The 56,260-nt window shown below is 61.1% G+C and carries 54 protein-coding genes (2 of these 54 only partly in view); 22 read left to right on the forward strand and 32 right to left on the reverse strand.

Translation table 11 applies throughout. From position 1 onward, the window contains the following. The 8 genes from rseP to rpsB form a co-directional block, all read right to left on the reverse strand. A protein-coding gene (gene rseP / locus PVV54_RS20320) for an RIP metalloprotease RseP (RefSeq protein ID WP_274906952.1) crosses the window boundary here: on the reverse strand, window positions 1-989 show its 5' portion. The gene continues 364 nt to the left of window position 1, outside the view; the window shows 989 of its 1,353 coding nt (coding positions 1-989); the start codon lies at window positions 987-989; its stop codon lies off the left edge, out of view. Between the two features lie 45 nt (window positions 990-1,034). After that, complete coding sequence (ispC, locus tag PVV54_RS20325) at window positions 1,035-2,225, reverse strand: 1-deoxy-D-xylulose-5-phosphate reductoisomerase (protein WP_274906953.1); 1,191 nt, start codon at window positions 2,223-2,225, stop codon at window positions 1,035-1,037. Next, window positions 2,222-3,037 carry a phosphatidate cytidylyltransferase gene (locus PVV54_RS20330; protein ID WP_274906954.1) on the reverse strand — a complete coding sequence of 272 codons (816 nt, stop codon included), beginning with the start codon at window positions 3,035-3,037 and terminating at the stop codon, window positions 2,222-2,224. Before PVV54_RS20330 ends, ispC begins: the two co-directional genes overlap by 4 nt. Beyond that, entirely contained in the window at window positions 3,037-3,792 is a 756-nt protein-coding gene (gene uppS, locus PVV54_RS20335; RefSeq protein ID WP_274906955.1) for a polyprenyl diphosphate synthase, read from the reverse strand. The genes PVV54_RS20330 and uppS overlap by 1 nt, the downstream gene beginning before the upstream one ends. Window positions 3,793-3,807: 15 nt before the next feature. Then, complete coding sequence (frr, locus tag PVV54_RS20340; RefSeq protein WP_274906956.1) at window positions 3,808-4,365, reverse strand: ribosome recycling factor; 558 nt, start codon at window positions 4,363-4,365, stop codon at window positions 3,808-3,810. Further along, window positions 4,362-5,105, reverse strand: a complete 744-nt coding sequence (gene pyrH / locus PVV54_RS20345; RefSeq protein ID WP_274906957.1) for a UMP kinase — start codon at window positions 5,103-5,105, stop codon at window positions 4,362-4,364. The genes frr and pyrH overlap by 4 nt, the downstream gene beginning before the upstream one ends. Before the next feature lie 178 nt (window positions 5,106-5,283). Then, on the reverse strand, window positions 5,284-6,147 hold the full coding sequence (gene tsf / locus PVV54_RS20350) for a translation elongation factor Ts (RefSeq protein ID WP_274906958.1): 864 nt from the start codon (window positions 6,145-6,147) through the stop codon (window positions 5,284-5,286). Window positions 6,148-6,333: 186 nt separating this feature from the next. Continuing rightward, a complete protein-coding gene (rpsB, locus tag PVV54_RS20355; RefSeq protein WP_138218587.1) occupies window positions 6,334-7,071 on the reverse strand; it encodes a 30S ribosomal protein S2 in 738 nt (245 codons plus the stop codon). Window positions 7,072-7,416: 345 nt separating this feature from the next. Between rpsB and map the strand changes: the two genes are divergently transcribed. From map to PVV54_RS20380, 5 genes are all read left to right on the forward strand, one after another. Next, the gene (gene map / locus PVV54_RS20360; RefSeq protein WP_274906959.1) at window positions 7,417-8,199 is read left to right on the forward strand and encodes a type I methionyl aminopeptidase; all 783 of its coding nucleotides are present in this window, start codon (window positions 7,417-7,419) and stop codon (window positions 8,197-8,199) included. Between the two features lie 37 nt (window positions 8,200-8,236). Beyond that, entirely contained in the window at window positions 8,237-10,939 is a 2,703-nt protein-coding gene (locus PVV54_RS20365) for a [protein-PII] uridylyltransferase (RefSeq protein WP_274906960.1), read from the forward strand. A gap of 30 nt (window positions 10,940-10,969) precedes the next feature. After that, a complete protein-coding gene (dapC, locus tag PVV54_RS20370) occupies window positions 10,970-12,163 on the forward strand; it encodes a succinyldiaminopimelate transaminase (RefSeq protein ID WP_274906961.1) in 1,194 nt (397 codons plus the stop codon). A 78-nt stretch (window positions 12,164-12,241) separates the two neighbouring features. Continuing rightward, entirely contained in the window at window positions 12,242-12,985 is a 744-nt protein-coding gene (locus tag PVV54_RS20375; protein WP_274906962.1) for a M12 family metallopeptidase, read from the forward strand. A gap of 94 nt (window positions 12,986-13,079) precedes the next feature. After that, window positions 13,080-13,811, forward strand: coding sequence for a hypothetical protein (locus PVV54_RS20380; protein WP_274906963.1), 732 nt, complete (start codon window positions 13,080-13,082; stop codon window positions 13,809-13,811). A gap of 5 nt (window positions 13,812-13,816) precedes the next feature. Here the strand turns inward: PVV54_RS20380 and PVV54_RS20385 are convergent, their stop codons facing one another. From PVV54_RS20385 to PVV54_RS20435, 11 genes are all read right to left on the reverse strand, one after another. Beyond that, window positions 13,817-15,463 carry a Na+/H+ antiporter gene (locus tag PVV54_RS20385; protein WP_274906964.1) on the reverse strand — a complete coding sequence of 549 codons (1,647 nt, stop codon included), beginning with the start codon at window positions 15,461-15,463 and terminating at the stop codon, window positions 13,817-13,819. A 175-nt stretch (window positions 15,464-15,638) separates the two neighbouring features. Then, window positions 15,639-16,571 (reverse strand): DMT family transporter, encoded by a 933-nt coding sequence (locus PVV54_RS20390; protein WP_274906965.1) that lies wholly within the window; start codon window positions 16,569-16,571, stop codon window positions 15,639-15,641. 104 nt (window positions 16,572-16,675) lie between these two features. Then, on the reverse strand, window positions 16,676-18,100 hold the full coding sequence (locus PVV54_RS20395) for a M20 family metallopeptidase (protein WP_274906966.1): 1,425 nt from the start codon (window positions 18,098-18,100) through the stop codon (window positions 16,676-16,678). Continuing rightward, entirely contained in the window at window positions 18,097-19,086 is a 990-nt protein-coding gene (locus PVV54_RS20400; protein ID WP_274906967.1) for an ABC transporter ATP-binding protein, read from the reverse strand. The genes PVV54_RS20395 and PVV54_RS20400 overlap by 4 nt, the downstream gene beginning before the upstream one ends. Next, window positions 19,083-20,102 carry an ABC transporter ATP-binding protein gene (locus PVV54_RS20405; protein WP_274906968.1) on the reverse strand — a complete coding sequence of 340 codons (1,020 nt, stop codon included), beginning with the start codon at window positions 20,100-20,102 and terminating at the stop codon, window positions 19,083-19,085. The genes PVV54_RS20400 and PVV54_RS20405 overlap by 4 nt, the downstream gene beginning before the upstream one ends. A 16-nt stretch (window positions 20,103-20,118) precedes the next feature. Then, complete coding sequence (locus tag PVV54_RS20410; protein ID WP_274906969.1) at window positions 20,119-21,021, reverse strand: ABC transporter permease; 903 nt, start codon at window positions 21,019-21,021, stop codon at window positions 20,119-20,121. A gap of 9 nt (window positions 21,022-21,030) precedes the next feature. After that, entirely contained in the window at window positions 21,031-21,948 is a 918-nt protein-coding gene (locus PVV54_RS20415) for an ABC transporter permease (RefSeq protein WP_274906970.1), read from the reverse strand. A 77-nt stretch (window positions 21,949-22,025) separates the two neighbouring features. Continuing rightward, window positions 22,026-23,546 carry an ABC transporter substrate-binding protein gene (locus PVV54_RS20420; RefSeq protein WP_274906971.1) on the reverse strand — a complete coding sequence of 507 codons (1,521 nt, stop codon included), beginning with the start codon at window positions 23,544-23,546 and terminating at the stop codon, window positions 22,026-22,028. 116 nt (window positions 23,547-23,662) lie between these two features. Further along, a complete protein-coding gene (locus PVV54_RS20425) occupies window positions 23,663-24,001 on the reverse strand; it encodes a hypothetical protein (RefSeq protein WP_274906972.1) in 339 nt (112 codons plus the stop codon). 113 nt (window positions 24,002-24,114) lie between these two features. Continuing rightward, complete coding sequence (locus PVV54_RS20430) at window positions 24,115-24,576, reverse strand: transketolase (RefSeq protein ID WP_274906973.1); 462 nt, start codon at window positions 24,574-24,576, stop codon at window positions 24,115-24,117. A 112-nt stretch (window positions 24,577-24,688) separates the two neighbouring features. Beyond that, complete coding sequence (locus PVV54_RS20435; protein WP_274906974.1) at window positions 24,689-25,705, reverse strand: 1-aminocyclopropane-1-carboxylate deaminase; 1,017 nt, start codon at window positions 25,703-25,705, stop codon at window positions 24,689-24,691. Between the two features lie 164 nt (window positions 25,706-25,869). Here PVV54_RS20435 and PVV54_RS20440 point away from each other — a divergent pair, with 164 nt between their 5' ends. The 5 genes from PVV54_RS20440 (at window position 25,870) to PVV54_RS20460 (ending at window position 29,673) form a co-directional block, all read left to right on the forward strand. After that, on the forward strand, window positions 25,870-26,382 hold the full coding sequence (locus PVV54_RS20440; protein WP_274906975.1) for an Lrp/AsnC family transcriptional regulator: 513 nt from the start codon (window positions 25,870-25,872) through the stop codon (window positions 26,380-26,382). 186 nt (window positions 26,383-26,568) lie between these two features. Continuing rightward, window positions 26,569-26,916 carry an ArsC family reductase gene (locus tag PVV54_RS20445; RefSeq protein WP_274910475.1) on the forward strand — a complete coding sequence of 116 codons (348 nt, stop codon included), beginning with the start codon at window positions 26,569-26,571 and terminating at the stop codon, window positions 26,914-26,916. A gap of 33 nt (window positions 26,917-26,949) precedes the next feature. Continuing rightward, entirely contained in the window at window positions 26,950-27,984 is a 1,035-nt protein-coding gene (gene dapD / locus PVV54_RS20450; RefSeq protein ID WP_274906976.1) for a 2,3,4,5-tetrahydropyridine-2,6-dicarboxylate N-succinyltransferase, read from the forward strand. 82 nt (window positions 27,985-28,066) lie between these two features. Further along, window positions 28,067-29,272, forward strand: a complete 1,206-nt coding sequence (locus PVV54_RS20455) for a cysteine desulfurase (RefSeq protein ID WP_274906977.1) — start codon at window positions 28,067-28,069, stop codon at window positions 29,270-29,272. Continuing rightward, window positions 29,269-29,673, forward strand: coding sequence for a SufE family protein (locus tag PVV54_RS20460; RefSeq protein WP_274906978.1), 405 nt, complete (start codon window positions 29,269-29,271; stop codon window positions 29,671-29,673). The genes PVV54_RS20455 and PVV54_RS20460 overlap by 4 nt, the downstream gene beginning before the upstream one ends. An 84-nt stretch (window positions 29,674-29,757) precedes the next feature. Here the strand turns inward: PVV54_RS20460 and tcdA are convergent, their stop codons facing one another. After that, window positions 29,758-30,558, reverse strand: a complete 801-nt coding sequence (gene tcdA, locus PVV54_RS20465) for a tRNA cyclic N6-threonylcarbamoyladenosine(37) synthase TcdA (RefSeq protein ID WP_274906979.1) — start codon at window positions 30,556-30,558, stop codon at window positions 29,758-29,760. A gap of 121 nt (window positions 30,559-30,679) precedes the next feature. On the opposite strand from tcdA, the gene PVV54_RS20470 reads away from it, so the two are divergent. The 4 genes from PVV54_RS20470 to PVV54_RS20485 all read left to right on the forward strand — a co-directional run bounded on the left by PVV54_RS20470 (window position 30,680) and on the right by PVV54_RS20485 (window position 35,808). Next, entirely contained in the window at window positions 30,680-33,271 is a 2,592-nt protein-coding gene (locus PVV54_RS20470; protein WP_274906980.1) for a glycosyltransferase, read from the forward strand. A 179-nt stretch (window positions 33,272-33,450) separates the two neighbouring features. Further along, window positions 33,451-34,602, forward strand: a complete 1,152-nt coding sequence (dapE, locus tag PVV54_RS20475; protein WP_274906981.1) for a succinyl-diaminopimelate desuccinylase — start codon at window positions 33,451-33,453, stop codon at window positions 34,600-34,602. Further along, a complete protein-coding gene (locus tag PVV54_RS20480) occupies window positions 34,602-35,414 on the forward strand; it encodes a putative RNA methyltransferase (RefSeq protein WP_274906982.1) in 813 nt (270 codons plus the stop codon). The genes dapE and PVV54_RS20480 overlap by 1 nt, the downstream gene beginning before the upstream one ends. A gap of 16 nt (window positions 35,415-35,430) precedes the next feature. Further along, on the forward strand, window positions 35,431-35,808 hold the full coding sequence (locus tag PVV54_RS20485; protein ID WP_274906983.1) for a hypothetical protein: 378 nt from the start codon (window positions 35,431-35,433) through the stop codon (window positions 35,806-35,808). Window positions 35,809-35,873: 65 nt separating this feature from the next. Here PVV54_RS20485 and PVV54_RS20490 read toward each other — a convergent pair whose 3' ends face one another. Further along, the gene (locus PVV54_RS20490) at window positions 35,874-36,083 is read right to left on the reverse strand and encodes a cold-shock protein (protein ID WP_003252255.1); all 210 of its coding nucleotides are present in this window, start codon (window positions 36,081-36,083) and stop codon (window positions 35,874-35,876) included. Window positions 36,084-36,312: 229 nt separating this feature from the next. Here PVV54_RS20490 and plsB point away from each other — a divergent pair, with 229 nt between their 5' ends. The 3 genes from plsB (at window position 36,313) to PVV54_RS20505 (ending at window position 39,994) form a co-directional block, all read left to right on the forward strand. After that, window positions 36,313-38,799 (forward strand): glycerol-3-phosphate 1-O-acyltransferase PlsB, encoded by a 2,487-nt coding sequence (gene plsB / locus PVV54_RS20495; protein WP_274906984.1) that lies wholly within the window; start codon window positions 36,313-36,315, stop codon window positions 38,797-38,799. Window positions 38,800-38,875: 76 nt separating this feature from the next. Further along, window positions 38,876-39,274 (forward strand): YbaY family lipoprotein, encoded by a 399-nt coding sequence (locus PVV54_RS20500; protein WP_274906985.1) that lies wholly within the window; start codon window positions 38,876-38,878, stop codon window positions 39,272-39,274. 33 nt (window positions 39,275-39,307) lie between these two features. After that, on the forward strand, window positions 39,308-39,994 hold the full coding sequence (locus PVV54_RS20505; RefSeq protein WP_274906986.1) for a DUF4197 domain-containing protein: 687 nt from the start codon (window positions 39,308-39,310) through the stop codon (window positions 39,992-39,994). A gap of 47 nt (window positions 39,995-40,041) precedes the next feature. Here the strand turns inward: PVV54_RS20505 and PVV54_RS20510 are convergent, their stop codons facing one another. Next, window positions 40,042-43,107, reverse strand: a complete 3,066-nt coding sequence (locus PVV54_RS20510; protein ID WP_274906987.1) for an efflux RND transporter permease subunit — start codon at window positions 43,105-43,107, stop codon at window positions 40,042-40,044. A 6-nt stretch (window positions 43,108-43,113) separates the two neighbouring features. Further along, window positions 43,114-44,214: an efflux RND transporter periplasmic adaptor subunit gene (locus tag PVV54_RS20515; protein ID WP_274906988.1), complete on the reverse strand. Its 1,101-nt coding sequence runs from the start codon at window positions 44,212-44,214 to the stop codon at window positions 43,114-43,116. 156 nt (window positions 44,215-44,370) lie between these two features. On the opposite strand from PVV54_RS20515, the gene PVV54_RS20520 reads away from it, so the two are divergent. Next, window positions 44,371-45,000: a TetR/AcrR family transcriptional regulator gene (locus PVV54_RS20520; RefSeq protein ID WP_446731425.1), complete on the forward strand. Its 630-nt coding sequence runs from the start codon at window positions 44,371-44,373 to the stop codon at window positions 44,998-45,000. Window positions 45,001-45,126: 126 nt separating this feature from the next. Here PVV54_RS20520 and PVV54_RS20525 read toward each other — a convergent pair whose 3' ends face one another. Continuing rightward, window positions 45,127-45,909, reverse strand: a complete 783-nt coding sequence (locus tag PVV54_RS20525; RefSeq protein ID WP_274906989.1) for a class I SAM-dependent methyltransferase — start codon at window positions 45,907-45,909, stop codon at window positions 45,127-45,129. A gap of 95 nt (window positions 45,910-46,004) precedes the next feature. On the opposite strand from PVV54_RS20525, the gene PVV54_RS20530 reads away from it, so the two are divergent. Then, on the forward strand, window positions 46,005-46,625 hold the full coding sequence (locus tag PVV54_RS20530; protein WP_274906990.1) for an energy transducer TonB: 621 nt from the start codon (window positions 46,005-46,007) through the stop codon (window positions 46,623-46,625). 2 nt (window positions 46,626-46,627) lie between these two features. On the opposite strand, the gene PVV54_RS20535 is transcribed toward PVV54_RS20530, so the two are convergent. The 7 genes from PVV54_RS20535 to ppc all read right to left on the reverse strand — a co-directional run bounded on the left by PVV54_RS20535 (window position 46,628) and on the right by ppc (window position 53,901). Next, window positions 46,628-47,317, reverse strand: a complete 690-nt coding sequence (locus tag PVV54_RS20535; RefSeq protein ID WP_274906991.1) for an extensin-like domain-containing protein — start codon at window positions 47,315-47,317, stop codon at window positions 46,628-46,630. 5 nt (window positions 47,318-47,322) lie between these two features. Further along, complete coding sequence (locus PVV54_RS20540) at window positions 47,323-48,153, reverse strand: isocitrate lyase/PEP mutase family protein (protein WP_274906992.1); 831 nt, start codon at window positions 48,151-48,153, stop codon at window positions 47,323-47,325. Between the two features lie 29 nt (window positions 48,154-48,182). Beyond that, on the reverse strand, window positions 48,183-49,052 hold the full coding sequence (locus PVV54_RS20545; protein ID WP_274906993.1) for a DUF72 domain-containing protein: 870 nt from the start codon (window positions 49,050-49,052) through the stop codon (window positions 48,183-48,185). Window positions 49,053-49,055: 3 nt separating this feature from the next. Further along, window positions 49,056-49,343 (reverse strand): hypothetical protein, encoded by a 288-nt coding sequence (locus tag PVV54_RS20550; protein ID WP_274906994.1) that lies wholly within the window; start codon window positions 49,341-49,343, stop codon window positions 49,056-49,058. Between the two features lie 130 nt (window positions 49,344-49,473). Beyond that, window positions 49,474-50,148, reverse strand: coding sequence for a tRNA (adenosine(37)-N6)-threonylcarbamoyltransferase complex dimerization subunit type 1 TsaB (gene tsaB / locus PVV54_RS20555; protein WP_274906995.1), 675 nt, complete (start codon window positions 50,146-50,148; stop codon window positions 49,474-49,476). Between the two features lie 217 nt (window positions 50,149-50,365). Then, a complete protein-coding gene (gene adk, locus PVV54_RS20560; protein WP_274906996.1) occupies window positions 50,366-51,016 on the reverse strand; it encodes an adenylate kinase in 651 nt (216 codons plus the stop codon). A gap of 257 nt (window positions 51,017-51,273) precedes the next feature. Further along, complete coding sequence (gene ppc / locus PVV54_RS20565; RefSeq protein WP_274906997.1) at window positions 51,274-53,901, reverse strand: phosphoenolpyruvate carboxylase; 2,628 nt, start codon at window positions 53,899-53,901, stop codon at window positions 51,274-51,276. A 171-nt stretch (window positions 53,902-54,072) separates the two neighbouring features. On the opposite strand from ppc, the gene PVV54_RS20570 reads away from it, so the two are divergent. The 3 genes from PVV54_RS20570 (at window position 54,073) to PVV54_RS20580 (ending at window position 55,852) form a co-directional block, all read left to right on the forward strand. Next, the gene (locus PVV54_RS20570; protein WP_274906998.1) at window positions 54,073-54,417 is read left to right on the forward strand and encodes a pilin assembly protein; all 345 of its coding nucleotides are present in this window, start codon (window positions 54,073-54,075) and stop codon (window positions 54,415-54,417) included. A gap of 191 nt (window positions 54,418-54,608) precedes the next feature. Next, the gene (locus PVV54_RS20575) at window positions 54,609-55,013 is read left to right on the forward strand and encodes a DUF4398 domain-containing protein (RefSeq protein ID WP_274906999.1); all 405 of its coding nucleotides are present in this window, start codon (window positions 54,609-54,611) and stop codon (window positions 55,011-55,013) included. A gap of 50 nt (window positions 55,014-55,063) precedes the next feature. Beyond that, window positions 55,064-55,852 (forward strand): OmpA family protein, encoded by a 789-nt coding sequence (locus PVV54_RS20580; RefSeq protein ID WP_274907000.1) that lies wholly within the window; start codon window positions 55,064-55,066, stop codon window positions 55,850-55,852. A 114-nt stretch (window positions 55,853-55,966) separates the two neighbouring features. Here the strand turns inward: PVV54_RS20580 and PVV54_RS20585 are convergent, their stop codons facing one another. Further along, window positions 55,967-56,260, reverse strand: partial view of a hypothetical protein gene (locus PVV54_RS20585; protein ID WP_274907001.1) — the 3' portion only. The gene runs 33 nt beyond the window's last position; only the last 294 of its 327 coding nucleotides appear in the window; its start codon lies off the right edge, out of view — the gene reads right to left on this strand; its stop codon occupies window positions 55,967-55,969.

Here is a 56,260-nt window from a genome sequence, read left to right on the forward strand (position 1 = left end):
CCTTCACCGACCGCTTCCAGCGGCCCGTAGCTGACTTCACGCAGCATGTTGGCGGGCCATTCGGCACCTTTCACGCCCGCCCCCAGGTAACCCCCGGCCGCCTGCCCTTCACCCTTACGGGCCAGGGTTACAGGTACATCCAGCGCCGCGCCGTCGCGCTCTATACGCACAATGACCTTGGCGTCAGGGCGGGCACGCACACTGTCGACCACCTGCTGCCAGTCATTCAGCGCCACCCCATCCAGCGCCAGCAGCTTGTCACCGGTTTTCAGGCCGGCAGCAGCGGCTGGCCCCTTGGGATCTATTTCAGCCAGCACCGGCTGAAGGGCCGGGCGCCACGGGCGTATACCCAGGGACTGAATCGGATCAGGTTCATCGGCGCCTTTCAGCCAGCTATCGAGCTTGACCTGCAATTGCCGTTCGGCACTGGCACCTTCGTCGCGCACGCCAATTTGCAACGTACCGCTCTCGCCCAATCGGCGTACGAGCTGCAAATTGACCGCCGACCAGCCATTGGTCGGTTTTCCGTCCACGGAGACGATTTCCTGCCCGGCAACCAAGCCTGCAGAAGCAGCCAGGCTACCGGACTCAACAGCCCCCACCACCGGGCGAACCTGCTGGGTACCCAGCATTGCCAGCAACCAGAAGAAGACGATGGCCAGGAGGAAGTTGGCAATCGGGCCGGCGGCGACGATGGCAATGCGCTGGCGCACCGTTTTGCGATTGAACGACTGGTCAGCCAGCGCCGGGGGTACATCACCCTCGCGCTCGTCGAGCATCTTTACGTAGCCGCCCAACGGGATCGCCGCCACCACGAACTCGGTACCGTGCCGGTCGTGCCAGCGCACAAGCGGCGTGCCGAACCCCACAGAGAAGCGCAAGACCTTGACACCACAACGCCGCGCCACCCAGAAGTGGCCGAATTCGTGGAATGTGACCAGCACACCCAAGGCAATCAGGGTGCCGATAATCATGTAGAGCGCAGTCATGTCTTTCTCCGAATGACGTTCAGCATAACCCCGAGGCGGCCTGTATCAGCGGCCGTGACGCCGCAACCACTCGCGGGACAGCTCGCGGGCACGCTGGTCGGCGGCAAACACTGCGTCCAGCGACGGCAGATGGACCACAGGTTCCTGGTCGAGCACCTGTTCGATCATACCCGCGATTTCCGGGAAGCGGATACGCCGCTGAAGAAATGCCTCCACCGCAACTTCGTTGGCCGCATTGAGCACGGCAGGCGCACTATTGCCCGCCTCCGCTGCCTGGCGCGCCAGGCGAAGGCACGGAAAACGCTGCGGATCAGGCGCCTGGAAATCCAGCCGGGCAATGGCAAACAAGTCCAGCGGAGCAACACCGGAGTCGATACGCTCCGGCCATGCCAAGGCATTGGCGATGGGTGTGCGCATGTCGGGGTTGCCCAACTGTGCAAGCACCGAACCGTCCACGTAATCCACGAGCGAGTGGATGACGCTTTGCGGATGCACCACCACTTCAACTTTGGCCGGCGCGGCGTCGAACAGCCAGCAGGCCTCGATCAACTCCAGGCCCTTGTTCATCATGCTGGCCGAATCGACCGAAATCTTGCGCCCCATGGACCAGTTCGGATGGGCACACGCCTGTTCAGGCGTAACATGGGCCAAAGCCGCCTGCGGCGTTTCACGGAACGGGCCACCGGATGCCGTCAGCAGGATTCGACGCACCCCCACCTGGCTCAGGCCTCGCGCGTAGTCACCGGGCAGGCACTGGAAAATTGCGTTGTGCTCACTGTCGATGGGCAGCAGCACGGCGCCGCTGCGCTTTACTGCCTCCATGAACAAGGCGCCGGACATAACCAGCGCTTCTTTATTGGCAAGCAGCACTTTCTTGCCCGCTTCGACAGCGGCCAACGTTGGACGCAAACCTGCAGCACCGACGATGGCCGCCATCACTGCATCCACCTCAGGGGCTGCAGCGACCTCGCAAAGCCCGGCCTCCCCTTCGAGCACTTCAGTGGCACAGCCAGCAGCAACCAGGCCTTCACGCAAGCGCGCTGCAGCCTCTGCATTGGGCACTACGGCATAGGCAGGGCGATGCTGCACGCAAAGGGCCAGCAATTCGTCAACGCGCGAATAGCCGCTCAATGCGAACACCTGATAGCGCTCAGGGTGCCGGGCAATTACGTCGAGGGTGCTCAGGCCGATGGAACCGGTGGCACCCAGCACGGTAATGCGCTGAAGTGACGTCACATCACACCCCATTCAGCAGCCCACAGCAGTACGGCGAACAACGGAATGGCTGCCGTCAGGCTGTCGATACGGTCCAGCACCCCACCATGGCCCGGCAGCAGGTTACTGCTGTCCTTGATGCCGGAACGGCGCTTGAACATGCTTTCGGTAAGGTCGCCCACTACCGAGGACATGACAACCACAGCCGCACCCAGCAGGCCGAGCAGCAGCTGACCAATACCCCAGTCGCGGTAAACACCGACAACCAGGGTAATCACCAGGCTGACCGCCAGCCCGCCATAAACGCCCTCCCAGCTCTTGCCGGGGCTGACGTGCGGCGCCAGCTTGCGCTTGCCGAATGCTCGGCCCGAGAAATAGGCGCCGATGTCGGCCGCCCACACCAGCACCATGACCGCCAGGATCAGCCAGTTGCCCATTGGCCAGTGCTTGAGCAGCACCAACCCCTGCCAGGCCGGCAGCAGGATCAACAGCCCGATCAGCAAGCGGCAGGCGGCACTCGCCCACAGGTCGCTGCTACGCGGGTAGGTCAGCACCAGCCAGGTGGCCAGCCCCCACCAGATCACCGAAGCGCCCAACACCCAAGGTGCAAGATCCGGCATCAGGTAGAGCAGCATCAGCGCCCCGGCAACCACTGCGGCATAGGCGATGCGCAGCGGCTGGGCCATCAGCCCGGCCAGACGCGCCCACTCCCAGGCCCCGAGGGTCACCACGAAGCCGATGAACAGGGCGAAATCCCCACCGTTGAGCAGGAAAAAACCACCCAGCGCGATCGGCAGCAGGATCAGCGCGGTAATGATGCGTTGTTTAAGCATTAAGCACGAGCTCCAGCCTCGACCTGCTCGCTGGTCTTACCAAAGCGGCGCTGGCGCGAAGCGAAATCGGCCAGGGCATTGCGCATGGCCTCGTGTTTGAAGTCCGGCCAGTACAGGTCGGAGAAATACAGTTCGGCGTACGCCAGCTGCCACAGCAGGAAATTGCTGATGCGGTGCTCCCCCCCCGTGCGGATGCACAGGTCAGGCAACGGCAGCTCACCCGTGGCCAGACAAGTCTGCAACAAGCCCGGCGTGATGTCGTCAGGGCGCAGATGGCCAGCCTGAACCTCGCGCGCCAGCCGCTGGGCGGCCTGAGCGATATCCCACTGGCCACCATAGTTGGCGGCGATCTGCAGAATGAAGCGATTGTTGCCGGCGGTCAGCGCTTCGGCTTCACGCATGGCAGCCTGCAGCTCAGGATGGAAACGCGAACGGTCGCCAATAATCCGCAGGCTGATGTTGTTCTCGTTGAGGCGCTTGGCCTCGCGACGCAAGGCCGAAAAGAACAGCTCCATCAATGCCCCTACCTCTTCGGCGGGACGCTGCCAGTTCTCACTGGAGAATGCGAACAGGGTCAGCACCTCGACCCCGGACTGGGCACAGACTTCGATAACCGCGCGAACGGCATCGACACCCGCCTTGTGCCCGGCAACGCCGGGCAACAGGCGCTTCTTCGCCCAGCGATTGTTGCCATCCATGATGATCGCGACGTGACGCGGCACCGAGCCCGGTGCCGCCAGCTTGGTCTTTTCCATTAAAAAACCTCGGCCTTAAACGGCCATCAGGTCCTTTTCCTTGGCTTTGTACGCAGCGTCGACTTCAGCGACGAACTTGTCGGTCAGCTTCTGGATCTCGTCAGCGGCACGACGCTCTTCGTCTTCGCTGATTTCCTTGTCCTTGGTCAGCTTCTTCAGGTCTGCCAGGGCATCACGGCGCACGTTACGCACGGCAACCTTGGCATCTTCGGAAACGCCGCTGGCCTGCTTGGTGTAGCCCTTGCGGGTTTCCTCCGTCAGCGCCGGCATCGGTACACGGATGGTGGTACCCGCACTCGACGGGTTCAGACCCAGGTCGGAGGTCAGGATGGCCTTTTCGATCGCAGCGCTCAGGTTTTTGTCGTGAGCGACGATTTTCAGGGTACGGGCGTCTTCGACAGTAATCGCCGCCACCTGATTCAGCGGCATATCGCTACCCCAAGCCGGAACCTTGACGCTGTCCAGGATGCTTGGGTGTGCGCGACCGGTACGGATGGCCGCCAGGTTACGAGCCAAAGCTTCGAGGGATTTGGTCATGCGCTCCTGCGCGTCTTTCTTGATTTCGTTGATCATTTTTGAACTTCCTCGATCAGGGTTCCTTCGGCGCCACCGTGCACGATGTTCAGCAGGGCGCCGGGCTTGTTCATGTTGAAGACGCGCAGCGGCATCTTGTGGTCGCGGCACAGACAAATTGCCGTCAGGTCCATCACGCCCAGCTTGCGATCCAGCACTTCATCGTAGGACAGATGATCGAACTTCTCGGCATGCGGGTCTTTGAATGGATCTGCAGTGTATACACCATCGACCTTGGTTGCCTTCAATACCACGTCGGCATCGATTTCGATGGCGCGCAGGCAGGCGGCGGAGTCGGTGGTGAAGAACGGGTTGCCAGTACCGGCAGCGAAGATTACGACTTCTTTGGCGTTGAGGTGGCGCATGGCTTTGCGGCGATCATAGTGATCGGTCACGCCAACCATGGAAATCGCCGACATGACGATGGCGGTAATGTTCGCCCGCTCCAGCGCATCGCGCATGGCCAGGCCATTCATTACGGTTGCCAGCATGCCCATGTGGTCGCCGGTGACGCGGTCCATGCCGGCTGCACTGAGCGCCGCACCACGGAACAGGTTGCCACCACCGATCACCAAACCAACTTGCACACCGATGCCGACCAGTTGGCCGACTTCCAGCGCCATGCGATCCAGGACCTTGGGGTCGATCCCGAACTCTTCCGAGCCCATCAGGGCCTCGCCGCTAAGTTTGAGTAGAATGCGTTTATAGCGAGCCTGATGACCACTGCCCTGCTGAGCCATTGCGTATCTCTCCTGCGGCGTTTGTAAAATTCTGGCGGGCTGCTTGCAGCCTGCGTGACACTCTAGCGTGACGCAACACGTGCGTCTGCGAACTGCGGCCTCGTGAGCCGCGCCCGCTTTGACAAAGAGGCTGCGCGCGTGAGCGGGCAGCCTCTTTGGGGCGACAGACGGGGCTGTCTTACTGCTTGGCAGCAGCTACCTGAGCGGCAACTTCAGCAGCGAAGTCGTCGACTGGCTTCTCGATGCCTTCGCCTACTTTGAAGTAGGTGAAGGAAACGATTTCAGCACCGGCTTTCTTGGCCAGGGCGCCGACTTTGACTTCCGGATCCATAACGAAAGCTTGCTCTTTCAGCGAAGCTTCGGCTTTGAACTTGGAGATACGACCGTTGATCATGTTTTCAACGATGTTTTCCGGCTTGCCGGCGATCTTGTCAGCGTTCAGCTGCAGGAAGACGTTCTTCTCGCGCTCGATGGCCTCGGCGGAGATTTCCGACGCATCCAGGAACTCTGGGTTCGACGCTGCAACGTGCATGGCGATGTTCTTGGCCAGATCGACGTCACCGCCTTTCAGGACAACAACTGCACCGATTTTGTTGCCGTGCAGGTAGGCACCGACAACGTCACCCTCAACGCGCACCAGGCGACGGATGTTGACGTTTTCGCCGCACTTGGCAACCAGGGCTTCACGAGCGCTTTCACGGGAAGCGATCAGCGGAGCGGCGTCGGTCAGCTTCTGGGCGAAGGCTTCTTCGATGCTTTCGGCTACGAAGTTCTTGAAGTCGTCTTGCAGGGCCAGGAAGTCGGTCTGCGAGTTGACTTCCAGCAGAACGGCGGCTTTGCCGTCGGTCTTGACGGCGATAGCGCCTTCAGCGGCAACGTTGCCAGCCTTTTTGGCGGCCTTGATGGCGCCCGAGGCACGCATGTCGTCAATGGCTTTTTCGATGTCGCCGCCGGCCTTTTCCAGGGCCTTTTTGCAATCCATCATGCCTTCGCCGGTACGCTCGCGCAGTTCTTTGACCAGCGCTGCAGTAATTGCTGCCATTTCAAAATCCTCTTGGAAAGTTTTTCAACCATTCCACCCGCTCTTCACGGGCGTTAAATTCTGCAAATCCGCTGTTTTGTACATCAGCCGCCCCATGATGCGGGGCCGTTGCTGACAGCAGGATTTCAAGGTGGCAAAAAGGGGGCGAAGCCCCCTTTTTGCGTGCCAAGTAGACGCTAGCGTCTATTACTCGGCAGCAGGTGCAGCCGCTTCTTCAGCGTAGACTTCGGTGCCGCCGGCAACGTTGTTGCGACCGCGGATGACGGCGTCAGCCATCGAAGTCATGTACAGCTCGATGGCGCGAATGGCGTCATCGTTACCTGGGATGACGAAGTCAACGCCTTCCGGGCTGCTGTTGGTATCGACAACGCCGATGACCGGGATGCCCAGCTTGTTGGCTTCGGTGATCGCGATGCGCTCGTGATCAACGTCGATAACGAACAGAGCGTCTGGCAGACCGCCCATGTCCTTGATACCGCCCAGGCTGCGATCCAGTTTTTCCAGATCGCGCGAACGCATCAGGGCTTCTTTCTTGGTCAGCTTGGCGAAAGTGCCATCTTCGGCCTGGGTTTCCAAGTCGCGCAGACGCTTGATCGAGGCGCGGATGGTTTTGTAGTTGGTCAGCATGCCGCCCAACCAACGGTGGTCAACGTATGGCGAACCGCAACGAGCAGCTTGCTCGGCGACGATCTTGCCGGCGGAACGCTTGGTGCCGACGAACATGATCTTGTTCTTGCCCTGAGCCAGACGTTCTACGAACGACAGAGCGTCGTTGAACATTGGCAGGGTTTTTTCCAGGTTGATGATGTGGATCTTGTTACGCGCGCCGAAAATGTACTTGCCCATTTTCGGGTTCCAGTAACGGGTCTGGTGGCCGAAGTGCACACCGGCCTTCAGCATATCGCGCATGTTGACTTGGGACATGATAGTTCCTTGATAAGTCGGGTTGGGCCTCCACGCATCCCAATGACCAACCCGCGAATTCGAGAACTCGGGGCACCCAGGTCATCGTGTCGACACGTGTGTGGGTTTGAGCTTCCGGGGACCTCCCCGAAAGCGGCGCATTTTATACCACAGACCGACAGCGAACGGAACCCGGTTGCACGCACGCCCGTCAGCGGGTTTTGCAGCACCCCGGCTTTCAGGCCAGAATGCCCCCAATAGACAGCAGGATCGTCGCCTTTATCCCGACAGCTTGCCGCCCTGCTCTGTTAGAATCCGGCCTTTCCCGTTTGTTCGCGCCCGCAACGGCGCCGTAGAGAGCCTGTAATGACCGTCACCATCAAGACCGCAGAAGACATCGAGAAGATGCGCATCGCCGGCCGCCTGGCCGCCGAAGTGCTGGAAATGATCGAAGAGCACGTCAAGCCCGGTGTTACCACCGAAGAGCTGGACCGCCTGTGCCACGACTATATTGTCAACGTCCAGCAGGCCATCCCGGCGCCCCTCAACTACAAGGGCTACCCGAAGTCGATCTGCACCTCGATCAACCATGTGGTCTGCCACGGCATCCCCAACGAGAAGCCGCTCAAGGATGGCGATACCCTGAATATCGACATCACCGTGATCAAGGACGGTTACCACGGCGATACCAGCCGCATGTTCCATGTCGGCACCGTGCCAGTATGGGCCGAACGCCTGTCCAAGGTCACCCAGGAATGCATGTACAAGGCCATCGAGCTGGTCAAGCCGGGCTGCCGCCTGGGCGACATCGGTGAAGTGATCCAGAAGCACGCTGAAAAGAACGGTTTCTCGGTGGTGCGCGAGTTCTGTGGCCACGGCATCGGCAAGGTGTTCCACGAAGAGCCGCAAATCCTGCACTACGGCAAGGCCGGCACGGGCATGGAGCTCAAAGAAGGCATGACCTTCACCATCGAGCCGATGATCAACCAGGGCAAGGCCGACACCAAGGTGCTGGGCGACGGCTGGACCGCCATCACCAAGGACCGCAAGCTCTCGGCGCAGTGGGAGCACACCCTGGTGGTGACCGCGACCGGCTATGAGATCTTCACCCTGCGCAAGGACGACACCATCCCGCGCACCTCGGCCTGATTACCCAAGGCTCTTCTACACACAGGAACGCAGCGCGATGCCCCAGGTGGACCCCGAGTTGTTCGACCGCGGCCAGTTCCAGGCAGAACTGGCCCTCAAGGCGAGCCCCATCGCCGCCTTCAAGAAAGCCATCCGCCAGGCTGGCGAGGTGCTCGACAAGCGTTTTCGCGAGGGCCGCGAGATTCGCCGGATGATCGAGGATCGCGCCTGGCTGGTCGACAACATCCTGCAACAAGCCTGGAACCAGTTCGACTGGGGCGACGCCGGCGGTATTGCCCTGGTGGCGGTCGGCGGCTATGGGCGCGGTGAACTGCACCCGCACTCGGACATCGACCTGCTGATCCTGCTGGGCGCCGCCGAGCATGAACAGTACCGCGACGCCATCGAACGCTTTCTGACGCTGCTGTGGGACATCGGCCTGGAAGTGGGCCAGAGCGTGCGTTCCGTCGACGAGTGCGCCGAGCAGGCCCGTGCCGACCTGACGGTCATCACCAACTTGATGGAAAGCCGCACCATCGCTGGCCCCGAAGCCCTGCGCAAGCGCATGCTGGAGGTCACCAGCACGGCGCACATGTGGCCGAGCAAGGACTTTTTCCTGGCCAAGCGGGCTGAACTCAAGGCCCGCCACCATAAGTACAACGACACCGAGTACAACCTGGAACCCAACGTTAAAGGTTCGCCCGGTGGCCTGCGGGATATCCAGACCGTGTTGTGGGTGGCGCGCCGCCAGTACGGCACGCTGAACCTGCACGCGCTCGCTGGCGAAGGTTTCCTGCTGGAAAGCGAGAACGAGCTGCTGGCCTCTTCCCAGGACTTTCTATGGAAGGTTCGCTACGCCCTGCACATGCTGGCAGGCCGTGCCGAAGACCGCCTGCTGTTCGACCACCAGCGCAGCATCGCCGCCTTGCTGGGCTTCACCGACGAAAACCCCAAGCGCGCCATTGAGCAGTTCATGCAGCAGTACTACCGGGTGGTGATGAGCATCAGCCAGCTGTGTGACCTGATCATTCAACACTTCGAAGAAGTCATCCTGGCCGACGATGACAGCGGCACCACGCAGCCGCTCAACGCCCGCTTCCGCCTGCACGACGGGTATATAGAAGCGGTCAACGCGAACGTATTCAAGCGTACGCCGTTCGCCATGCTGGAAATTTTCGTGCTGATGGCCCAGCACCCGGAGATCAAGGGCGTGCGCGCCGACACCGTGCGCCTGCTGCGGGAAAACCGCCACCTGATCGACGAAACGTTTCGCAACGACATCCGCAACACCAGCCTGTTCATCGAGCTGTTCAAGTGCGAAATCGGTATCCATCGCAACCTGCGGCGGATGAACCGCTACGGCATCCTCGGCCGCTACCTGCCGGAATTCGGCCTGATCGTCGGGCAAATGCAGCATGATTTGTTCCACATTTACACCGTGGATGCGCACACCCTGAACCTCATCAAACACCTGCGCAAGCTGCAGTACACGCCGGTGTCCGAAAAATTCCCGCTGGCCAGCAAGCTGATGGGGCGCCTGCCCAAGCCTGAGCTGATCTACCTGGCCGGGCTTTACCACGACATCGGCAAGGGTCGCCAAGGTGATCACTCGGAGCTGGGCGCGGTGGATGCGCAGAAGTTCTGCGAGCGCCACCAGTTGCCCGCATGGGACAGCCGGCTGATCGTGTGGTTGGTGCAGAACCACCTGGTGATGTCGACGACGGCCCAACGCAAGGACTTGTCTGACCCGCAGGTGATCAACGATTTCGCACTGCTGGTGGGCGACGAACCCCGCCTGGACTACCTCTACGTGCTCACCGTGGCCGACATCAACGCCACCAACCCCAGCCTCTGGAACTCCTGGCGTGCCAGCCTCCTGCGCCAGCTGTACACCGAAACAAAGCGTGCCCTGCGGCGGGGCCTAGAGAACCCGCTGGACCGCGAAGAGCAGATTCGCCAGACCCAGTCGGCGGCTCTGGATATCCTGATCCGCGAAGGCACCGACCCGGACGATGTGGAACAACTGTGGTCACAGTTGGGGGACGACTACTTCCTCAAGCACACCGCTGCAGACGTGGCCTGGCACAGTGATGCCATCTTGCAGCAGCCTGCCGACGGCGGCCCCTTGGTACTGATCAAGGAAACCACCCAGCGCGAGTTTGAGGGCGGCACGCAGATTTTCATCTATGCCCCGGACCAGCACGACTTCTTCGCCGTGACCGTGGCCGCGATGTCGCAGCTGAACCTGAACATCCACGACGCCCGCATCATCACGTCCAGCAGCCAGTTCACACTCGACACCTACATCGTGCTGGACAACGACGGCGGCTCGATCGGCGACAACCCGCAACGGGTCAAACAGATTCGCGATGGCCTGACCGAAGCGCTGCGCACCCCCGAGGATTACCCGGCCATCATTCAACGTCGGGTGCCGCGCCAGCTCAAGCACTTCAACTTTGCCCCTCAGGTGACCATCCTCAACGATGCCCAGCGGCCGGTGACCATTCTGGAAATCACCGCGCCGGACCGGCCGGGCTTGCTGGCACGTATCGGCCGGATTTTCCTGGAGTTCGACATCTCGCTGCAAAACGCCAAGATCGCGACCCTCGGCGAACGGGTGGAAGACGTGTTCTTCATCACCGACGCCGACAACCAGCCGCTGTCCGATCCGCAGCTGTGCAGCCGCCTGCAGGAAGCCATCGTGCAGCAGCTGCAGGCCGGCCAGGCCAGCGACGCCAACCCGACCCGCGTGACCTTTTAACGATTAGACGATTGACGAGACCTTGCGCCGATGAACCACGCCTTGACCCAGCTGCAGCCCTACCCGTTCGAGAAACTCCGCGCCCTGCTGGGCAGCGTAAAGCCGGCTGCCGACAAACGCGCCATCGCCCTGTCGATCGGTGAGCCGAAGCATGAATCGCCGGCGTTCGTCGCCCAGGCCATGGCCGACAATCTCGACAAACTGGCGGTGTACCCCAGCACCCTCGGCCTGCCAGCCCTGCGCCAGGCCATCGGCCAGTGGTGCGAGCGTCGTTTTGGCGTACCGGCTGGCTGGCTGGATGCAGACCGCCATATCCTGCCCGTCAACGGCACCCGGGAAGCGCTGTTTGCCTTCACTCAGGCCGTGGTCAACCGCGCCGATGATGGCCTGGTGATCAGCCCCAACCCGTTCTACCAAATTTATGAAGGCGCAGCACTGCTGGCCGGCGCCACGCCGCATTACCTGCCATGCCTGGAAAGCAACGGCTTCAACCCGGACTTCGGTGCTGTACCGGCCGATGTCTGGAAGCGCTGCCAGATTCTGTTCCTGTGCTCGCCCGGCAACCCAACCGGCGCGCTGGTGCCGATGGAAACCCTGAAAAAGCTGATCGCCCTGGCCGACGAGCACGATTTCGTGATTGCCGCCGACGAGTGCTACAGCGAGCTGTACTTTGATGAAGACGCGCCACCACCGGGCCTGCTCAGCGCCTGTGCAGAACTGGGCCGCAGCGACTTCAAGCGCTGCGTGGTGTTCCACAGCCTGTCCAAGCGCTCCAACCTGCCAGGCCTGCGCTCGGGCTTCGTCGCCGGTGACGCCGGGATCATCAAGCCGTTCCTGCTGTACCGCACCTACCACGGTTGTGCCATGCCCGTGCAGACGCAACTGGCCAGCATTGCCGCGTGGCAGGACGAAGCCCACGTGCGCGAAAACCGCGATCAGTACCGCGCCAAGTACGACGCTGTGCTGGATATCCTGCAGCCAGTGATGGATGTACAGCGTCCGGACGGCAGCTTCTACCTGTGGGCCAAGGTGCCGGGCTGTGATGCCGACTTCACGCGGGACCTGTTCGAAGCGCAGCACGTAACCGTGGTACCAGGCTCTTACCTGTCCCGCGAAGTGGATGGGGTCAACCCAGGTGCAGGCCGCGTGCGCATGGCATTGGTCGCCCCGCTGGCCGAATGCATCGAGGCCGCAGAGCGGATTCGTGAGTTCCTGAGCCGCTGACACTCAAGCAATATGTAGGCCCAGGCCAGCCCCGCCTGCGCAGATGCTCTGGACTCCACTATTACGGGAGTTCAGAGCATGATCCACGCCATTCACTGCCACTGCCCAATCCGCATCAGCCCTCAGGACTCTCGCAGAGCAGCCCTCGAGGAAAACCCGCAAAACGCCCAAACGGATCGCAGCAATCGCAAGAAACGCTCATTGGGCTATACCAACAAGTTTTGGTCCCCCGGGCGCCTTCTACGCATCTCTTTCATCAACCAGGCCAGCAAACCGCTGAAGACCGCCATCGTCGAAGCCGCCAGCAAATGGCTGGAGTTCGCGAACCTCAAGTTTCGGCTGGTCGGCGACAGGTATTCCTACGCCGAAATCAAGATCTACGTTACTGACGACGCGAAGACCAACTACTCCATGTTTGGCACCGACGCCCTGCGCGCCGCAGATGCATCCATGGTACTTGGCGTGAAGCCCGACATGGAGAACTTCGAGCGCGTGGTAATCCATGAATTTGGCCATGCTCTGGGAATGGAGCACGAACACCAGCATCCGGATGCCGATATTCCATGGGATATCCCAAAGGTTTATGAACACTATGCAGCCCTGGGGGCCGACAAGGAAACGGTCGACGAGTCGGTGCTGAACAAGGTCAGCGGCAGCAACATCACCAAGTTGCCCTATGACCGCACATCAATCATGCACTACCCGGTAGACCAGGCGCTGACATTGGGTGATTGGGAAGTAACCACCAACAGTGAGATCAGCGAAAAGGACAAGGCTTTCATGCGCTTGGCATATCCCTTCCCTGAGCAACCGACTCGATAACTCGGACCTACAGTTTGTTCGAGACTTAACTACCGCCGCTTCAGGTAATTCAAGGGCGATGATGGATCTCGATTAGTCTACCCCGGAGATTTTCATGGATCGCCCCATTCACATGCCCCGCCGCCGCCAAGTAGAGCCTCAGCGCTCCTACGAGCTTGCGGCTGCAGAAAACCCGATGAACATTGCTACTTCCAGCCGAGGCCGCAGCAAGCGTGCCATCGCCAATACCGGCCGCTTCTGGCGGCCAGGCAGAACGCTGATGGTTTCTTTTTATGGCAACCCGGACAAGGCACTGAAGTCAAAAGTCTTCAAGACAGCCCTTCAGTGGACAGAGGGGTCTCGCGCAGACTTAGGTTTGCAGCTGGCCCCGGACAATGACACTACAGCCCAAATCAGAGTGCTTCTTGACTTGAACGCACCGGGAAGTGAATCGGACATCGGCACGGATGCCATGGCATTCAACGACGAGTCAATGACACTCAATGTCTCGGCAAACCACCCGCTCTTTGACTACACCGTGCTCCATGAGTTTGGCCATGCGTTTGGCATAGAACACGAACACCAGCACCCGGGCACAACAATTTCCTGGAATGAGCAAACGCTTCTGGCAGACAACGCGCCATTCGGATGGACCGCTCAAGACATCGTGGACCAGTACACCAAAAAGCGTACCGACGGATTGATAAAAGTCGACTATGACCCGCGCTCAATCATGCATTACCCGGTGCTGCGAAGATGGACCCTGAATGATATCGAGGTGGGCCAAAACCACACACTGAGCGAGGGAGACCTTGAACGGATGCGACTCGCCTACCCCTACAACTGACGGTTCTACCTGACTGGCCCCAAGTTCGCCTCACTCAAGTCCAGCTCACCCAGCACCTGGCGCACGACCTCATCGCCCACCAGGTGCTGGCGGTGCAGGTTATACAGTTCCAGCCGCTGGGCACGCAGTGCACGCAAACGCAGGCGCCGCTCCAGCAAATCCATCTGTTCGGCAACGGCCCTGGCCTCCGCCGTATCGTTGTAACTGTCAAGCTCGGCACGGTACTCCGCCATCAACCGCGCTTTAAGCTCCGTGGCCAAGGTGGCTTGAGTCGCATCCTGTGGCGCACTGGCATCCACCACCTCTTCGGCCTCCAGTGCGTGAATGGCAGCTTCTGCAGTACGCCGCCAGGCTTCCTGGACTTCCTGGTGCAAGCGCTCGTCCGGGCTTCTGGTAACGCCTCGCAGCAAGAACGGCAGGGCTACACAGGCGCTGATCAACGATAGCAGGATGACCCCGGCGGCGATGAAGATCAGCAAGTCACGCTCCGGGAACGCCTGCCCCGCACCAATCAACAATGGCACCGACATCACACCCGCCAATGTCACGGCCCCTCGCACGCCACCCAACGTCAGCAACCAGCAAGAGCGCGCCGTGGGCATCAGCACCAGCTCCGGCTTGCCACGCCAGCGTCGCACCACCCCCACCGCCCGCCAGATGCTTTGCACCCACACAAACCGCAATACAATCAGTGCTGCGAAAATCGCCAGCACATCCAGGCAGCGCCACGCCAGGGTTGGCCAGACGGTGGATTCGTGGCTGACCACGGCCTTGATGATGTCGGGCAATTGCAGCCCCAGCAAAAGGAAGATCAGCCCGTTGAAGGCAAACTCCAGCAGCGACCATACACTGCGGTTGAGCAACCGGGTGCTGGTTTGCCGGGGCAGCAGGTCGAGCCAACTCTGCATCATGCCCGCCGCCACGGCCGAAAGAATGCCCGAAACCCCAAGCCGCTCGGCCAACACATAAGCAGCAAACGGCAGCAACAGCATAAACACCACATGGGTGGCCGGGTCATCCCAACCCCTGGCGATCATCCAGGTTCGCAACCGACCGATCAGCCAGCTAAGCGCCACGCCAACCGCCAATCCGCCAAGGGCAACAACGATAAAGGTAAGGCTTGCATCAGCGAGGGAGAACGCCCCCGTGATCGCCGCCGCCAGTGCGAACTTGAAGGTCACCAGGCCAGAGGCATCATTCATCAGCGCCTCCCCCTGAAGCATGTGCATCAGCGGTGTCGGCAACCGGTCCTGAGTAATCGCAGACACAGCCACCGCATCCGTGGGCGACAATACCGCGGCCAGCGCAAATGCCACTGGCAACGGGATCGTGGGCAACAGCCAGTGAATGAAGTAACCGGCGCCAACCACCGTAAACAGCACCAGGCCAATTGCCAATGCCACGACAGGGCCACGAATGCGCCACAACTCACGCTTGGGTATTCGCCAACCATCGGCGAACAGCAGCGGTGGCAGGAACAGGAAGAGGAACAGCTCAGGGTTCAGGGCCACATGAAAACCAAGCGTCGGCCAAGCCAGCAGCGCCCCCGCACCAATCTGAACCAGTGGCAATGGCACGGGAAGCACCCGACCGACCAGCTTGGAAAGGCTTACCAGCATCAGCAGGATTAGGACGGTGTAGGCTGACTGCATGCGGCGGGGTTCCTTTGGTCTCGGTTGCGATACTGCGGCGGCTGATGCGGGAAGATTGCCATTAGACACAATATGTTAATGGCAATCAGCCTAGCTGGCCGCTACACAATAGTCGCAGCTTGTACCGTGCGCTGCAGGATGGCTTACCGCAGTTGGCAATTGGTCGGTGGCTGACTTAATCCGTACCCCGAGCCCCGATTGCAGACAACACGACTCCAAAAACCACCAGACACAAACCCAGGATGAAAGCAGGCGTTACGGTATTTCCAAAAGCGGCATAAGACACACCGCCCCCCACCAAAGGGACGCCCAGCGTAAAGTTGGACATACTGAAGGTGGAAACCCGCCTGCCGTACTCCGACGATATGACGAAGCAGGCCGAGGTCGCCACGGGCCCTATGAAAAAAAGCAACTGTAGAAGGCTTGTATCCAGTGTTATGGACGTGGGCGGCCCCTCTGATGCATAGGCTATGGCTGACAATGGAACCGCAGCGATTAACATCTGCCAAGGCGCAAGGGCAATGGGCGCGGACACCCACTGATGCCGTTTGACATGAAGAATAACGACCGCCCAACAGACGGCTGCCAGCACCAGGAACAATGCACCCAGTCGTGTATCTGATGACGCCCAGTTCAACTCAGCTGGCGAACAGACCACCGCCACTCCACTCATACCCACGACAAGTGCAACCCCCTGCAGCCGCGAAGGCACCTGCCGAAATGCCAACCAACTCAAAAGCACACACCACAACGGCGTTGTATAGGCCAGCAGCACTGCCCGGCTGGTATCAATATGTACCATGGCCAGCATGCCCAAGCCTGTAAAGGCCATCATTTGCAAAAAAGCCACACTCAACAAGATCGGGACATCGGCCCTCACCGGAACCGTTAATTGCCCTCGAATAATCAAGTATCCAAACAGGCATAACGCAGCACTGGCAAAGCGAATAGCGGCTAACCACAGTGGCGGTACACTCTCAAGCGCAAGCTTGGTGACGGGCCAGCTTGCCCCCCACAGCAAGACCATCAGAAGCAGCCACATGTAGTTACCCTTTGCGCCTGCACCCCCTTCACGAATGCCCGCCGTAGACTGAGTGAATACCTTCATTTTAAAGTCCTCAGGCACATGACCGCCTTAGAGCAATGGCGTCGCCAGGCGGTTGATGACGCCCGGCGCGGCAGCTCTTCTATTTCAACCAGCGCGAGTTTCGTTTACAGCGTTTTAACGGCCGCTGCGTGCTCACGCATCAAACGTGATGCGTCGTTGCCCAAGTCCCAGAACAACCCCGCCATGATGTGTAAACCTTCCCTCACCAAAGGCGACAACAGGTGCTCGTTGGGCGCGTGTTGCGAGCAGGCCGGATATGAGTGAGGCACCCACAACGTAGGTAAACCCAGCACTTGGGCAAAGACATCGTTGGGCAATGAACCGCCGAGGTTAGGAAGTAATGCGACTTGCTTACCGGTGGTTTGGGCCAAGGATGTGAGCGCCCAGTCGACCCAAGGGCTATTCGGATCAAGCCGCGTGGCCTGCATGACTTCGTTAGGGCTTTGCTTGATCTCGACGCTACCAAAACCGTGCGCATCCAAGTGGGCACGCACCGCCGGTATGAAAGTATTGAAATCGCTATCGACAACAAAGCGAATATGACAATGCGCGCTGGCCCTGCCCGGGATGGCATGCACAGGGTTGTCAGAATTACCTGTTTTGAATGCAATGATGTCCAAGGTATTCCAGGCGAACACTTTCTCGCTCCGCGAAAGCCCAGGCTCGCCCCAATGGTCATCAATAGCCGGGTCATCGGGGCCTGCACCAAGCTGAATGTCCGCGAGTGCCTGTCGAACAGGCGCTGGCACAGACTCCGGCATCAGCCCGGCAACCTTCACTCGACCATGCTGGTCAATCATGCTCGAAATGGCGTTGGCCAGAATGACACCGGGGTTCGCAAGCAACCCGCCCCAATTCCCGGAGTGATGAGCACCTTCACGCAAGTTGACCACAAGCTCGAAGTTGAATACTCCGCGGGAGCCGAGAAACACAGTGGGGCGTTCTGCCGTCAGTCGAGGCCCGTCAGAAGCAATGAATACATCTGCCGCAAGTGCATCTTTGTGGCTGGCACAGAATGCGCTCAACCCGGGTGACCCCGCCTCTTCGCCCATCTCCAGTAAAAGCTTGACGTTGAAGCCCAATGTGCCGTTTCGGGCTTTCAAGGTTTGCTCAAGTGCGGTCAGATTAATTAAATGCTGGCCTTTGTTGTCCGCCGTGCCACGCCCATACCAACGCTCACCATCAACCGTCACATCCCACGGTGATCTACCCTCAGCCCATTGTTCGTCGTACCCGCGCACCACATCGCCATGGCCATAAGTCAAAACGGTTGGAAGCCCCGCACACTCAATGCGCGTAGCAATCATGAAAGGCCCGCGCCCTGCTACAGGGTTGTCATGAATCTTGACGCTGAAGCCCAGCGCCTCCACAAGCGGCGTCAAGAAGTGTTCCAGATACCGATACAACTCAGGCAAGTTGGTTTCGGCCTCGCTTTCCGTGCGCAACGCGACGCTGCGCTTGAGCCGCTTCAAAAAAGTGCCGTTGTCATAACAGGCGGCAGCGTTACTGATTGCCAGTGAGCGACTCATGAATGAACGACCTCCAGTGGCTGAGCGAAGGGGGCATCAAGGTGGCAACGCACACGGCCGCCTTTAATGGTTTTACTATCTGGATAAACCGTACTGCAGGGGGCTGAACAACTTGGGCAGCGCGGGTGGAACGCACAACCAGACGGCGGTGAAATCGGGTTGGGTAATACCCCTTGCAGACGAATATCAGGAATACCCTGGCGTGGGTCCGGGCTAAGTACCGAATCCAATAATGCTCGGGTATAAGGGTGGGCGGGTGCCTCAAAGAGGGAGGCGCGCGTACGCTCTTCGACAATCCGCCCCAAGTACATGACTGCGACCCGGTCAGCCAAATGCTCAATGACTGCAAGGTTATGGCTGATCAACAGGTAAGTAAGCCCAAACTCTTGCTTCAACGCTTGCAACAAGTTGAGGATCTGCGCCTGCACCGACACATCCAGTGCAGAAGTTGGCTCATCACAGATGAGCACATCCGGGCGCATGATCAACGCCCTGGCAATCGCCACACGCTGGCGCTGCCCCCCGGACAACTGGTTTGGGTAACTGTCGTAGACGCGCTTTGGCAGCCCCACCAGATCGAGCATCGCCTCTGCTTTTTGTCGGCGTTCAACAGGCGTTCCGATCTGGTGGACAATCAGCGGCAAGGTGACGATGTCCCGCAGCGTCTTGCGGGGGTTCAGCGATGAGTAGGGATCCTGAAAAATCGGCTGAATATGACGAGACATCGCCTTGCGGTCGGTTGCCGCCAGATGCTGCCCATTAACCAGTACATCACCGCTAGTCGGTGGCACAAGCCCCAACAACATTTTCGCCAGGGTACTTTTGCCGCACCCTGACTCCCCCACCAAACCCAATGTTTCGCCGCGCATTAGCCGCAGCGATACACCATCGACCGCCTTAAGCGTTGCAGGGGCCTTGAAAAAACCCTTGCTGATCTGGAAGTCACGACGAATGTCGCACAGCTCAAGTGCAATATCTTTGTTCATGATCCTACGCTCTCCCGGCAAAGCATCGGCTGTCGTCCAGCGGGTGCAGTAAGCAGGCAGCGCGTCATGTGCCCCCCCTCCTCAACTTCAGGAACATGCCGCGCGCACGCCTCAACTGCTTGCGTACACCGATTGCGGAATGCACAACCGTGTTGCTCGCCGACAAGGCTGGGTACCAAGCCTGGGATAGAACCCAATTTTTCACCGGGCTTGGTACGCCCCGGAACCGGAATGCTGGCCAGCAAGCCCTTGGTGTAAGGGTGCTTGGGATTCTCGAACAGTTGAACGACTGGCGCTGATTCGACAATTTCACCCGCATACATCACCGCCACGCGGTCCGCTATCCGTGCAACAAGCCCCAAGTCATGGGTGATGAAAATAACGGCCAGCCCCAGCTCTTTTTGAATGTCGCGGATGACGTGCAGAATTTGCGCCTGGATAGTCACATCCAGGGCTGTAGTGGGCTCGTCAGCGATTATAAGGTCGGGCTCACACATCAAAGCCATTGCAATGATGACGCGCTGGCGTAACCCGCCAGACAGCTGATGAGGGTATTGGCGTAAGCGTTCCACAGCGTTACTGATGCCAACTTTTTCAAGCATTTGCGCCGCACGAGCCCACGCATCGGCGCGTGATATCTGCCGGTGCTGAGTAAGCACCTCACTGAGCTGATCACCAATGGTGTACGCGGGATTCAAAGAGGTCATGGGCTCTTGGAATATCATTGCCAAGCGGTTTCCGCGCAGGTCACACATGCGCCGCTCGCTTTGCCCAAGCATGTCGATGTTGTCCAACGTCAGCCGATCAGCGTTGCGTATGGCCTTACGCGGCAAGAGATCCATCAGCGCCAGGGAGGTCAAGGACTTACCACAACCGGACTCGCCAACGATACACAGTACTTCGCCGCGCTCCACTTCAAAACTGAGGCCACGCACAGCGTGCAGCATGTCCTGCCGGGTACCGTGATTACCCATGGGAATGTCCACACGAAGATTTTCAACATGGAGTAAAGCCATGTTCAGTACTCCTTTATCAGTTGCGGCCATCAGGCAGGATTAAATCGCGCAGGCCATCACCCACCAAGTTGATCCCCAGCACAAGCACCATGAGTGCCACGCCTGGAATGGCAATAACCCAAGGCGAAAAGAACATGTAGGGTTTGGCTTCGGCGATCATCAGCCCCCAGGACGGCGTGGGAGGTTGCACACCTACCCCGAGAAACGAAAGTGCCGACTCCAGCAAAATCGCATGCGCCATTTCCAACGTAGCGACTACGATCAATGCACTTGTTAAGTTGGGGAGTATTTCGCGCGCCAGGATGCGCAACGTTGAACAACCCAGCGCTTGCGCCGAAGCGATATATTCAGCATCGCGTATCGATTGCACAGCGGCGCGAACGACGACCGCAAACCGGTCCCACAAGAGGCAGCCCAACAACACGATAACGACTTTCAACGACCCGCCCATCAGCGAGGCTGAAGCCAAGGCCACCATGACAACCGGCAGGGCCAAACGGGTAGTAATCAGATAACTGATACACGCATCAACTTTGCCCCCATAGTAACCCGCCAACAAACCCAGCACGGTGCCAATAAATCCCGATATAAACGCTGCGGCAACACCAATGAACAGCGAAATTTGAGCGCCATACAGTAGCCGGGACAGATAGTCACGCCCCAACTTGTCAGTCCCTAGAATATGTTCCCAGGTTCCGGTCGGCGCCCACACCGGCGGTTTCATGCGCGCCATCACATCCTGGGCATAGGGGTCGTAAGGCGCTAGCCACGGCGCGAATACTGCGCCCGCCGTGATAAACATCAACAACACAGCGCCGATTGCGAACCCCCGGTGACGAAAACTTTTTTTAACGATGCGGCTCAGGCTACTGGCCGGCGGTAGATAGTCGTTAATTGCAATGACAGTGGGCGTACTCATCAAGAACTCCTAACGCACACGAATGCGCGGATCCAGTAGTGCATTGAGCACATCGGCAAGTAAGGTCAGGACGATATATATCACTGCAATCAGCAGCACCACGGCCTGTACCACCGGAAAATCATCACGAGCAATAGCGTCCCACGCTAATTGCCCGATCCCTTGCAGGGAAAAGACAGTTTCGATAACAACCGAGCCACCTAACATGAAGCCGAACTCCACGGCCGCCAAAGCAACCACGGGTATCAAGGCATTACGCAGTGCGTGCTTGAACAATACGCGAGCGGGGCGCAACCCTTTGGCGCGTGCCGTGCGGATGTAATCGGAATTGAGTACATCCAGCATGCCCGCACGGGTCAAACGCATGATTGCTGGCGTCGCGTAATAGCCCAGGGCAATGGCTGGCAACACGAAGTGCAGCAGTGTCGAATTGCCCGAAACCGGGACCCACTTCAGGGTTACCGCGAAGACCACTATCAGCATCAGGGCAAACCAGAAACTTGGCATCGCCTGGCCCATCACGGCAATGCTTAACGCCAGCCGATCAACCCAGGTATCGCGCTTTACAGCCGCCAGTACACCAAGCGGTATGGCCACTATCAGCGCAATAGCCAGAGCCATGGCGCCCAAGCCAAGGGTGATCGGTAATCGGCTGGCCACCAGGTTATACACCGACTCCTGAAAGAAAAAAGAGTCACCAAGGTCCAGGCGCAACAAATCCCCCAGCCAATTGAAGTACTGCGTAACCAAGGGCTTGTCCAAACCATACTGCACGCGAATCTGTTCAATTTGCTCACTGCTGGCTTCCGGCCCGCCAATCGCTGTTGCCAGGTCGCCAGAGAGGTGCAGCAGAGAAAAGCTCACGACTGACACGGTTATCGCAACACACAGGGCGATCGCAAGCCGACGCAAAAGAAATGCAACCATGGCAAGTTCCCTCATAATCACTGACACGCGCTTCGGCTCATGTACCCGCTGCACAAGAGCCGCCCGTTACTTACCACTCACTTCCAGCTGGATAGTGCGAAGCGCGGTAATTCATCCGGGTATGGCGTAAACACCAGGTCAGTGTTATAGGCGTAGTTCATCGAATAGCTGAACAACGGTGCCCAATAGGCTTGCTCGCTGATGCGCTGTAATGCTTTGCGGTAGTTATCCTTGCGCACCTGCGCGTCAGCATCACTGTCGGCTGTTTGCAGCCAGCCCTGTACAACAGGGTCCTTGATATTGTCGTCCGGGTTGCCTTTGAACCAGGTGCCTGTCGAAGCCGAACTATCAAGAATCGAGAACGAGCCCCACGCCTGGAACGCCATTGGCACCTTGCCACTGCGTTGCTGATCGCGAAGTGCTGCATACTTCAAATAGCGTAGTTTGGCGTTGATACCGACCGCACGGAGGTTGCCGATTACGGCTTCGACGTAATCACGATCACGATACGCATAAATTTCCGTTTCGAAGCCATTTGGATAACCTGCTTGCGCCAGCAGCGCTTTAGCCTTGGCCGGGTCATAGGTATAGACGTTGGCCGCTGTCGTATCGCAACCAAACTGTTGTGGGTAGCACGCCACTTGCAAAGGCTTGGACTGGCCGCCCACCAATTGTGAAGCCAGCGCATCACGATTGATGGCGTGGTTGATGGCCTGCCTGACCTTCAGGTTTTTCATGGGCGAGTTTTCAGACGACGTGCCCCGAGCATCCAGGATCAAAAAACCGATGCGCATGGTCTCGCCGCTGGTCACTTTCAGGCTTGGGATGGTTTGAAGGTTTACGGCCTGGTCCGGTGCAACACGCCAGGCCCAGTCGATACCTCCCGTCATGAGCTCTGCAAGGCGGGTTTCCGCGTCCGGGATCACTCGGAACTTGAGGTGCTTGATGTGCGGCTTACCTTGCGGGCTGCCGTCAAAGTACGCCTCGTTCAAGGCCATGGTGACGCCTTCACCCGCCACTACGGATACCGCTTTGTAAGGCCCCGTTCCAATCGGCTTGCGGCTGAACTCGGCCAGCCCCACGCTTTCAAGATAGTGTTTCGGGAGAATCGGCACCGCGTTGGACAAATACTCCAATGCCGGGGGGAAGGATTTTTTCATGTGCAGACGAACGCTGTGTTCGCCCACTTTTTCGGCGCTTTTTATCCAGTCAACGTTTTGCACGGTGACAATTTTTGCTTCGGGCGAAACCACATAATTAAGTGTGAATACGACATCATCCGCCGTCAGTGCATCGCCATTGTGAAATTTCACACCTTGGCGAATATCGAAGTCGATGGTGGTCTCATCCACCTGTTTCCAGGCGCTGGCCAACATTGGCTTATACTCGCCACTGTCGGGATCACGGTAAATCAGGTTATCCCAAATCAGCCGACTGAGAATCACCCCTTCTCGCAAATCATTGTGATAAGGGCTGATGTTTTCGGGTTCACTGTCGGAAGCATAGACCAGCGTATCACTGGATTTGTCGGCGTATACCGAGTGACTGTTGACGAGCCCCAACAACGCAATACTGCAGACGAAACCTTTAATGCCCATGCCGTCGTCTCCGCTGGCGAGATTGATTAATCAAAGGGCAGTCATATGCAAGCGTTACAAACAGACGGCTTTATTAATTATTATTAGCAATCAATAGCAGGGCCTCACGGCACTACCTAAGTACTTTCATGTTGGCGCACTGCGTGCCCGCGCGCGAGGCGCTTCACGTGCTCGACTGCATCAATGACCGATCGCTCGGCCCTGGCGCCGCGAGCAATGGAGTACGTCATGGGTTGCCCAACCATGCCCTGTGTCGGGCAACTTCTTGCCAACACGCGGTTGGCCATTAACGAACGGGGGTCGTCACTAACCTGCACCTGCAACACGTTATCATGTGCCGCCGCCTCATCATCAACTTGCATGAGCGCGATATTGGCAAAACAACTAAAACTGTGGTGCAGCAGTTCAATATGCTCACTGCCTACGCCAAAGGCTATCACCACAACACGGGTCAACCCCGAAGGCGCCCTTACCCACCTTACGGGTTTACCACTCACATCACACCCAAGGCTCACCGACATTGCCTATCTGACTTCATCCTTGAGTTCCCTCCAGGTGGTGATCGTCGCTAAAGCACACAGCGCTCCAGCAATACGTTTTTAACCAACGCCCGCACCATCGACAGCACCCCTTCAACCTGATTGTCCATGGCGTTATTTGAACCCATCGTTTCCCTTAACTTGACCACGCGCAATGAGTGCCCGCGCACTGAACCCAACCAACTTAGGCTGGGTTCCGGCCCGACTTCGACATCCAGCAAATAGCTGCCTTTGGATACGCCCCGTAACAGATGGCTGGCATAAGATGGCGAGGCCGACGTTTCAAACGTTTGGCCGCTACCCTGCAACCAGTCCAGCATGAGCGTATTGGACTGCGTGACCACCAGGTAGCCAACTTCATCCCAGTGTTCAATTGCCAAGTGCAATTTGTCGATCATGTACTTGGGCAACGCCGCACTGGTCACAATGATCACTCCAGCGTCTGATGAAGGCTCCTTGACCCAAACTGCAGATTGCGCTGCTGCATGCATGGCGGTTCTCCTGGCATGTCCTAAAGTGAGAGCGGTTTTATAAGCAACCTTGGTGCCGACTGCACCCGCCGGCCCGCCCCCACTCGCGCTCACCCCTTGCTCATGCCTGCCATCAACCGTTACGGAACAGGAAGCTGTAGGCATTCAACGCTGGTGCCCCACCCAGGTGCGCATACAGAACTTTGGAACCCTCCGGGAACTCACCCCGACGCACCATTTCAATCATCCCGTGCATCGACTTGCCTTCATATACGGGGTCGGTCAATACCCCCTCAAGGCTGCCACACAGGCGAATGGCTTCAAGGGTGCCTTCGTTAGGCAGGCCATACTCCGGATACGCAAAGCGGGTGTCGAGAACTACGTCCTCTTCGGTGATTTCACGCCCCAGGTCCACCAACTCGGCAGTGTGACGAGCAATACGCAAAATTTGTTTTTTGGTCTGTTCCGGTTTGGCGGACGCATCCACACCAATGACATTCTTTGAGCGACCGTCAGCAGCAAAACCCACCACCATTCCAGCCTGGGTACTGCCCGTCACCGAGCACACGACGATGTAGTCGAACTTGAAGCCAAGTTCTTTCTCTTGTTGTCGAACTTCCTCGGCAAAACCAACGAACCCAAGGCCGCCATAAGGGTGCTCAGAGCAACCCGCCGGAATCGGGAACGGCTTGCCTCCCTGCTCCTTGACATCACTCATGGCCTTTTCCCAACTCGGCCGGATGCCGATGTCAAAGCCGGCAGCATCAAGCCGCACATCCGCGCCCATGATTCGCGACATTTCGATGTTACCGACCCGGTCGTACACGGCATCCGAGTAATTGACCCAGTTTTCCTGCACCAACACACACTTCATGCCCAGATGCGCGGCAACGGCGGCAACTTGGCGAGTCTGGTTTGACTGGATGCCGCCAATCGAGACAAGCGTATCGCAACCTTGATCAAGGGCTTCTGGAATCAGGTATTCAAGTTTGCGTGTCTTGTTCCCACCAAACGCCAAACCGCTGTTGCAGTCTTCGCGCTTGGCATAGAGCTCGACTTTGCCACCCAAGTGCGCACTCAGGCGCTTCAAGGGCGTAATGGGGGAAGGGCCGAAGGTCAAAGGGTAACGTTTGAAGCGTTCTAGATTCATGGCACCGATCCTCACAAGGGGTAAGTATCCAAGCCCATCCACGGGCTCCGGTGATTCCATGTTAAGAAAAAACCCCAAAAAAAGGGTTGCAAATATTTGCCAATAATACTTAGTTTATTTCCTATCAAAATCCTTATGCTTATCTTTATTTCGTGGAAATCGACATGAGCACAATAAATAAACACTCGACAGTCACCGCACAGCCTGCAGACCCCGTACAGCTTGACCGGACAGACCGGGCAATCCTCAAGACACTGCAGCGGGATGCATCAATCTCGAATGTAATGCTTGCCGAACGCGTAAAGCTGAGCCCCCCGGCATGCCTGAGGCGCGTCGACCGGCTCAAACAAGCCGGCTTGATCAAGGGGATCGTTGCGTTGCTGGATACCGAGGCGCTGGATGCGGGGATGGCGGTGCTGATCGGCGTTGTGCTGGACCGCTCCACACCGGAATCATTCGCAGCTTTTGAAGCGGCAGCCCAGAAGGTATCCGGCTGTATGGAATGCCATGTCGTAACCGGCGAATTCGACTACTTCATGCTGATTCGGACCAAGGACAACCAGAGCTTTAACCGGCTGCATGCCGAACAATTGCTGTATTTGCCCGGGGTCAGGCAGATACGTTCGTTCATGGGGTTACGCCAGGTGCTGTCCACACCTCACATTCCCGTGCCTTGAGCAACTCATCTGGCAAGGCGGTTGCTGCTCAGGCACATGTGGCGAATGAACATGTAACACAATGATAACCACCATTGGCCCCCTGGGCGTGCACACCCGTGGAACTCGTTGCCTCCTTCCCGCATAATCCCGCGACTGACATTCGAACGGAGAAGTTGGGGAGGCCTGTGACCCCCAATGCACACAATGACCTACACGCTCTACGGCATCAAAGCGTGCGACACCATGAAAAAGGCACGCACCTGGCTCGACGACCAAGCCGTCGCCTACGCCTTTCACGATTACAAGGCACAAGGCATCGACCGTGACAGCCTGAACCGCTGGTGTGACGAACACGGTTGGGAAGTCATCCTCAACCGCGCCGGCACCACCTTCCGCAAGCTCGACGACGCCAGCAAGGCCGACCTCGACAAGGCCAAGGCCGTCGAGTTGATGCTGGCCCAGCCGTCGATGATCAAACGCCCGGTGCTCGACCTCGGCACTCGTACCCTGGTGGGCTTCAAGCCCGACCTGTACGCCGCCGCACTGGCTTGAGCCCTCTTCCCCTATTTCGTACGAGGTAATCACATGTCCAATACCCTGTTCAGCCTGGCCTTCGGTGTCGGCTCCCAGAACCGCCAGGGCGCCTGGCTGGAAGTGTTCTACGCCCAACCACTGCTCAACCCGAGCGCCGAACTGCTGGCTGCCGTCGCGCCGATCCTCGGCTATGAAGGCGGCAACCAGGCCATTGCGTTCACCAACGCCCAGGCCGCGCAACTGGCTGAGGCCGTAAAAGGCGTGGACGCCGCGCAAGCTGCCCTGCTGACCCGTTTGGCCGAAAGCCACAAGCCGCTGGTCGCCACCGTGCTGGCTGAAGACGCTGCGCTGACCTCGACCCCCGAGGCCTACCTGAAGCTGCACCTGCTGTCGCACCGCCTGGTCAAGCCACACGGCGTCAGCCTGGCGGGTATCTTCCCGCTGCTGCCGAACGTTGCCTGGACCAACCAGGGCGCCGTCGACCTGAGCGAACTGGCCGAACTGCAACTGGAAGCACGCCTGAAGGGCGAGCTGCTGGAAGTGTTCTCGGTGGACAAGTTCCCGAAAATGACCGACTACGTGGTCCCGGCCGGCGTACGCATTGCCGACACCGCCCGTGTGCGCCTGGGCGCCTACATCGGCGAAGGCACCACCATCATGCACGAAGGCTTCGTCAACTTTAACGCTGGCACCGAAGGCCCGGGCATGATCGAAGGCCGCGTTTCCGCTGGCGTATTCGTGGGCAAGGGTTCGGACCTGGGCGGCGGCTGCTCGACCATGGGCACCCTGTCCGGTGGCGGCAACATCGTCATCAAGGTTGGCGAAGGCTGCCTGATCGGCGCCAACGCCGGTATCGGCATCCCGCTGGGCGACCGCAACACCGTTGAAGCCGGCCTGTACATCACCGCCGGCACCAAGGTGAACCTGCTGGACGAGAACAACGAGCTGGTCAAAGTGGTCAAGGCCCGTGACCTGGCCGGCCAGACCGACCTGCTGTTCCGCCGCAACTCGCTGAACGGCGCCGTGGAGTGCAAAACCCACAAGTCGGCCATCGAGCTGAACGAGGCACTGCACGCCCACAACTGAGAACGCCTTACGGGTTCGAAGTGATAAGATCGGGGCTGGCGCACACACGCCAGCCCCGATTTTCATTCCAGGCCCCGCAAACATGTTCCAGCCCTCCCCCTGGCGTGCCGACTTCCCCGCCATCGACGCCCTGCAACGGCAGCACCAGACCTACCTGGACAGCGCCGCCACCACCCAGAAGCCCAAAGCCCTGCTTGACGCCCTGAGCCACTATTACGGCCACGGCGCCGCCAACGTGCACCGTGCCCAGCACTTGCCCGGCGCGCTGGCGACCCAGGCGTTCGAGGCCAGCCGAGATAAAGTCGCTGCCTGGCTCAATGCCGCCGAATCGCAGCAGATCGTGTTCACCCACGGCGCTACCTCGGCCTTGAACCTGCTGGCTTATGGCCTGGAGCACCGCTTCGAAGCAGGCGACGAGATTGCACTCAGCGCCCTGGAACACCACGCCAACCTGCTGCCGTGGCAGCAACTCGCCCAACGGCGCAACCTGCGCCTGGTGGTATTGCCGCTGGATGAACATGGCCGGATCGACCTGGACCAGGCGCTGCAACTGATTGGCCCGCGCACCCGCGTACTGGCGGTCAGCCAGCTCTCCAATGTGCTTGGCACCTGGCAACCGCTGCCCGCCCTGTTGGCTCACGCCCGGGCGCAAGGGGCGCTGACCGTGGTGGACGGTGCTCAGGGCGTGGTGCATGGTCGCCATGACGTGCAGCAACTGGGTTGTGATTTCTATGTGTTTTCCAGCCACAAGCTGTATGGCCCGGATGGGGTCGGCGTGCTGTATGGCCAGCGCCAGGCACTGGCGATGCTGCGCCATTGGCAATACGGCGGCGAGATGGTGCAGGTAGCCGACTACCAAAGTGCAAGCTTTCGCCCGGTGCCGCTGGGTTTCGAAGCAGGCACCCCGCCGATCGCCAGTGTAATCGGCCTGGGCGCTACCCTGGATTACCTGGCCAGCCTTGACGCCCATGCCGTGCAAGCCCATGAAAACAGCCTGCACCAACACCTGCTGCGCGGCCTCGGCGACCGTGAAGGGGTGCGCGTGCTGGGTACACCGCAGGCTGCGTTGGCCAGCTTCGTCATCGAAGGCGTGCACAACGCCGACATCGCCCACATGCTGACTGAACAGGGCATTGCCGTACGTGCAGGCCATCATTGTGCGATGCCGCTGCTCAGTGGGCTGGGGCTTGACGGTGCAATACGGGTTTCGCTTGGCCTGTACAACGACAGTGACGACTTGCAACGGTTCTTCGCTGCGCTGGACCAGGGCCTGGAGTTGCTGCGATGAGCTTGCCGGTTCAAGCCCAGGAGGCATTGGCCAGCTTCGAGCAGGCGCACGGCTGGGAGCAGCGCGCACGGCTGTTGATGCAATGGGGTGATCGCCTGGAGCCGATGAGCGACGCACAGAAAAGCGATGCGAATCGCGTGCATGGCTGCGAAAGCCTGGTGTGGCTGGTGGCCGAGCAAACCGGCGATACATGGCAGTTCAAGGCCGCTAGCGACGCGCGGCTGTTGCGCGGCTTGCTGGCACTACTGCTGGTGCGGGTGCAAGGGTTGCCCGGCAGTGAACTGGCCGGGCTGGACTTGCGCGAGTGGTTTACCCAACTGGGGCTGGAGCGGCAGTTGTCACCCTCGCGCAGCAACGGATTGCATGCAGTTTTACTGCGAATGGCGCAACTGACAGGTTGATACCTGTAGGAGCGGATTTATCCGCGATGCAGCCGACGCGGTGAATGGCACCGGCCTTGCCGGTGTTCGCGGCTGAAGCCGCTCCTACACCCGTTCCGAAGGCCGCCGCGCGCCTGCCACCAGTTTCTCGATCGCCTTGCTCGCCGCCACCATGCCGAAGGTGGCGGTCACCATCATCACCGCGCCAAACCCGCCCGCGCAGTCCAGGCGCACGCCTTCACCAACAAAGCTTTTTTGCAGGCAAACGCTGCCATCACCCTTGGGGTAACGCAGCTGCTCGCTGGAGAACACACAAGGGACACCATAGTTACGGCTGACATTGCGCGAGAAGTTGTAGTCGCGGCGCAGGGTCGAGCGCACCCGTGAAGCCAGCGGGTCGTTGAACGTCTTGTTGAGGTCGCCGATCTGGATCTGCGTCGGGTCGATCTGCCCGCCCGCGCCACCGGTGGTGACGATGGTGATTTTGCGCCGCTTGCACCAGGCGATCAGTGCGGCCTTGGCCATCACGCTGTCGATGCAGTCGACCACCGCGTCAAGCTGTTCGGTGATGTACTCGGCCATGGTGTCGCGCGTCACAAAGTCCGCCACTGCGTGAACCACGCACACCGGGTTGATCGCCCGCAGGCGCTCGGCCATCACCTCGACCTTCGGCCGACCCACCTGCCCTTCCAGCGCATGGGCCTGGCGGTTGGTGTTGCTGACGCACACGTCATCCAGGTCGAACAGGGTGATCTCGCCCACGCCACTGCGCGCCAGGGCTTCTGCCACCCACGAGCCAACCCCGCCAATGCCGACGACCGCCACATGGGCCTGGCTCAGGCGCTGCAGGCCGTCATCGCCGTACAACCGGGCAACGCCGGCAAAGCGTGGATCTTCTGTGCTCATCAATCGTACCCCTGTAAACCGGCGCGCATTATAGGCCAGCCACCCTGCTGACCTCCATCGTTAGGAAATTGCCTACGCATGCTGCTTTAATGTCCTACCACCCAGACAGAAACGGACCACAATGTCTTCTCGCAAATTCGGCCTCAACCTGGTGGTGGTCCTGGCCATCGCCGCGCTGTTCACCGGGTTCTGGGCGCTGATCAACCGCCCGGTTTCAGCGCCTGCCTGGCCGGAGCAGATCTCCGGCTTCTCGTATTCACCCTTCCGCCTGGGTGAAAGCCCACAAAAGGGCCAGTACCCCAGCGATGACGAGATGCGCCAGGATCTGGAGCAGATGAACAAGCTGACCGACAGCATCCGTATCTACACCGTCGAGGGCACTCAGGCCGAGATCCCACGGCTGGCTGAAGAGTTTGGCTTGCGCGTGACGCTGGGTATCTGGATCAGCAAGGACCTGGAGCGCAACGAACGCGAGATAGCCAAGGCCATCGAACTGGCCAATAGCGCGCGCAGCGTGGTGCGCGTGGTGGTGGGCAACGAAGCGCTGTTCCGTGAAGAGGTCACGCCAGAGCAACTGATTGCCTACATCGACCGGGTACGCGCTGCCGTGAAAGTGCCAGTGACCACCAGTGAACAGTGGCACATCTGGAAGGAGCACCCGGAGCTGGGCAAGCACGTCGACCTGATTGCCGCGCACATCCTGCCCTACTGGGAATTCGTGCCCATGAAGGATTCGGTGCAGTTCGTGCTCGACCGGGCCCGTGAACTGCGGCATCAGTTTGCACGCAAACCGCTGTTGTTGTCTGAGGTCGGCTGGCCCAGCAACGGCCGCATGCGCGGCGGTGCCGATGCTACCCAGGCCGACCAGGCCATCTACTTGCGTACCCTGGTCAATACGCTGAACCGCCGGGGCTACAACTACTTCGTCATCGAAGCCTACGACCAGCCATGGAAGGCCAGCGACGAAGGCTCGGTAGGTGCCTATTGGGGCGTGTTCAACGCCGAGCGCCAGCAAAAATTCAACTTCGAGGGGCCAGTCGTGGCGATCCCGCAATGGCGCGCCCTGGCGGTGGCCTCGGTGGTGCTGGCGATGATCGCCCTGACCGTGCTGCTGATCGACGGCTCGGCGTTGCGCCAGCGTGGCCGTACCTTCCTCACCTTCATCACTTTCCTGTGCGGGTCGGTGCTGGTGTGGATCGCCTACGACTACAGCCAGCAATACAGCACCTGGTTCAGCCTCACCGTCGGGGTATTGTTGGCGCTGGGGGCACTTGGCGTATTCATCGTGCTGCTGACCGAAGCCCACGAACTGGCTGAGGCGGTGTGGATTCACAAGCGCCGGCGCGAATTCCTGCCCGTGCAGGGCGATGCCGCCTACCGGCCCAAGGTTTCGGTGCATGTGCCGTGTTACAACGAACCGCCCGAGATGGTCAAACAGACGCTCGACGCGCTGGCCGCGCTGGACTACCCCGACTACGAAGTGCTGGTGATCGACAACAACACCAAGGACCCGGCCGTATGGGAGCCGCTCAAGGCTCACTGCGAAAAGCTCGGCGAACGCTTCAAGTTCTTCCACGTCGCCCCGCTGGCCGGGTTCAAAGGTGGCGCGTTGAACTACCTGATCCCGCACACGGCAAAAGATGCCGAAGTGATTGCGGTGATCGACTCAGACTACTGCGTCGACCGCAACTGGCTCAAGCACATGGTGCCGCACTTCGCCGACCCGAAAATCGCCGTGGTGCAGTCACCGCAGGACTACCGCGACCAGCACGAAAGTGCCTTCAAGAAGCTGTGCTACAGCGAGTACAAGGGCTTTTTCCATATCGGCATGGTCACGCGCAACGATCGTGACGCGATCATCCAGCATGGCACCATGACCATGACCCGCCGCAGCGTGCTTGAGGAGCTTGGCTGGGCCGACTGGTGCATCTGCGAAGACGCCGAGCTGGGCCTGCGCGTGTTCGAGAAAGGCCTGTCGGCCGCCTATGCCCACAACAGCTACGGCAAGGGCCTGATGCCGGACACCTTCATCGACTTCAAGAAGCAGCGTTTCCGCTGGGCCTATGGCGCGATCCAGATCATCAAGCACCATGCTGCCGCCCTGCTGCGTGGCAAAGGCAGCGAGCTGACCCGAGGCCAGCGCTATCACTTCCTGGCCGGGTGGCTGCCGTGGATCGCCGACGGCATGAACATCTTCTTCACGGTCGGTGCGCTGCTGTGGTCGGCGGCGATGATCATCGTGCCGCACCGGGTCGACCCGCCGCTGATGATCTTTGCCATTCCGCCACTGGCATTGTTCTTCTTCAAGGTCGGCAAGATCGTGTTCCTGTACCGCCGGGCGGTTGGGGTCAACCTCAAGGATGCCTTCGCCGCAGCGTTGGCGGGGCTGGCGCTGTCGCACACCATTGCCAAGGCGGTGCTGTACGGGTTCTTCACCAGCAGCATGCCGTTCATTCGCACCCCCAAGCATGCCGACAGCCACGGGTTGTTGAAGGCGATTGCCGAAGCGCGGGAGGAATTGTTCATCATGCTGCTGCTGTGGGGCGCGGCGGCAGGGATTTACCTGGTGCAGGGGTTGCCGAGCAATGACATGCGCTTTTGGGTGGCGATGCTGCTGGTGCAATCGCTGCCTTATGTGGCGGCGTTGGTGATGGCATTCTTGTCGTCGCTGCCAAAGCCGGTGGAAAAGGCTGCTGAGCCGCAGCGGGCTTGAATTTGGCGGCGCGTTGCGCCCCTATCGCGACACAAGGCCGCTCCCACAGGGGCACTCACTCCCCTGTGGGAGCGGCCTTGTGTCGCGATAGGGCTGCAAAGCAGCCCCATCGGCCCCTCCGTTTGATATAAGATAACGGCCCTCAGTTTTCCGCCTCGCCTTGCCCCCGGAGTCCCCCCATGACGGCCCCAGCCGAGCTCTCGCCTACCCTTCAACTGGCCTGCGACCTGATCCGTCGCCCCTCGGTCACCCCTGTCGATGCCGACTGCCAGGCACAAATGATGAATCGCCTGGGCGCCGTGGGCTTCCAGCTCGAACCGATGCGCATCGAAGACGTCGACAATTTCTGGGCCACCCACGGCACCCAGAGCGGCCCGGTGCTGTGCTTTGCCGGCCACACCGACGTAGTGCCCACCGGCCCGGTGCAGCAATGGCAGCACGAACCGTTCGAAGCGCTGATCGATGCCGATGGCATGCTGTGCGGCCGCGGCGCCGCCGACATGAAAGGCAGCCTGGCGTCCATGGTGATCGCCAGCGAGCGCTTCGTGCAGGACTACCCGAATCACCGTGGCAAGGTCGCGTTCCTGATCACCAGCGACGAAGAGGGCCCGGCCCACCATGGCACCAAGGCTGTTGTAGAGCGCCTTAAAGCCCGTAACGAGCGCCTGGACTGGTGCATCGTCGGCGAACCTTCCAGCACCACCCTGCTCGGCGACGTGGTCAAGAACGGCCGCCGCGGCTCGCTCGGTGCCAAACTGACCGTGCGCGGCAAACAGGGCCACGTGGCCTACCCGCACCTGGCACGCAACCCGATCCACCTGGCCGCGCCGGCGCTGGCCGAACTGGCTGCCGAACACTGGGACGAAGGCAACGCGTTCTTCCCGCCGACCAGCTTCCAGATCTCCAACCTCAACTCCGGCACCGGCGCCACCAACGTGGTCCCGGGCGACCTGGTTGCGTTGTTCAACTTCCGCTTCTCCACCGAGTCGACCGTAGAAGGCCTGCAGGCGCGGGTGTCGGCGATCCTCGACAAACATGAACTGGACTGGTCGATCGACTGGGCGCTGTCGGGCCTGCCGTTCCTTACCGAGCCGGGCGAACTGCTCGACGCCGTGGCAGCCAGCATCAAGGGCGTTACCGGTCGCGAAACCCAGCCGTCCACCAGCGGCGGCACATCCGACGGGCGCTTCATTGCCACCATGGGCACCCAGGTGGTCGAACTCGGCCCGGTCAACGCCACCATCCACCAGGTGGACGAGCGGATTCTGGCCAGCGACCTCGACCTGCTGACCGAAATCTACTATCAAACCCTGGTGCGGTTGCTCGCCTGATGCTTGCCTGCCCTCTCTGCCAGGCCGCCCTGACGCGGCTCGACAACGGCGTGGTGTGCCCGGCAGGCCACCGCTTCGACCGCGCCCGCCAGGGTTACCTGAACCTGCTGCCGGTACAGCACAAAAACAGCCGTGACCCTGGCGACAACCAGGCGATGGTCGAAGCCCGTCGTGATTTTCTCGACGCTGGCCATTACGCCCCGGTGGCTCGCCGCCTGGCCGAGCTTGCCGCCGAGCGCAAGCCCGGCGCCTGGCTCGACATCGGCTGCGGCGAAGGCTATTACACCGCGCAAATCGCCCAGGCCTTGCCCCACGCCGAAGGCTTCGCCCTGGATATCTCGCGCGAAGCGGTGAAACGTGCCTGCCGTCGCGAGCCGTCAGTCACCTGGATGGTCGCCAGCATGGCCCGCGTGCCGCTGGCCGACGCCAGCTGCCAGTTCATCGCCAGCGTCTTCAGCCCGCTGGACTGGGCCGAGGCCAAGCGCCTGCTCAGCCCCGGCGGTGGGCTGATGCGGGTAGGCCCGACCAGCGGCCACCTGATGGAGCTGCGCGAAGTGCTTTACGATGAAGTGCGCCCGTACGCCGACGACAAGCACCTTGCCTTGGTGCCTGAAGGCATGGCCCACGCCCACAGCGAAGTCCTGGAGTTTCGCCTGAGCCTGGCCGACCCCAAGGCCCGCGCCGACCTGCTGGCCATGACCCCGCACGGCTGGCGTGCCAGCGCCGAGAAGCGCGCGCGGGTGATCGACCAGCCCGAGCCGTTCGAGGTCACCGTTTCCATGCGTTATGACTATTTCGTGCGCCAAGACTGAGCATTCCGGAGCCCTTATGCGCCAACCTGATATCGAGATTTACCTGAAGGACGCCGACGTCGACCACAAGCAGATTGCCGACTGGCTCGCCCAGGCGATCGGCCCGTGCAGCGAGTGGAAGCAGAAAGGCCAGACATTCAAATGCCAGGCCGGTAACATTCCGGTGACGTGGTTACCCAAAGCTGTAGGGAAATGGAACAGCCTGTACCTGGAAAGCGACCAGACCCCATGGGCCGATGACGTTGCCTGCGCCCGCGCCGCATTTGCCGCGCTGAACGTCGAAGTGCGTTGCGCGCCGGGTGGCTGGGTGGAGGAAGACGGTGAGGAAGATGCCGACCGTTGGGTGCGCATCAGCGCCGACGGTGAAGAAGAAATCACCTGGCGCACCAGCTGAAACACGAATGCTTCAGGCTGCAAGTCACACGGTCAACTTGCAGCTTGAGGCTTACCACATGAGGCTCAGAGCCCGACTACGTCCTCGGCTTGCAGGCCTTTCTGGCCCTGCACGCAGGCGTATTCCACCCGCTGCCCTTCGACCAGGGTACGATGCCCCTCACCGCGGATCGCCCGATAGTGGACGAAAACATCCGCACCACCTTCGCGCTGAATGAAGCCATAGCCCTTGGCATCGTTGAACCACTTTACATTCCCAGTCTCACGAGACGACATCTGAACTACTCCGGATTTTTATTGTGAAGATCGCCTTGTAGGCACAGGTTCACTCCCATGCCGACGCCGCTTGCCGAAATATCCTGCAAGTGGCAGGCCGAGTATATGACACAGAACAAAAAAAATTCATGACGGTCGTGGTTATTACCGTATTTTGCTGAACTTACGCAGATACGGCAGACTAAATGACTGCTATATCACTGAAAATCCTGTCCAGGGCACAACCCTCATGATCCGTTCCCCCCTGCGCCGCATGATCTTCGGCGCCCTGCGCCGCTTGATGTACGTGTGGGTGCGCTCCGAAACCATCAATCAGTCGTCGTTGAGCCTGAAGCTCGACCGCAGCCGCCCGGTGTTCTATGCCCTGCCCTCGCCGTCGCTCACCGACCTGGCCGTGATCGACCGCGAATGCACCAAGGCGGGGCTGCCGCGCCCGGTGTTGCCCGTGGCCGTGGGTGCGTTGCACGAACCTGCCGCGTTCTTCTACCTCACACCCGACCCGGACTGGCTCGGCCGCCAGGACAAGCGCGGCGCACCGCCCACACTGGAGCGCCTGGTCGCGGCGATCAGCCAGCATGCCGAAGAAGACGCCCAGATCATCCCGGTCAGCGTTTTCTGGGGCCAGACCCCGGCCAGTGAATCGAGCCCCTGGAAACTGCTGTTTGCCGACAGCTGGGCAGTGACCGGGCGTTTGCGCCGTTTGCTGACCGTACTGGTATTGGGGCGCAAAACCCGCGTGCAGTTCTCTGCGCCAATTCACCTGCGCGAGCTGGTGCAGCACAACAAGGGCCATGAGCGCACCGTACGCATGGCGCAACGCCTGATGCGCGTTCACTTTCGCAACCTCAAGACCGCCGTCATCGGCCCGGACATCTCCCACCGGCGCAACCTGGTCAAAGGGCTGGTCCACGCCCCGATGGTACGCCAGGCCATCGCCGAGGAAGCGCAACGGGAGAACATCCCCCAATCCAAGGCCGAAGCGCAGGCGCTGCGGTACGGCAACGAGATCGCCTCGGACTACACCTACACCGCCATCCGCTTCCTTGAAGTGGTGCTGAGCTGGTTCTGGAACAAGATCTACGACGGCATCAAGGTCAACCACATCGAGCAGGTGCAGGGCATCGCCCCGGGCCACGAAGTGATCTATGTGCCCTGCCACCGCAGCCATATCGACTACTTGCTGCTGTCGTACCTGCTGTTCCGCAATGGCCTCACCCCGCCGCACATCGCCGCTGGCATCAACCTGAACATGCCGGTGATCGGAGGCTTGCTGCGCCGTGGCGGCGCCTTCTTCATGCGCCGCACGTTCAAGGGCAACCCGTTGTACACCGCTGTGTTCAACGAGTACCTGCATACCCTCTTCACCAAAGGCTTCCCGGTGGAGTACTTCGTCGAAGGCGGGCGTTCGCGCACCGGGCGCATGTTGCAGCCACGCACCGGCATGCTGGCGATCACCTTGCGCAGCTTCCTGCGCTCTTCGCGCACACCGATCGTGTTCGTGCCCGTGTATATCGGTTATGAGCGGGTGCTGGAAGGCCGCACCTACCTGGGCGAATTGCGCGGGGCCAGCAAGAAGAAGGAGTCGATTTTCGACATCTTCAAGGTCATCGGTGCGCTGAAACAGCGCTTTGGCCAGGTCTACGTCAACTTCGGCGAGCCTATCCGTTTGGCCGGTTTCCTGGACGAACAGCAACCCGGCTGGCGCGAACAGCAGCTCGGCCCGCAGTTCCGCCCAGCCTGGCTCAACGATACCACTACCCGCCTGGGCGAAACCGTGGCCCGTCGCCTGAACGAGGCAGCAGCGGTGAACCCGGTCAACCTGGTGGCATTGGCCCTGCTCTCCACCAGCCGCCTTGCACTGGACGAACGCGCCCTGACCCGCGTACTCGACCTGTACCTGGCGCTGCTGCGCCAAGTGCCTTACTCCGAGCACACCACCCTGCCGGAAGGCGACGGGCCAGCACTGATCGAGCACGTAAAAGGCATGGCCCTGCTGGCAGAGCAAAAAGACGCCTTGGGCCGCATCCTGTACCTGGATGAAGCCAACGCTGTGCTGATGACCTACTACCGCAACAACGTGCTGCACATTTTTGCCCTGCCCGCACTGCTGGCGAGTTTCTTCCTCAGCAGCTCACGCATGAGCCGCGAGCTGCTCGGCCAGTATGTGCACGCGCTGTACCCATACCTGCAAGCCGAGCTGTTCCTGCGCTGGACGCCGGAGCAAATGGACGAGGTTATCGACCAGTGGCTGGCCGCTCTGGTAGAGCAGGGTTTGCTGCGCCACGAAAACGACCTCTACCTGCGCCCCGCCCCAAGTTCGCGGCAGTTCGTGTTGCTGACCCTGCTGGCCCGTGCCATCACCCAGACCTTGCAGCGCTTCTACATGGCCACGTCCTTGCTGCTGAACAGCGGCCAGCACACGCTCACTGCCGAAGAGCTGGAAGACCTCTGCGTGATGATGGCCCAGCGCCTGTCGATTCTGCATGGCCTGAACGCGCCGGAGTTCTTCGACAAGACCTTGTTCCGTCACTTCATCCAGACCCTGGTGGAGCAAGGCGTGCTGCGCCCGGGCAGCGACGGCAAGCTGGGTTACCACGACCGGCTCGGCGAACTGGCCGAAGGTGTGGCCAAGCGCGTGCTGTCTGCCGAGCTGCGCCTTTCGATCCGCCAGGTGGCCCTGCACCGTGAAGACTCACTGGCCACCGCAGCCATCTAAGGCTTCATCGTAAAAGAAAATCCGCTAAAGTCCGTGGGGTTGGCCACAAGCCAACGCCACGGACACCGGAGATTCCATGAAAAAGCTCTTTATGCTGTGTTGCGCATCCCTGCTCGCAGCCTGTTCCAGCCACACCCCGTCCAGCCAGGCCAGCCTGGAGGGCGAGGTCTATTACCTGCAGCGCATCGCCTTGCCACCGGCCGCCACGCTCAGCGTGGAGTTGCAGGACGTGTCGCTGATGGACGCCCCCGCCGTGACCCTGGCCCGCCAGGCCGGCCCGGTCAAAGGCAATGTGCCGCTGCCGTTCCACCTCAGCTACGACCCGGCCCAGGTCAAACCCGGCCACCGCTATGCGGTCAGTGCGCGCATTGAGCTGGACGGCAAGTTGCTGTTCATCAACACCGAGCACCACGGGGTCAAGCTGGACGGCACCGACCCGCAACCTGTGCGGGTCAAAGTCGATTCGGTTCGCTGATTCCCGCCAACACCTGTTCAAAAGGAATGCTTGATGATTCGCTCCTCCCTGCGCTTCACCACCCTGTGCGCCGGCCTGCTGCTGTCGGCCAGTGCCCTGGCCCTGTCGCTCGGCGACCTGAGCCAGAAAGACGCCACCGGCGGCCTCAAGGACGCCCTCACCCAAGGTGCCCAGTTGGCCGTGAAGCAACTGAGCACTCCGGGCGGCTTCAGCAACAACCCCGACGTGCGCATCGAACTGCCGGGCAACCTCGGCAAAGCGGCCAAGGCCATGAAAATGTTCGGCAAGGGTGATCAGGTCGACGCCCTGGAAACCAGCATGAACAAAGCCGCCGAAGCGGCCGTGCCGCAAGCCCAGGCGATTTTGGTGGATGCGGTGAAGAACATGAGCGTGACCGATGCCAAAGGCATCCTCAGCGGCGGTGACGACTCGGCTACCCAGTACCTGAACAAGAGCAGCCGCGAGCAGATCCGCGCCAAGTTCCTGCCCATCGTCAAGCAAGCCACCGACAAGGTGGGCGTGGCTCAGCAGTACAACGCGTTTGCAGGCCAGGCCAAAGGCCTTGGGCTGATCAAGGATGACGCCAACATCGAGAACTACGTGACCGAGAAGGCGCTGGACGGCCTGTTCGAGATGATTGCCAAGCAGGAACAGAGCATTCGTCAGAACCCTGCCGAAGCAGCTACCAGCCTGGCCAAGAAGGTGTTTGGGGCGCTTTGATGCCCAACGCTCCTACAGGAATAACGCGGCCCCGATCGCGAATGTCTTCAGCCTTTCTTCACCCTGAACCACGCCGCATACAACGCCGGCAAAAACAGCAACGTCAGCACCGTCGCCACGATCAACCCACCCATGATCGCCACCGCCATCGGCCCATAGAACACGCTACGCGACAGCGGAATCATCGCCAGCACCGCCGCCAACGCCGTCAGCACGATCGGCCGGAAGCGCCGCACCGTGGCCTCGATGATCGCCTGCCAGCGGTCCAGCCCCGACGCGATGTCCTGCTCGATCTGGTCCACCAGAATCACCGAGTTACGCATGATCATGCCCGCAAGGGCAATGGTCCCGAGCATGGCCACGAAACCGAACGGCTGGCGGAACACCAGCAGGAACAACGTCACGCCAATCAGCCCCAACGGCGCGGTAAGGAACACCATCACCGTGCGCGAGAAGCTGCGCAGCTGAATCATCAACAAACTAAGCACCACCACGATGAACAGTGGCATGCCCGCGTTGACGGACTTCTGCCCGCGCTCGGAGTCTTCCACCGTACCGCCCACTTCCAGCAGGTAGCCATCGGGCAGGTTGGCCTTGATCTCGCTCAGGGTCGGCTCGATCTGGCGAATCAGTGTGGCCGGTTGCTCCTTGTCGTAGATGTCAGCACGCACGGTCACGGTCGGCAGCCGGTTGCGGTGCCAGATGATGCCCTCTTCAAAGCCGTACTCAAGGGTCGCCACCTGGGACAGTGCCACGCTCTGGCCGTTGTCGGTCGGCAAGGCGAGGCTGGCGAGGTTACCCAGTTCGCTGCGTTCCTGTTGGGTACCGCGCAACAGGATTTCGATCAGCTCGTTGTCCTCGCGGTACTGGCTGACTGTGGTGCCTGTCAGCGAACTCTGCAGGAAGCTCGACAGGTGCGCCGTGCTCACGCCAAGGGCGCGGGCTCGATCCTGGTCGATTTCCAGGAACACCGCTTTGCTCGGCTCCTCCCAGTCCAGGTGCACGTTTACCACGTGTGGGTTTTCGCGAACCTTGTTCGCCACTTCACGGGCCAGGGCACGCGCCTTTTCGATGTGCTCGCCGGTGACGCGGAACTGCACCGGGTAGCCCACGGGTGGGCCGTTTTCCAGGCGGGTGACCCGGGCGCGCAGGTCAGGGAACTGCTGGTCCATGGTGTCGATCAGCCAACTGCGCAGGCGCTCGCGGTCTTCCATCGACTTGGCCAGCACCACGAACTGGGCAAAGCTGGCAGCAGGCAGTTGCTGGTCCAGCGGCAGGTAAAAGCGCGGCGAACCAGTGCCCACATATGCCACGTAGTTGTCGATGCCATCCTGCTGCTTGAGCAAGGCTTCGAGCTTTTTCACCCGTTCGGCGGTGTTGGCCAGCGAGGCGCCTTCAGCCAGCTTCAAGTCGACCATCAGCTCAGGCCGTCCGGACGCCGGGAAAAACTGCTGCGGCACGAAACGGAACAACAGGATGCTGCCTACAAACGCTGCGATGGTCAGCAGGATGACCGTTTTGCGTCGCCGCACACACCACTCCACCACCCGGCGCACCCGCTGGTAGAACGGCGTGGCATACGGGTCTGGCGCGTGCCCGTCGCGGCCATGGCGTGCGGCGTGCAACTTGGCAAGGTCTGGCAGCAAGCGTTCGCCCAGGTACGGCACGAATACCACCGCCGCGACCCAGGACGTCAGCAGCGCAATGGTCACCACCTGGAAAATCGACCGGGTGTACTCGCCCGTGCTCGACGCCGCCGTGGCAATGGGCAAAAAACCGGCCGCGGTAATCAACGTACCGGTGAGCATCGGGAAGGCCGTGCTGCTCCAGGCATAACTGGCAGCCTTGAGCCGGTCAAACCCCTGCTCCATCTTGATTGCCATCATTTCCACGGCAATGATGGCGTCGTCCACGAGCAAGCCCAGAGCCAGCACCAGCGCGCCCAGCGAGATCTTGTGCAGGCCGATGCCGAAGTAGTGCATGGCGGCGAAGGTCATGGCCAGCACCAGCGGGATGACCAACGCCACCACCAGGCCGGTGCGCAGGCCCAGGGAGAAGAAGCTCACCAGCAGCACGATGACCAGTGCCTCGACCAGCACCTGCACGAACTCGCCCACTCCAGCCTTCACTGCTGCCGGCTGGTCGGACACCTTGCGCAGCTCCATGCCGGCTGGCAGGTTGTGCGACAAGCGCTCGAACTCGCCCTCCAGCGCCTTGCCCAGCACCAGAATGTCACCGCCGTCCTTCATCGATACCGCAAGGCCAATGGCATCTTCGCCCATGAAGCGCATGCGCGGCGCGGGTGGGTCGTTGAAGCCGCGGTGCACGTCGGCCACGTCGCCAATGCGGAAGGTGCGGTCACCCACGCGGATGGGGAACTGACGGATCTGCTCGACACTGTCGAAACGCCCGCTGACCCGCAACTGCAGCCGCTCGCTGGGGGTTTCGAAGAACCCGGCGGTGCTCACCGCGTTCTGCTCGCGCAGCGCCTGCTGCACGGCCTCCAGCGGCACACCCAGGGTGGCCAGCTTGAGGTTGGACAGCTCGATCCAGATCTTCTCATCCTGCAGGCCGATCAGCTCCACCTTGCCCACATCCTTGACCCGCTGCAGCTGGATCTGGATGCGGTCGGCGTAATCCTTGAGCACGGCGTAGTCAAAACCGGCCCCGGTCAGCGCGTAGATATTGCCGAACGTGGTGCCGAACTCGTCGTTGAAGAACGGCCCCTGGATTTCCGGTGGCAGGGTATGGCGAATGTCGGCGACCTTCTTGCGGATCTGGTACCACAGCTCCGGGATGTCCTTGGAATGCAGCGAATCGCGGGCCATGAACGTGACTTGCGACTCGCCCGGCCGTGAGAACGAGACAATCTTCTCGTACTCGCCGGTTTCCATGAGTTTCTTCTCGATACGTTCGGTAACCTGGCGCGACACCTCTTCAGCCGTGGCCCCCGGCCACAGGGTGCGAATGACCATGGCCTTGAAGGTAAAGGGCGGGTCTTCGCTCTGGCCCAGCTTGGTGTAGGACATGGCGCCAATGGCGGCCAGCAGGATCATCAGGAACAGTACGATCTGGCGATTGCGCAGCGCCCAGGCGGAAAGGTTGAAACCCATCAGGACTTACTCCTTGGCCGTCAGGTTCACTACACGGTTGGTGCGGTCCACGGGCCGCACCTGCTGGCCCTCGCGCAGCACATGGCCACCGGCGGCAACCACCCAGTCACCCGCGTTCAGGCCCTCAAGCACCGGCACCGTTTCAGCACCATAAGCCCCCAGGCGCACCGCCGCCCGCTCCAGGCGGCTGTCCTGCGTTACCCGCCACACATAGGCCTGGCCGTTTTCCGCGGTAACCGCCGACAACGGCACCGCCAGCGGGATCACCCCGTCATGGGCAATGAACACACGGGCGCTCTGGCCCAGTTCGGCCGGCACTTTGGCCGAGGTGAAGGTGATACGCGCAGCGAAGGTACGCGATCGCGGGTCGGCGGCGGGCGACAACTCGCGAATGCGCCCCTGGAACCGTTCGTTGGGGTGCGACCACAGCTCGACGCTGACCGGCTGCCCCACGGCAAAGCGGGCGAACTGCTGCTCCGGCAGGCCGATGAGCACCTCGCGCTCGCCATCGGCGGCCAGGGTAAACACCGTCTGCCCCGCCGCCACCACTTGCCCGACCTCGACCTGACGCTTGGCGATCACGCCCGCCTGCGGCGAACGCAGCACGGCGTACTCGGCCTGGTTGCCGGCCACGTCGAATTCGGCCTTGGCCTGCTTCAGGCGGGCCAGGCCGGCGCGGTACAGGTTTTCGGCATTGTCGTACTGGGAGTGGCTGACCATCTGCTTGTCCAGCAGCTTCTGGTAGCGGTCACGTTCGGCGCGCACCAGTGCCAGGTTCGCCTCGGCGGCGGCCACCTGGGCACGGTTGGCTTCCAGTTGCAGGCGTACGTCCTGCGGGTCCAGTTCAGCCAGCGGTTGGTCGGCCTTGACCCGTTGCCCTTCCTCGACCAGCCGCTTGCTGACCTTGCCGGCGATGCGGAAGGCCAGGTCCGGCTCGAAGCGCGCACGCACTTCGCCCGGGTAGCTGTCGGCAGCAGCTTCAGCCGGCTGCGGCTGCACCACCAGCGCCGGGCGCGGCGCGGCGGGCGGGGCGGCTTCCTGGCCGCAGCCTGCCAGCAACAACGCAGCAGTGGCAGACAGGGCGAGGGTCAAGGCATGACGCAACATGATGAATCCTTTCGCGGTGTGCACAATTAATATTTATACTGGCGAGTATATTAAGTCAGGGAACCGATGCCGGGAAGCCAGCGTCGGAAAGAAAATCGACATTAACGAAGGGACGCTCGTTAAGATGGGCGCCCCCTCAAACAGATACGGATTCCAATGCCCAACGACGCACCCATCGGCCCCGGTCGGCCCAAGGACCTGGCCAAGCGCGAGGCCATCCTCGAAGCCGCCAAGTCGCTGTTTCTCAGCCTTGGCTATGCCAACACCAGCATGGATGCGGTCGCTGCGGCGGCAGGTGTTTCAAAACTCACGGTCTACAGCCACTTCAACGACAAGCAGACGCTGTTCACCTCGGCGGTGATGGCGACCTGCCAAAACCAGTTGCCCGACCTGATGTTCGAGTACCCCGAGGGCGTACCCGTCGAGGACGTGCTGCTCAACATCGCCCGTGGCTTCCAGGCGCTGATCAGCAGTGACGAGGCGGTAAAGCTGAGCCGATTGATCATGGCACTGGGCAGCCAGGACCCGAGCTTTGGCGAGTTTTTCTACGAGGCCGGCCCCAAGCGGGTACTGGCGGGCATGGAGGCGCTGCTGCGCGGGGTGAATGAGCGGGGGTTGCTGAGGATCGACAACCCGTTGCGCGCGGCCGAGCATTTCTTCTGTTTGGTCAAGGGAGCGCCGGATTACCGGTTGCTGCTTGGCTGTGCCGGGCCGCTGGAGGGGGATGAAGCGGAGGCGCATGTGCGCGAGGTGGTGGGGGTATTCGTGCGGGCGTTTCAGGCCTGAACCATTGCGCCGGTCTACGTTTGTGTAGGAGCGGATTCATCCGCGATCACCGGCACAGCCGGTGCCATGCACCGCACCGCCTGCATCGCGGCTGAAGCCGCTCCTACACCGCACAGATCAGCGCACCTAGGCCTTCAGCGCCTTCTTCGGGTAAATGTCATACCGGCTCGACTTGCCCTCAAGGCTATGGCTCGGCTTGGGCCCTTCGATGATCGGCGCCTTGCGCGGCCGCTTCACCACTACACGGTGGGTCGCCAATGCCAACGCCGCCTCCAGCAACGCCGGCGCATCCAGGTCATCGCCCACCAACGGCCGGAACACGCGCATCTCTTTTTTCACCAGCGCGCTTTTGTCCCGGTGCGGGAACATCGGGTCCAGGTAGATCACCTGCGGCGGCTCGCCTTCCCAGCCGCGCATACGCTCGATGGCATTGCCGGTAAGCAGCCGCATGCGCTCGACGATGGGCGCCACTTCGGCATCGCCCCGCGCCCTCAGCAAACCGTCTTCGAGCAAGGCCGCAATCAACGGCTGGCGCTCGATCAAGGTCATCTGGCAGCCGAGGCTTGCCAGCACGAATGCATCCTTGCCCAGCCCCGCCGTGGCATCCAGTACTTGAGGCCGCACGCCTTGGGCGATGCCTACCGCCTTGGCGATCATCTGCCCGTTGCCACCACCAAACATACGCCGGTGCGCCGCCTGACCTTCGACAAAGTCGACCCGCACCGGCCCCGGCGCCTGCGGCCCCAACTGCTGAATCTGCAAGCCATCGGCACCGATCTGCACGGCAAACCCGGCCGTTTCGTCTTCCAGCGGCAACCCCAAACGCTCGGCCCATGCCGCCGCCTGCCCGGTGAATTCCGCCGACAGCGCCTCGACTCTGAGACCTGTGCCCTGCTCCTGCTCTACCATCGCTACGCGTACCCGAAAAAATTAATGAACGGCCAACCTCGGCCGATACAGGCAATATCCCGCTATTCTGCCAGAGCACAACGCGCGCGACTGCCATGACAGATACTCTTCCCATCGGTTTGACCTACCTGTCGCCTGTCGGCAACTACGGTCGGCAGAATACCCAGGCACTGGGTGGCGTCAGCCACCTGTGGCAGGATTTCTTCGCCCGCGCCATGGCCGAGCAGCAGGCCGAGGCACCCGATGCGGTCAGCCAGGCGCTGGTGCAGTACGACAAGGAAAGCGGCGAACCGACGGGCGGGGCCAAGGCCCTGGCACTGATCGAGACGCAACGTGCCTGCGCCGTGCACGATACCGAAGTGATCCCGCCCGAGCCGCTGTTTCTGCCCAAGGCCGAACTTGAAGCGAGCCTGCTGGAGCCAGCACCAGAGCCTTACAGCGCCGCCGACATGATCCAGCAGCAGCGTCAGCTGGACATCAGCAACAGCTGGCTGCGCCCGGTGGTGATGAGCCAGGGCCACCCAGCCCCGGAACCTGGCCCGGCCCCCTCCCCGCGCCCGCTGCACCTGCCGATTGCCGAATTTGAAATGGACTTGCTGGACCCGGCGCCCGAACCATTCGATGAAGCGACCATGGCCAAGCAGCAAAACGATCTGGAATTCGACATGCACTGGGCCCGCCCGGTGGTACTGAACAACGTTCGCGTCCACGCCTGACTTCAACGGCAAACCTGCCAGCGCCCCATGTCCAGGTGAAAATGGTTGCGGTGGGCGGCATTGTAATCCGGCCCCAACACCGTGCTGAAATGCTCGCAGGCTGCCTGCTGAACCTGGCGTAGGAAGTCTGCCTTCTGCCCGCCCGCCTCCCAGTCCCGCGTCAGCACGATGTGCTGGCCATCCTGCAGGCGAAAACCACTGATATCCAAGGCATTGGCCGTGGCGTGCTGGCTCAGCCGGCCTTGCTTGCGATGGTACACATTGCGGCAGGCGAAACTGCCCAGATGATCAACTTGCCCTACCGGCTGGCCGAATACCCGCTGGGCAGCGGGTTGCAGCCCATGGCGCTCAAACAGCGCGTAAGCCACGGCCAACGGACAGCTGGCCAGAAAGCTGCTGCTCAGGCGGGCCTGGCCTTGCTCGATACGCCACACATTCTGCAGCGGGCAATTGGCCGATGGGGGGCTGTCGGCCTGTGCCCGGTAACGCAGGCCGCTGGTTTCCAGTGCCTGACGGCACAGGCCCGGGTCATTTCGCAAGCGCGACAGCTTGTATGGGGTCAGCAGGTTGGGCGGCTGGCGAACGTCCAGCGCAGCCCAAGGGTTCCAGGCATCTGGCGGCCGCCAGCCCAGGTACCAGGCCAGACCTGCCACGGCGAGCAGCAGGCCACACAGCAGCGCCAGTGCACGCATGGGCTTCAGCGGCGGAACAGATCGTTGAGCTGGGCAAACGGCAGCGCCTGTTCGCCATACGTGAAAGTACCTTGGTCACGAATTTCCAGGGCGGCACGCTGGAAGGCGCCCAACGCCGCACGGGCCATCGACGAACCGACGCTGATACGCCGCACGCCCAGGTCCTGCAACTGGTTGACGCCCAAAGGCACGCCAGCCAGCCCCATCAGCACGTTCACCGGTTTGGGTGCAACGGCCTGCACCACGGCACGGATTTCGTCCACGCTGCGCAGCCCCGGCGCATACAGCACATCAGCACCCGCTTCGGCATACGCCTGCAGGCGCTTGATGGTGTCATCCAGGTACATGCGCCCGTGCAGCAGGTTTTCCGCCCGGGCACACAGGGTGAAAGGGAATGGCAGACTGCGCGCGGCCTGCGCGGCAGCACGTACCCGCTCAACAGCCAGGGCGAAGTCATAGATCGGCGTATCACCGCGCCCGCTGGCATCTTCGATCGAGCCACCAACCAGGCCGGTTTCGGCAGCACGCAGAATAGTCTGCGCGCAGTCTTGGGGCAGGTCACCAAACCCGTTTTCCAGGTCGGCGGCAACGGGCAACGGCGTGGCGTCGACAATGTGGCCGGCGTTATCCAGCGTTTCGTCCAGGCTCAACGCCGCCTCGGCATCCGGCCGCCCGAGGCTGAAGGCAAGGCCCGCACTGGTGGTGGCCAAGGCTTCGAAACCCAGGCTGGCCAGTAGCTTGGCGGAGCCCGCATCCCAGGGGTTGGGGATGACGAATGCGCCGTCACGCTCGTGTAGTGCTTTAAAGGCTTCGGCTCGCAGGGTCTGTACATCCATGGTCACAACCTCAGGCAGTCAGGGAAGGCTCAGAGTAGCCCCAATTGTTCGACCTCTGGTGTGCGTGGCAATTCCGGCAACGCGGCCAAGCCGGGCAATCGTGCCATCAGCCGCTGATGAAAGCGCTGGGCCAGTGCGGCCGCCAGGCGGTTGTCCGAGGTGTGCAGGAAGATATAGGGGCTGCGGCCTTCTTCGATCCACAGCGCGACCTTTTCCACCCAAGGCGTAAGAAAGGTTTCGTTGGCTTCAAGCTCGGGGTGGCCGATGAAGCGCACCTGCGGATGCTGGCTGAAGGCAGCCGGGCGCGGCGGCACTTTGGGCTTTTTGGCCTGGGCATCCAGCACGGCGGTGTCACGTGATGAACAGCTGAACAGTGCACGTGGGTCCAGGCAAATGCGCTCGACGCCACGCTCGCGCAACAAGCGATTGAGCATGCGCTCTTCCTCGCCTTTGGCGAAGAAGGCCTGGTTACGCACCTCCACCGCCACCGGCACACCGATCTCATCGAGAAACTGGCAGAGTTCCCCCAGGCGCGCAGGGCCAAACTGTGCAGGTAACTGCAACCAGTAAGGGGCCACCCGCTGCCCAAGGGGCGCCATCAGGCGGGTGAAGTCGAAGGCAGAGTCGAGTTGCTCACGCAGGTCGCCGACGTGGCTGATGTCACCCGGGAATTTGGCAGTGAAACGAAAATGCTCAGGCATCAGCTGCGCCCAGCGTGCAACCGTGCCGGGTGCCGGGCGGGCATAGAAAGTGGTGTTGCCCTCGACCGCGTTGAACACCTGGCTGTACAGGCCAAGAAAATCAGTGCTGCGAGCGTCGGCGGGGTACAGGTACTCGCGCCAGGCGTTTTCGCTCCAGGACGGGCAACCGAGAAAATAAGGCAGGGGTGATGGTGTCATCCATCAAATGTACAGGTCGAGCCCCAGTACTTCCATGTCCCAATCGGTGAAACCGGCCGTGCTGAGGTAACTGGCCAGGGCCGTGGCGGTACGCCGGTCCCGGGCGCGGGGGAAGATCATGTCCTGCTGGCGGGCGGGCAGGCCACCGGTGCGGCGGCGTGAAACAGCGTCCTGAATGACTTCGGTTTCCTCGACCAGCTCCGCATCATCGACGGGTTCATCACGCACCGCTGCCTTGCGCGGGGTGCGCTTGACCGGATAGGACTGCGATGAGAAACCGTCGATACGCATGGAGTGAGCACTCAGGACCAATGATGGCAATCTAACAGCATCAGAGTTCCATCGCTAATGCTCGAGTGATAACTGGACCACACTTCACGCCAAAGGTTTATCGAAAACCGCGATAACCGACGAACTGCACTCAACGTGCCTTGGGCGTAGCTACATTATCGCGCAAGTAAACCGGTTGCGCCTGCTCGGCGACGATTGCCTCGCCACGTGCCCAGGCAAAGCGGGCCAGCTCCAGGATATCGAGGGCGTTGGGCAGTGCGGCGGCATTGCTGGCACTGGCTTGCACAGCCAGGCGGTCCGCATAGCCCCAGCCTGTACCGGCGCCAAACCAGTCACCACTGCATGATTCAGGCAGCGCAACACGCTCCGGCGGCAATACAGATTCCTGGCCAACCAGGCGCATTTCGCCGTCCACGGCCTGGTAGCAACCCCAGTACACTTCGTCCATGCGTGCATCGATGGCAGCCGCCACCTGTTGCACACCATGTTCGCGCAGGGCGCCCTGAGCCAGAGCCGCCAGGTTGGATACCGGCAACACCGGGCGCTCCAGGGCGAAAGCCAGGCCTTGCACCACGCCGATGGCAATGCGCACACCGGTAAAGGCTCCCGGCCCGCGGCCAAAGGCGATGGCGTCCAGATCACTCAGGGCCACCCCGGCATCTGCCAGCAGCTGCTTGATCATCGGCAGCAGCTTTTGCGCATGCATGCGCGGGATGACCTCATAATGGCTGGTGACCTTGCCATCGTGCAGCAGCGCGACGGAACAGGCTTCGGTGGCGGTATCCAGGGCCAGCAGGGTGGTCATCGAACGGGTATCCAGGTGCAAATGAAAAGAGCGGCAGTATAGAGCAGCTGCGGCCCCTGTGGGAGCGGCCTTGTCGGAACGCCGCACCGGTCGGAAACGGCCGCGAAGCGGCCCCAGGATGTCAGCGACACGGCAAAAATCGAGGGGGCTGCTTTGCAGCCCAATCGCGACGCAAGGCCGCTCCCACAAAAAAGCGGCCGCTGCGTCAGATGATGGATCAGCTCAGGGCTGCCAGCACCTTGGCAGTGATGGCATCGACCGAACCCACGCCTTCGATGTGGCTGTACTTCGGCTTGCCGTTCTGGGCGGCCGACAGCTTCTGGTAGAAGTCCACCAGCGGCTTGGTCTGGGTGTGGTAGACCGACAGGCGATGACGAACGGTTTCTTCCTTGTCGTCGTCGCGCTGGATCAGCTCTTCGCCGGTAACGTCGTCCTTGCCTTCCACTTTCGGCGGGTTGTACTGAATGTGGTAGGTGCGGCCCGAGGCCAGGTGCACACGGCGACCCGCCATGCGGCCAACGATTTCTTCGTCGTCCACGGCGATTTCGACCACGGCATCAATGTCGACACCGGCAGCGACCATGGCTTCAGCCTGCGGGATGGTGCGCGGGAAGCCGTCGAACAGGCAGCCATTGGCGCAGTCCGGCTGGGCGATGCGCTCCTTGACCAGGCTGATGATCAGCTCGTCGGACACCAGCTGGCCAGCGTCCATGACTTTCTTCAGCTCCAGGCCCAGCGGGGTACCGGCCTTGACGGCGGCACGCAGCATGTCACCGGTGGAGATCTGAGGGATACCGAACTTTTCGGTGATGAACTTTGCCTGAGTACCTTTACCGGCCCCGGGAGCTCCCAGCAGAATTACGCGCATCTCGTGCTCCTCAAATTTTTTTATGAAATTCAATGGATTCGGCGACCAGGGCCAAGTCCGGAAAATCGGGTATGACCATAAATCGGTCAGAAGGCTGCTCAAGATACACAGCGCCCGTCAGCCAGACAAGCGTCCCAAAGTTGCAGGATTGTGCCATTTGTATCGTCAGCCGCGACGGGTTGCGCCCATCGCAACCCCCTCTTCCCACCTGGCCATACCCATCCCCTGCCCCTGCGCAGCGGCAATGCCCCCACTCATCAACCGGTGTTGCGCAAACCGGCGGCGATGCCAGCCACCGTCACCAACAGGGCCTGCTCCAACGGGCTATCCAGAGCGGCTTCGCGGCTGCGTGAACGCGCCAGCAGCTCGGCCTGGAGGCGGTGCAACGGGTCCAGATACGTGTTGCGAAGGCTGATGAATTCCCGCGTCTCGGGGCTGTGGGCGAGTAGCACCGGCTGCCCGGTCAGACCCAGCACCACCTGGCATGACTGCGACAATAGGTCGCGCAGGTGCGCACCTAAAGGAAGCAACCCCGGTTGCACCAGACGTTCGTCGTAGGCCTTGGCGATTTCAGCATCGGCCTTGGCCAGCACCATCTCCAGCATGTCGATACGGGTGCGGAAGAACGGCCATTGCTCACGCATTTGCCCTAGCAGTGCCCCCTGCCCCCGCGCCAGGGCATTGTTCAACGCGGTTTCCCAGCCCAGCCAGGCCGGCAGCATGAGGCGGGTCTGGGTCCAGCCGAAGATCCACGGAATGGCCCGCAGGCTTTCGATGCCTCCAGCACGGCGTTTGGCCGGGCGGCTACCAAGCGGCAGGCGTCCCAGTTCCTGCTCGGGGGTGGACTGGCGGAAATACTCAACAAAATCCGGGTTTTCACGCACCACACCGCGGTATGCCTTGAGGCCATCGGCAGCCAATTGGTCCATTACCTCGCGCCAGGCGGGCTCTGGCGGTGGCGGCGGCAACAAGGTGGCTTCCAGCACAGCGGCCAGGTAAAGGTTGAGGTTCTGCTCGGCAATGCCCGGAAGGCCGAACTTGAAGCGAATCATCTCGCCCTGCTCGGTGGTACGGAAGCGCCCCGCCACCGACCCCGGCGGCTGCGACAGGATTGCCGCATGCGCCGGCCCGCCACCACGGCCCACGGTACCGCCGCGGCCGTGAAACAGCAGCAACTCGACCTGATGCTCGCGGCAGATACGTACCAGGCTTTCCTGCGCGCGGTATTGGGCCCAGGCAGCTGCCGTTGTACCGGCGTCCTTGGCCGAATCGGAGTAACCGATCATGACCTCCTGTGGCCCACGCAGCCCTGCACGATAGCCCTGCAACCCCAGCAGCCGTTCCATCACAGGGCCGGCGTTGTCCAGGTCGGCGAGGGTTTCGAACAGCGGCACCACCCGCATCGGGCGAGTAAGGCCAGCTTCCTTCAGCAGCAGCTGCACAGCCAGTACATCGGAAGCCGCGCTCGCCATGGAAATCACGTAAGACCCCAGCGATGCGCCCGGTGCCGCTGCAATTTCCCGGCAAGTGGCCAGCACTTCAGCGGTTTCGGCCTGGGGTTTGAAATGCGCCGGCAGCAAAGGTCGGCGGTTTTTCAACTCGGCCTGCAGAAACTCGATACGCTGCTCTTCACTCCAGTCCCCGTAACTGCCCAGGCCCAGGTAATCGGTGATCTCCGACAATGCATCGCGGTGCCGGGCGGCATCCTGGCGCACATCCAGCCGGCCAAGGAACAAGCCGAACGTCACTGCACGGCGCAGGCTGTCGAGCAGTGGGCCATCGGCGATCACGCCCATGCCGCATTCGTGGAGTGACTGGTAGCACAGCTCCAGCGGGGCAATCAGGTCACGATTGTCCACCAGCACCTCGGCACTGGCAGGCTGGCTGCTGGCCAACGACGCATGGGCCCAGGCACGGGTCGCCCGCAACCGGTCGCGCAACTGCTTGAGCACCGCCCGGTAAGGTTCGGCACTCTCGCCCACACGCTCACGCAGGGCATCACTGGCCTGTTGCATGGACAGCTCGGCCGCCAGCGCGTCGACGTCACGCAGGAACAGATCGGCCGCCATCCAACGTGCCAGCAGCAGCACTTCACGGGTCACGGCAGCGGTGACATTGGGGTTGCCATCCCGGTCGCCGCCCATCCACGAAGCAAAGCGGATGGGCGCCGCCTCCAGCGGCAGGCGCAGGCCGGTGGCGTCGTACAGGGCCTTGTCGACTTTGCGCAGATGATTGGGGATCGCATGCCACAACGAGTGCTCGATCACCGCAAAGCCCCATTTGGCCTCGTCCACCGGGGTAGGCCGGGTGCGGCGGATCTCTTCGGTGTGCCATGCCTCGGCGATCAGCCGGCGCAGGCGCTCGCGCACCTGCTGGCGTTCGTCCGGGGTGAGGTCGCGGTGATCCTGCACGGCCAACTGGCCGGCGATGGCGTCGTACTTCTGGATCAGCGTGCGCCTGGCCACCTCGGTAGGGTGGGCGGTAAGCACCAACTGGATGTCGAGCTTGGCCAATTGCCGGGCCAGGGCATCGTCCTTGTGCCCGGCCTGCTTCAGGCGGGCCAGCAACTCGGGCAGTACCCGCGCCTCAAAGGGCTCAGGCTGCTCAGCGTCACGGCGGCGAATCAGCTGGTACTGTTCGGCCATGTTCGCCAGGTTGAGAAACTGGTTGAAGGCCCTGGCTACCGGCAGCAGGTCTTCCTCAGCCAGGTCCGCCAGGGTCGAACTCAACTGTTCCCCGGCCCCTCGACGGTCGGCCTTGGCACTGTGGCGGATGTCCTCGATCTTCTGCAGGAACGCATCGCCATGCTGCTGGCGAATGGTCTCGCCGAGCAGTTCACCCAGCAGATGGACATCTTCACGCAAACGCACATCGATATCGGTCATTGGCCCTCTCTCAGGTGCGGTTGGCCCGCACACTTGTCCTTGAAACGCCGTTGCCCCAAGAGTGCCTACAGCCAGGGCGCCATGGCAAGCCGCGATACGCCAAAGCAAACTAAAGTTAAGGCAACGCACTCCGATGCAATGCAGCCTTTAAAGGCGTTGACCGAGGTGAACATGAAAATCCGCGAACTCACGCAGCACTGGGAACAAAACGCCGCCGGGCGCATGAGCCCGACCAGCCATGTGCTGCACCTGGACCTGGAGTCCGAAGCGCGCCTGGCCGCGCTGATCGAGATGTACCCCAAACGCAAGGCCGAAGAACTGCTCGGTGAACTGGTCGCGGCCGCGCTCACAGAGCTTGAGGCCAGCTTCCCTTACGTGCAGGGCAAGCGTGTCGTCGCCACTGATGAAGAAGGTGACCCGCTGTACGAAGACATCGGCCCTACCCCGCGCTTTCTCGCCCTCTCCCGCCATCATTTGCATGACCTGAGCACACCGGGCAAGGACAGCGCGGAGTAATCCTCCATTGCGGATGCAGCGCCGCAAACCGGCGCTCATCCCATTCAGATTTCACCCATCCCGGCAAAAAATTTCTGAACTATCAAAAAAACGCCTGAGTCACAGCCAATAGCCACCACGCTGAAACCCGCATGAATACTGCGGTACAGCGCTGGACTGCTACGGACATTGTCGTCATCAGGAGTGATCCAATGGAACTGACCACTATCAAAACCCGCCTTTCGTCCACCCCCGTGCGCGGCCTCAAACTGGCTGCACTGGCCCTGGGCAGCAGCCTGATACTGGCAGGCTGTGCGGGCAACCCACCTACCGAGCAATACGCCGTGACTCAGTCCGCCGTGAACTCCGCCGTCAGCGCTGGCGGCACCGAGTTCGCCGCCGTGGAAATGAAAGCGGCCCAGGACAAGTTCAAGCAGGCGGAAATCGCCATGCACGACAAAAAGTACGACGAAGCCAAGCTGCTGGCGCAACAGGCCGAGTGGGACGCACGGGTTGCCGAACGCAAAGCCCAGGCAGCCAAGGCCCAGAAGGCCGTGCAGGATGCCCGCGAGGGTGTTCAGGACGTGCGTCAGGAAGGCCTGCGTAGCGCGCAGTAAGCGCTCGCCCGCCCCCCTACGCTTTCGCAATCGATCAAAGGATGAACACTATGCGCAACTACGTCATGATTCCCGCCCTGCTGGCCCTGAGCGTTGGCCTTGCTGCCTGCTCCCACGACCCGAACGCCAACCTGGAATCGGCCCGCACCAACTTCTCGGCGCTGCAAAGCGACCCTCAGGCGAGCAAGGTTGCAGCGCTTGAAACCAAGGACGCCCAGGACTGGCTGAACAAGGCCGACAAAGCCTACATGGAGCGTGAGGACAGCAAGAAGGTCGACCAGCTGGCCTACCTGACCAACCAGCGTGTGGAAGTGGCCAAGCAGACCATTGCCCTGCGTACGGCCGAGGCCGAGTTGAAAAACGCCTCCGCCCAACGTGCCCAGGCCAAACTGGACGCCCGTGATGCGCAGATCGCCAAGCTGCAGGACAGCCTGAACGCCAAGCAAACCGATCGTGGCACACTGGTGACCTTCGGCGATGTGCTGTTCGACTTCAACAAGGCCGAACTCAAGAGCAACGCCTACCCGAACGTGACCAAACTGGCGCAGTTCCTTCAGGAAAACCCTGAGCGCAAGGTGATCGTCGAGGGTTACACCGACAGCGTCGGTTCGGCTAATTACAACCAGAGCCTGTCGGAGCGCCGCGCTGGCGCCGTGCGCATGGCGCTGGTGCGTGCTGGTGTAGACCCTGCTCGCATCGTGGCCCAAGGCTATGGCAAGGAGTACCCGGTGGCCGATAACGGCAGCAACTCGGGCCGGGCACAGAACCGTCGGGTGGAGGTGACTATCTCCAACGACAATCAACCGGTGGCTCCGCGCGCGGTTAGCCAGGTTCAATAAGTCTTAACCTGTAAGGGCCCTTCGCGGCTGAAGCCGCTCCTACAAGGGATAGGTGATCCCCTGTAGGAGCGGCTTAAGCCGCGAAGGGCCCTTACAGGCAGTAGAGATTTCGGATTACTGCACCTGCTGCGGCGTTTCCTCCCCCATGCAACGCACCGCCCGCTTGCGGTTATCCACCAAAACCCCCGTCAACCCCTTCTGCTGGGTATCGAACAGCACCAACACCCCATCCAGGCATTGTGCCACCTGCGGCGCCGGGTCCAGCGAGACTTTGTAGTCTTCACCGGGCACGGTCTTGAGCATGGTGTAGTCCTGCAACAGCAGCGCATCCTCCGGCTTGGCAAAATGCAGGTAGCCGTAATACCACAGGGCCCCCACCGTCACGATGATGCTGCCGACACCGGTCAG

This window comes from Pseudomonas sp. PSKL.D1, assembly GCF_028898945.1.
In the GTDB taxonomy this organism is placed as follows: domain Bacteria; phylum Pseudomonadota; class Gammaproteobacteria; order Pseudomonadales; family Pseudomonadaceae; genus Aquipseudomonas.

What these genes read in the sequence shown, in the direction of transcription:
- PVV54_RS20330 (WP_274906954.1), bottom strand. Translation starts at nt 3,037, where the DNA reads ATGCTTAAACAACGCATCATTACCGCGCTGATCCTGCTGCCGATCGCG.
- uppS (WP_274906955.1), bottom strand. Translation starts at nt 3,792, where the DNA reads ATGGAAAAGACCAAGCTGGCGGCACCGGGCTCGGTGCCGCGTCACGTC.
- frr (WP_274906956.1), bottom strand. Translation starts at nt 4,365, where the DNA reads ATGATCAACGAAATCAAGAAAGACGCGCAGGAGCGCATGACCAAATCC.
- pyrH (WP_274906957.1), bottom strand. Translation starts at nt 5,105, where the DNA reads ATGGCTCAGCAGGGCAGTGGTCATCAGGCTCGCTATAAACGCATTCTA.
- tsf (WP_274906958.1), bottom strand. Translation starts at nt 6,147, where the DNA reads ATGGCAGCAATTACTGCAGCGCTGGTCAAAGAACTGCGCGAGCGTACC.
- rpsB (WP_138218587.1), bottom strand. Translation starts at nt 7,071, where the DNA reads ATGTCCCAAGTCAACATGCGCGATATGCTGAAGGCCGGTGTGCACTTC.
- map (WP_274906959.1), top strand. Translation starts at nt 7,417, where the DNA reads ATGACCGTCACCATCAAGACCGCAGAAGACATCGAGAAGATGCGCATC.
- PVV54_RS20365 (WP_274906960.1), top strand. Translation starts at nt 8,237, where the DNA reads ATGCCCCAGGTGGACCCCGAGTTGTTCGACCGCGGCCAGTTCCAGGCA.
- dapC (WP_274906961.1), top strand. Translation starts at nt 10,970, where the DNA reads ATGAACCACGCCTTGACCCAGCTGCAGCCCTACCCGTTCGAGAAACTC.
- PVV54_RS20375 (WP_274906962.1), top strand. Translation starts at nt 12,242, where the DNA reads ATGATCCACGCCATTCACTGCCACTGCCCAATCCGCATCAGCCCTCAG.
- PVV54_RS20380 (WP_274906963.1), top strand. Translation starts at nt 13,080, where the DNA reads ATGGATCGCCCCATTCACATGCCCCGCCGCCGCCAAGTAGAGCCTCAG.
- PVV54_RS20385 (WP_274906964.1), bottom strand. Translation starts at nt 15,463, where the DNA reads ATGCAGTCAGCCTACACCGTCCTAATCCTGCTGATGCTGGTAAGCCTT.
- PVV54_RS20390 (WP_274906965.1), bottom strand. Translation starts at nt 16,571, where the DNA reads ATGAAGGTATTCACTCAGTCTACGGCGGGCATTCGTGAAGGGGGTGCA.
- PVV54_RS20395 (WP_274906966.1), bottom strand. Translation starts at nt 18,100, where the DNA reads ATGAGTCGCTCACTGGCAATCAGTAACGCTGCCGCCTGTTATGACAAC.
- PVV54_RS20400 (WP_274906967.1), bottom strand. Translation starts at nt 19,086, where the DNA reads ATGAACAAAGATATTGCACTTGAGCTGTGCGACATTCGTCGTGACTTC.
- PVV54_RS20405 (WP_274906968.1), bottom strand. Translation starts at nt 20,102, where the DNA reads ATGGCTTTACTCCATGTTGAAAATCTTCGTGTGGACATTCCCATGGGT.
- PVV54_RS20410 (WP_274906969.1), bottom strand. Translation starts at nt 21,021, where the DNA reads ATGAGTACGCCCACTGTCATTGCAATTAACGACTATCTACCGCCGGCC.
- PVV54_RS20415 (WP_274906970.1), bottom strand. Translation starts at nt 21,948, where the DNA reads ATGGTTGCATTTCTTTTGCGTCGGCTTGCGATCGCCCTGTGTGTTGCG.
- PVV54_RS20420 (WP_274906971.1), bottom strand. Translation starts at nt 23,546, where the DNA reads ATGGGCATTAAAGGTTTCGTCTGCAGTATTGCGTTGTTGGGGCTCGTC.
- PVV54_RS20430 (WP_274906973.1), bottom strand. Translation starts at nt 24,576, where the DNA reads ATGCATGCAGCAGCGCAATCTGCAGTTTGGGTCAAGGAGCCTTCATCA.
- PVV54_RS20435 (WP_274906974.1), bottom strand. Translation starts at nt 25,705, where the DNA reads ATGAATCTAGAACGCTTCAAACGTTACCCTTTGACCTTCGGCCCTTCC.
- PVV54_RS20440 (WP_274906975.1), top strand. Translation starts at nt 25,870, where the DNA reads ATGAGCACAATAAATAAACACTCGACAGTCACCGCACAGCCTGCAGAC.
- PVV54_RS20445 (WP_274910475.1), top strand. Translation starts at nt 26,569, where the DNA reads ATGACCTACACGCTCTACGGCATCAAAGCGTGCGACACCATGAAAAAG.
- dapD (WP_274906976.1), top strand. Translation starts at nt 26,950, where the DNA reads ATGTCCAATACCCTGTTCAGCCTGGCCTTCGGTGTCGGCTCCCAGAAC.
- PVV54_RS20455 (WP_274906977.1), top strand. Translation starts at nt 28,067, where the DNA reads ATGTTCCAGCCCTCCCCCTGGCGTGCCGACTTCCCCGCCATCGACGCC.
- PVV54_RS20460 (WP_274906978.1), top strand. Translation starts at nt 29,269, where the DNA reads ATGAGCTTGCCGGTTCAAGCCCAGGAGGCATTGGCCAGCTTCGAGCAG.
- tcdA (WP_274906979.1), bottom strand. Translation starts at nt 30,558, where the DNA reads ATGAGCACAGAAGATCCACGCTTTGCCGGCGTTGCCCGGTTGTACGGC.
- PVV54_RS20470 (WP_274906980.1), top strand. Translation starts at nt 30,680, where the DNA reads ATGTCTTCTCGCAAATTCGGCCTCAACCTGGTGGTGGTCCTGGCCATC.
- dapE (WP_274906981.1), top strand. Translation starts at nt 33,451, where the DNA reads ATGACGGCCCCAGCCGAGCTCTCGCCTACCCTTCAACTGGCCTGCGAC.
- PVV54_RS20480 (WP_274906982.1), top strand. Translation starts at nt 34,602, where the DNA reads ATGCTTGCCTGCCCTCTCTGCCAGGCCGCCCTGACGCGGCTCGACAAC.
- PVV54_RS20485 (WP_274906983.1), top strand. Translation starts at nt 35,431, where the DNA reads ATGCGCCAACCTGATATCGAGATTTACCTGAAGGACGCCGACGTCGAC.
- PVV54_RS20490 (WP_003252255.1), bottom strand. Translation starts at nt 36,083, where the DNA reads ATGTCGTCTCGTGAGACTGGGAATGTAAAGTGGTTCAACGATGCCAAG.
- plsB (WP_274906984.1), top strand. Translation starts at nt 36,313, where the DNA reads ATGATCCGTTCCCCCCTGCGCCGCATGATCTTCGGCGCCCTGCGCCGC.
- PVV54_RS20500 (WP_274906985.1), top strand. Translation starts at nt 38,876, where the DNA reads ATGAAAAAGCTCTTTATGCTGTGTTGCGCATCCCTGCTCGCAGCCTGT.
- PVV54_RS20505 (WP_274906986.1), top strand. Translation starts at nt 39,308, where the DNA reads ATGATTCGCTCCTCCCTGCGCTTCACCACCCTGTGCGCCGGCCTGCTG.
- PVV54_RS20510 (WP_274906987.1), bottom strand. Translation starts at nt 43,107, where the DNA reads ATGGGTTTCAACCTTTCCGCCTGGGCGCTGCGCAATCGCCAGATCGTA.
- PVV54_RS20515 (WP_274906988.1), bottom strand. Translation starts at nt 44,214, where the DNA reads ATGTTGCGTCATGCCTTGACCCTCGCCCTGTCTGCCACTGCTGCGTTG.
- PVV54_RS20520 (WP_446731425.1), top strand. Translation starts at nt 44,371, where the DNA reads ATGCCCAACGACGCACCCATCGGCCCCGGTCGGCCCAAGGACCTGGCC.
- PVV54_RS20525 (WP_274906989.1), bottom strand. Translation starts at nt 45,909, where the DNA reads ATGGTAGAGCAGGAGCAGGGCACAGGTCTCAGAGTCGAGGCGCTGTCG.
- PVV54_RS20530 (WP_274906990.1), top strand. Translation starts at nt 46,005, where the DNA reads ATGACAGATACTCTTCCCATCGGTTTGACCTACCTGTCGCCTGTCGGC.
- PVV54_RS20535 (WP_274906991.1), bottom strand. Translation starts at nt 47,317, where the DNA reads ATGCGTGCACTGGCGCTGCTGTGTGGCCTGCTGCTCGCCGTGGCAGGT.
- PVV54_RS20540 (WP_274906992.1), bottom strand. Translation starts at nt 48,153, where the DNA reads ATGGATGTACAGACCCTGCGAGCCGAAGCCTTTAAAGCACTACACGAG.
- PVV54_RS20545 (WP_274906993.1), bottom strand. Translation starts at nt 49,052, where the DNA reads ATGACACCATCACCCCTGCCTTATTTTCTCGGTTGCCCGTCCTGGAGC.
- PVV54_RS20550 (WP_274906994.1), bottom strand. Translation starts at nt 49,343, where the DNA reads ATGCGTATCGACGGTTTCTCATCGCAGTCCTATCCGGTCAAGCGCACC.
- tsaB (WP_274906995.1), bottom strand. Translation starts at nt 50,148, where the DNA reads ATGACCACCCTGCTGGCCCTGGATACCGCCACCGAAGCCTGTTCCGTC.
- adk (WP_274906996.1), bottom strand. Translation starts at nt 51,016, where the DNA reads ATGCGCGTAATTCTGCTGGGAGCTCCCGGGGCCGGTAAAGGTACTCAG.
- ppc (WP_274906997.1), bottom strand. Translation starts at nt 53,901, where the DNA reads ATGACCGATATCGATGTGCGTTTGCGTGAAGATGTCCATCTGCTGGGT.
- PVV54_RS20570 (WP_274906998.1), top strand. Translation starts at nt 54,073, where the DNA reads ATGAAAATCCGCGAACTCACGCAGCACTGGGAACAAAACGCCGCCGGG.
- PVV54_RS20575 (WP_274906999.1), top strand. Translation starts at nt 54,609, where the DNA reads ATGGAACTGACCACTATCAAAACCCGCCTTTCGTCCACCCCCGTGCGC.
- PVV54_RS20580 (WP_274907000.1), top strand. Translation starts at nt 55,064, where the DNA reads ATGCGCAACTACGTCATGATTCCCGCCCTGCTGGCCCTGAGCGTTGGC.